Origin of the sequence: Photorhabdus heterorhabditis, assembly GCF_001280945.1 — a bacterium.
Classification (GTDB): domain Bacteria; phylum Pseudomonadota; class Gammaproteobacteria; order Enterobacterales; family Enterobacteriaceae; genus Photorhabdus; species Photorhabdus heterorhabditis.
In genome coordinates this window covers 1-57,671 of sequence record NZ_LJCS01000022.1, presented here as the reverse complement: position 1 = coordinate 57,671, position 57,671 = coordinate 1, and the positions used below count along the sequence as shown (strand labels likewise).

At 45.0% G+C, this 57,671-nt stretch carries 49 protein-coding genes and 4 pseudogenes (1 of these 53 running past the window's edge); 37 read left to right on the top strand and 16 right to left on the bottom strand.

What is annotated here, in order from left to right; translation table 11 throughout:
- From AM629_RS25235 to murP, 4 genes are all read left to right on the top strand, one after another.
- Window positions 1-59, top strand: the 3' portion of a protein-coding gene (locus AM629_RS25235) for a helix-turn-helix domain-containing protein (RefSeq protein WP_420806667.1). Its footprint begins 22 nt before the window's first position; the window shows 59 of its 81 coding nt (coding positions 23-81); the start codon falls outside the window, past its left edge; its stop codon occupies window positions 57-59.
- Between the two features lie 11 nt (window positions 60-70).
- Entirely contained in the window at window positions 71-1,141 is a 1,071-nt protein-coding gene (locus AM629_RS09875; RefSeq protein ID WP_054478489.1) for a PDDEXK nuclease domain-containing protein, read from the top strand.
- Between the two features lie 81 nt (window positions 1,142-1,222).
- Complete coding sequence (gene murQ / locus AM629_RS09870) at window positions 1,223-2,128, top strand: N-acetylmuramic acid 6-phosphate etherase (protein WP_054478487.1); 906 nt, start codon at window positions 1,223-1,225, stop codon at window positions 2,126-2,128.
- 30 nt (window positions 2,129-2,158) lie between these two features.
- Window positions 2,159-3,610 carry a PTS N-acetylmuramic acid transporter subunit IIBC gene (gene murP, locus AM629_RS09865; RefSeq protein ID WP_054478485.1) on the top strand — a complete coding sequence of 484 codons (1,452 nt, stop codon included), beginning with the start codon at window positions 2,159-2,161 and terminating at the stop codon, window positions 3,608-3,610.
- Window positions 3,611-3,630: 20 nt separating this feature from the next.
- Here murP and AM629_RS09860 read toward each other — a convergent pair whose 3' ends face one another.
- Window positions 3,631-4,239 (bottom strand): LysE family translocator, encoded by a 609-nt coding sequence (locus AM629_RS09860; RefSeq protein ID WP_054478483.1) that lies wholly within the window; start codon window positions 4,237-4,239, stop codon window positions 3,631-3,633.
- A 102-nt stretch (window positions 4,240-4,341) separates the two neighbouring features.
- Here AM629_RS09860 and AM629_RS09855 point away from each other — a divergent pair, with 102 nt between their 5' ends.
- From AM629_RS09855 to AM629_RS09845, 3 genes are read left to right on the top strand one after another with little or no spacing between them, the layout of a single operon-like run.
- A complete protein-coding gene (locus AM629_RS09855; protein WP_054478482.1) occupies window positions 4,342-5,322 on the top strand; it encodes a hydrolase in 981 nt (326 codons plus the stop codon).
- Window positions 5,319-5,537 (top strand): YheU family protein, encoded by a 219-nt coding sequence (locus AM629_RS09850; protein WP_054478480.1) that lies wholly within the window; start codon window positions 5,319-5,321, stop codon window positions 5,535-5,537. The genes AM629_RS09855 and AM629_RS09850 overlap by 4 nt, the downstream gene beginning before the upstream one ends.
- 18 nt (window positions 5,538-5,555) lie before the next feature.
- On the top strand, window positions 5,556-6,425 hold the full coding sequence (locus AM629_RS09845) for a phosphoribulokinase (protein ID WP_054478477.1): 870 nt from the start codon (window positions 5,556-5,558) through the stop codon (window positions 6,423-6,425).
- A gap of 125 nt (window positions 6,426-6,550) precedes the next feature.
- Here the strand turns inward: AM629_RS09845 and AM629_RS09840 are convergent, their stop codons facing one another.
- The gene (locus AM629_RS09840) at window positions 6,551-6,958 is read right to left on the bottom strand and encodes an OsmC family protein (protein ID WP_054478475.1); all 408 of its coding nucleotides are present in this window, start codon (window positions 6,956-6,958) and stop codon (window positions 6,551-6,553) included.
- A 321-nt stretch (window positions 6,959-7,279) separates the two neighbouring features.
- Here AM629_RS09840 and crp point away from each other — a divergent pair, with 321 nt between their 5' ends.
- A complete protein-coding gene (gene crp / locus AM629_RS09835; RefSeq protein ID WP_004240730.1) occupies window positions 7,280-7,912 on the top strand; it encodes a cAMP-activated global transcriptional regulator CRP in 633 nt (210 codons plus the stop codon).
- Window positions 7,913-7,961: 49 nt separating this feature from the next.
- Here the strand turns inward: crp and argD are convergent, their stop codons facing one another.
- Window positions 7,962-9,173 (bottom strand): bifunctional acetylornithine/succinyldiaminopimelate transaminase, encoded by a 1,212-nt coding sequence (argD, locus tag AM629_RS09830; RefSeq protein WP_054478474.1) that lies wholly within the window; start codon window positions 9,171-9,173, stop codon window positions 7,962-7,964.
- 123 nt (window positions 9,174-9,296) lie between these two features.
- Window positions 9,297-9,872: an aminodeoxychorismate synthase component II gene (locus AM629_RS09825; RefSeq protein WP_054478472.1), complete on the bottom strand. Its 576-nt coding sequence runs from the start codon at window positions 9,870-9,872 to the stop codon at window positions 9,297-9,299.
- Window positions 9,873-10,114: 242 nt separating this feature from the next.
- Between AM629_RS09825 and AM629_RS09820 the strand changes: the two genes are divergently transcribed.
- Window positions 10,115-10,465 (top strand): YcgJ family protein, encoded by a 351-nt coding sequence (locus AM629_RS09820; protein WP_054478469.1) that lies wholly within the window; start codon window positions 10,115-10,117, stop codon window positions 10,463-10,465.
- Between the two features lie 115 nt (window positions 10,466-10,580).
- On the opposite strand, the gene ppiA is transcribed toward AM629_RS09820, so the two are convergent.
- Complete coding sequence (ppiA, locus tag AM629_RS09815; RefSeq protein WP_036772934.1) at window positions 10,581-11,150, bottom strand: peptidylprolyl isomerase A; 570 nt, start codon at window positions 11,148-11,150, stop codon at window positions 10,581-10,583.
- A 306-nt stretch (window positions 11,151-11,456) separates the two neighbouring features.
- Here ppiA and yihA point away from each other — a divergent pair, with 306 nt between their 5' ends.
- Window positions 11,457-12,089, top strand: coding sequence for a ribosome biogenesis GTP-binding protein YihA/YsxC (yihA, locus tag AM629_RS09810; protein WP_054478466.1), 633 nt, complete (start codon window positions 11,457-11,459; stop codon window positions 12,087-12,089).
- A 79-nt stretch (window positions 12,090-12,168) separates the two neighbouring features.
- Here the strand turns inward: yihA and spfP are convergent, their stop codons facing one another.
- On the bottom strand, window positions 12,169-12,216 hold the full coding sequence (gene spfP / locus AM629_RS25385; RefSeq protein ID WP_438361642.1) for a small protein SpfP: 48 nt from the start codon (window positions 12,214-12,216) through the stop codon (window positions 12,169-12,171).
- A gap of 605 nt (window positions 12,217-12,821) precedes the next feature.
- Between spfP and AM629_RS23390 the strand changes: the two genes are divergently transcribed.
- Window positions 12,822-13,031, top strand: a complete 210-nt coding sequence (locus AM629_RS23390) for a hypothetical protein (protein WP_235525442.1) — start codon at window positions 12,822-12,824, stop codon at window positions 13,029-13,031.
- A gap of 89 nt (window positions 13,032-13,120) precedes the next feature.
- Here AM629_RS23390 and polA read toward each other — a convergent pair whose 3' ends face one another.
- The 4 genes and pseudogenes from polA to AM629_RS22125 all read right to left on the bottom strand — a co-directional run.
- Window positions 13,121-15,910: a DNA polymerase I gene (gene polA / locus AM629_RS09805; RefSeq protein WP_054478464.1), complete on the bottom strand. Its 2,790-nt coding sequence runs from the start codon at window positions 15,908-15,910 to the stop codon at window positions 13,121-13,123.
- Between the two features lie 378 nt (window positions 15,911-16,288).
- Window positions 16,289-16,912: a thiol:disulfide interchange protein DsbA gene (dsbA, locus tag AM629_RS09800; protein ID WP_054478506.1), complete on the bottom strand. Its 624-nt coding sequence runs from the start codon at window positions 16,910-16,912 to the stop codon at window positions 16,289-16,291.
- Between the two features lie 20 nt (window positions 16,913-16,932).
- Window positions 16,933-17,925: a serine/threonine protein kinase gene (locus tag AM629_RS09795; protein WP_072161858.1), complete on the bottom strand. Its 993-nt coding sequence runs from the start codon at window positions 17,923-17,925 to the stop codon at window positions 16,933-16,935.
- A gap of 15 nt (window positions 17,926-17,940) precedes the next feature.
- A pseudogene (locus AM629_RS22125) lies at window positions 17,941-18,078 on the bottom strand (DUF1040 family protein); the annotation flags it as partial.
- A gap of 239 nt (window positions 18,079-18,317) precedes the next feature.
- Between AM629_RS22125 and mobA the strand changes: the two are divergent.
- A pseudogene (mobA, locus tag AM629_RS24560) lies at window positions 18,318-18,896 on the top strand (molybdenum cofactor guanylyltransferase MobA); the annotation flags it as partial.
- 9 nt (window positions 18,897-18,905) lie between these two features.
- Window positions 18,906-19,427, top strand: a complete 522-nt coding sequence (gene mobB / locus AM629_RS24555; protein ID WP_235525445.1) for a molybdopterin-guanine dinucleotide biosynthesis protein MobB — start codon at window positions 18,906-18,908, stop codon at window positions 19,425-19,427.
- 106 nt (window positions 19,428-19,533) lie between these two features.
- Here mobB and AM629_RS09785 read toward each other — a convergent pair whose 3' ends face one another.
- The 6 genes and pseudogenes from AM629_RS09785 to AM629_RS09765 all read right to left on the bottom strand — a co-directional run bounded on the left by AM629_RS09785 (window position 19,534) and on the right by AM629_RS09765 (window position 26,375).
- The gene (locus tag AM629_RS09785; RefSeq protein ID WP_054478462.1) at window positions 19,534-20,925 is read right to left on the bottom strand and encodes an amidohydrolase family protein; all 1,392 of its coding nucleotides are present in this window, start codon (window positions 20,923-20,925) and stop codon (window positions 19,534-19,536) included.
- Between the two features lie 421 nt (window positions 20,926-21,346).
- Window positions 21,347-21,658: pseudogene (locus AM629_RS23005) on the bottom strand (Rpn family recombination-promoting nuclease/putative transposase); the annotation flags it as partial.
- Window positions 21,659-21,792: 134 nt separating this feature from the next.
- The gene (locus AM629_RS09780) at window positions 21,793-22,707 is read right to left on the bottom strand and encodes an Rpn family recombination-promoting nuclease/putative transposase (protein ID WP_054478459.1); all 915 of its coding nucleotides are present in this window, start codon (window positions 22,705-22,707) and stop codon (window positions 21,793-21,795) included.
- 165 nt (window positions 22,708-22,872) lie between these two features.
- The gene (gene gorA, locus AM629_RS09775) at window positions 22,873-24,225 is read right to left on the bottom strand and encodes a glutathione-disulfide reductase (RefSeq protein ID WP_149616118.1); all 1,353 of its coding nucleotides are present in this window, start codon (window positions 24,223-24,225) and stop codon (window positions 22,873-22,875) included.
- A 111-nt stretch (window positions 24,226-24,336) separates the two neighbouring features.
- Window positions 24,337-25,179, bottom strand: a complete 843-nt coding sequence (locus AM629_RS09770) for a 23S rRNA (adenine(2030)-N(6))-methyltransferase RlmJ (protein WP_054478455.1) — start codon at window positions 25,177-25,179, stop codon at window positions 24,337-24,339.
- A gap of 677 nt (window positions 25,180-25,856) precedes the next feature.
- Entirely contained in the window at window positions 25,857-26,375 is a 519-nt protein-coding gene (locus AM629_RS09765) for an Hcp family type VI secretion system effector (protein WP_036772379.1), read from the bottom strand.
- 923 nt (window positions 26,376-27,298) lie between these two features.
- Here AM629_RS09765 and tssB point away from each other — a divergent pair.
- The 24 genes and pseudogenes from tssB to AM629_RS09645 form a co-directional block, all read left to right on the top strand.
- Window positions 27,299-27,796 carry a type VI secretion system contractile sheath small subunit gene (tssB, locus tag AM629_RS09760; protein WP_036772378.1) on the top strand — a complete coding sequence of 166 codons (498 nt, stop codon included), beginning with the start codon at window positions 27,299-27,301 and terminating at the stop codon, window positions 27,794-27,796.
- Window positions 27,797-27,819: 23 nt separating this feature from the next.
- Entirely contained in the window at window positions 27,820-29,298 is a 1,479-nt protein-coding gene (gene tssC, locus AM629_RS09755) for a type VI secretion system contractile sheath large subunit (protein WP_036772377.1), read from the top strand.
- A 6-nt stretch (window positions 29,299-29,304) separates the two neighbouring features.
- Window positions 29,305-29,745 carry a type VI secretion system baseplate subunit TssE gene (gene tssE / locus AM629_RS09750; RefSeq protein ID WP_036772376.1) on the top strand — a complete coding sequence of 147 codons (441 nt, stop codon included), beginning with the start codon at window positions 29,305-29,307 and terminating at the stop codon, window positions 29,743-29,745.
- A gap of 1 nt (window position 29,746) precedes the next feature.
- Window positions 29,747-31,576, top strand: a complete 1,830-nt coding sequence (gene tssF, locus AM629_RS09745) for a type VI secretion system baseplate subunit TssF (protein ID WP_036772375.1) — start codon at window positions 29,747-29,749, stop codon at window positions 31,574-31,576.
- Complete coding sequence (tssG, locus tag AM629_RS09740) at window positions 31,540-32,589, top strand: type VI secretion system baseplate subunit TssG (protein ID WP_054478453.1); 1,050 nt, start codon at window positions 31,540-31,542, stop codon at window positions 32,587-32,589. The genes tssF and tssG overlap by 37 nt, the downstream gene beginning before the upstream one ends.
- A gap of 6 nt (window positions 32,590-32,595) precedes the next feature.
- Entirely contained in the window at window positions 32,596-33,882 is a 1,287-nt protein-coding gene (gene tagH, locus AM629_RS09735) for a type VI secretion system-associated FHA domain protein TagH (RefSeq protein WP_054478451.1), read from the top strand.
- Window positions 33,882-34,439, top strand: coding sequence for a type VI secretion system lipoprotein TssJ (gene tssJ / locus AM629_RS09730; RefSeq protein WP_054478449.1), 558 nt, complete (start codon window positions 33,882-33,884; stop codon window positions 34,437-34,439). Before tagH ends, tssJ begins: the two co-directional genes overlap by 1 nt.
- Before the next feature lie 2 nt (window positions 34,440-34,441).
- Window positions 34,442-35,794, top strand: coding sequence for a type VI secretion system baseplate subunit TssK (tssK, locus tag AM629_RS09725; RefSeq protein WP_054478446.1), 1,353 nt, complete (start codon window positions 34,442-34,444; stop codon window positions 35,792-35,794).
- Window positions 35,794-36,564: a type IVB secretion system protein IcmH/DotU gene (gene icmH, locus AM629_RS09720; protein WP_054478444.1), complete on the top strand. Its 771-nt coding sequence runs from the start codon at window positions 35,794-35,796 to the stop codon at window positions 36,562-36,564. Before tssK ends, icmH begins: the two co-directional genes overlap by 1 nt.
- Window positions 36,565-36,574: 10 nt before the next feature.
- Entirely contained in the window at window positions 36,575-39,214 is a 2,640-nt protein-coding gene (tssH, locus tag AM629_RS09715; protein WP_054478441.1) for a type VI secretion system ATPase TssH, read from the top strand.
- On the top strand, window positions 39,211-40,011 hold the full coding sequence (locus AM629_RS09710) for a Fis family transcriptional regulator (protein WP_054478438.1): 801 nt from the start codon (window positions 39,211-39,213) through the stop codon (window positions 40,009-40,011). Before tssH ends, AM629_RS09710 begins: the two co-directional genes overlap by 4 nt.
- A complete protein-coding gene (vasI, locus tag AM629_RS09705) occupies window positions 40,008-40,655 on the top strand; it encodes a type VI secretion system-associated protein VasI (protein ID WP_054478436.1) in 648 nt (215 codons plus the stop codon). Before AM629_RS09710 ends, vasI begins: the two co-directional genes overlap by 4 nt.
- A gap of 5 nt (window positions 40,656-40,660) precedes the next feature.
- Complete coding sequence (gene tssA / locus AM629_RS09700; protein ID WP_054478434.1) at window positions 40,661-42,076, top strand: type VI secretion system protein TssA; 1,416 nt, start codon at window positions 40,661-40,663, stop codon at window positions 42,074-42,076.
- Window positions 42,073-45,618: a type VI secretion system membrane subunit TssM gene (gene tssM / locus AM629_RS09695; RefSeq protein WP_054478432.1), complete on the top strand. Its 3,546-nt coding sequence runs from the start codon at window positions 42,073-42,075 to the stop codon at window positions 45,616-45,618. The genes tssA and tssM overlap by 4 nt, the downstream gene beginning before the upstream one ends.
- Before the next feature lie 51 nt (window positions 45,619-45,669).
- Window positions 45,670-47,016, top strand: a complete 1,347-nt coding sequence (locus tag AM629_RS09690) for a VasL domain-containing protein (RefSeq protein WP_054478429.1) — start codon at window positions 45,670-45,672, stop codon at window positions 47,014-47,016.
- Window positions 47,017-47,049: 33 nt separating this feature from the next.
- Window positions 47,050-49,014, top strand: coding sequence for a type VI secretion system Vgr family protein (locus AM629_RS09685; RefSeq protein WP_054478428.1), 1,965 nt, complete (start codon window positions 47,050-47,052; stop codon window positions 49,012-49,014).
- A gap of 2 nt (window positions 49,015-49,016) precedes the next feature.
- Window positions 49,017-50,012 (top strand): DUF4123 domain-containing protein, encoded by a 996-nt coding sequence (locus AM629_RS09680; protein WP_054478426.1) that lies wholly within the window; start codon window positions 49,017-49,019, stop codon window positions 50,010-50,012.
- 33 nt (window positions 50,013-50,045) lie between these two features.
- Window positions 50,046-51,356, top strand: coding sequence for a hypothetical protein (locus AM629_RS24550; protein WP_054478424.1), 1,311 nt, complete (start codon window positions 50,046-50,048; stop codon window positions 51,354-51,356).
- Between the two features lie 76 nt (window positions 51,357-51,432).
- Window positions 51,433-52,050, top strand: a complete 618-nt coding sequence (locus tag AM629_RS09670) for a hypothetical protein (protein ID WP_235525441.1) — start codon at window positions 51,433-51,435, stop codon at window positions 52,048-52,050.
- A gap of 275 nt (window positions 52,051-52,325) precedes the next feature.
- Window positions 52,326-52,595, top strand: coding sequence for a type VI secretion system PAAR protein (locus tag AM629_RS09665; protein WP_054478420.1), 270 nt, complete (start codon window positions 52,326-52,328; stop codon window positions 52,593-52,595).
- 72 nt (window positions 52,596-52,667) lie between these two features.
- Window positions 52,668-54,638, top strand: coding sequence for a type VI secretion system Vgr family protein (locus AM629_RS09660; protein ID WP_054478418.1), 1,971 nt, complete (start codon window positions 52,668-52,670; stop codon window positions 54,636-54,638).
- A complete protein-coding gene (locus AM629_RS09655; protein ID WP_054478416.1) occupies window positions 54,638-55,564 on the top strand; it encodes a DUF4123 domain-containing protein in 927 nt (308 codons plus the stop codon). Before AM629_RS09660 ends, AM629_RS09655 begins: the two co-directional genes overlap by 1 nt.
- A gap of 22 nt (window positions 55,565-55,586) precedes the next feature.
- A complete protein-coding gene (locus AM629_RS09650; RefSeq protein WP_054478414.1) occupies window positions 55,587-57,185 on the top strand; it encodes a hypothetical protein in 1,599 nt (532 codons plus the stop codon).
- A gap of 62 nt (window positions 57,186-57,247) precedes the next feature.
- Window positions 57,248-57,671: pseudogene (locus tag AM629_RS09645) on the top strand (hypothetical protein); the annotation flags it as partial.

Below are 57,671 nucleotides of genomic sequence, written 5' to 3'. Positions count from 1 at the left end.
CTACTATTGTCCAGCAACTGGGTATCAGCCGCTGCACCGTCTACAACATACTGAAATAAGCAAGATAATCATGACATCAGAACTACAAATTTACACCTCGTTACTCGCCGATGTAAAGGAACGGATACGTAGTGGTCAGCTCAGAGCTGTTCAGTCCGTCAATGCTGAACTGATCCAGATGTACTGGGACATTGGTCACATGCTCCATGAATGTCAGAGGCAACAGAAGTGGGGGGCAAGGATCATCCCGAAGCTAGCACGAGATATTGCTAATGAATTACCAGAGGTCAAAGGCTTCTCAGAACGGAACTTGAAGCGTATGCTGCGTTTCTACCGGGAGTACGCCTTTCCTCCGGAGATGAAACAACAAGGCAGCATCTATTCCTCCGGAAAGCCGGTATCGGCAATTGTGCCACAAGCTGTGACACAATTGCCTTGGGGTCACAACATTCTGCTGATTGAGCGGATAAAAGATCAAACTGAACGATTCTGGTATGCAGAACAGATTCAGATACAGGGGTGGAGTCGTGACTCCCTGATTCAGATGATCAAAGGCAATTCCTATGCCCGGCAAGGCTCAGTTGTCAGTAACTTCAAGAACCGGTTATCCGTATCTCAGTCTGAATTGGTACAGCAAACCCTGAAAGACCCCTATGTTTTCGATTTTCTCACCCTATCAGAACCCTTCAAGGAACGGGAGCTGGAAATGGGGCTGCTCAAACACCTTGAAAAATTCCTGCTCGAACTCAGAGAGGGCTTCGCTTTTGTCGGGCGCCAATATCGTATTACCGTAAGCGAACAAGATTACTACATTGACCTACTTTTTTATCATCTGACTTTGAGGGCTTTCGTTGTGATCGAGCTGAAACGAGGGGAATTTAAACCTGAACATGCCGGTAAGATGAATTTCTATTGCTCGGTAGTCGATGAAAAGCTGCGGCATTCCACTGATCAACCTACCATAGGCTTGATTTTGTGCCAGACCAAAGACCAGATATTGGCCGAATATGCTTTGCGCGGTATTCAAAAGCCAATTGGAATTTCAGATTACGAATTAACCCGCGCATTGCCAGAAGACTTGAAATCCAGCCTGCCAAGTATCGAGGAACTAGAGGCTGAACTATCACAACCATCGACATAGGAGCATCAGCGCCATAATCAAGCCCTTTAAATCTTTGTACATTTCACGCTATCTGCCTTTTATATCCCCTTGGAAAACAATATGAAAATCAATCTCAACAATATGGTCACCGAAAGCCGCAATCCAGCCAGCGCCAACATTGATACTTTGCCAACCCTTGAGATGCTAAAACTCATTAATGATGAAGATAAAAAAGTCGCACTGGCCGTAGAGCAAACTTTGCCACAAGTCGCGGAAACAGTAGACAAGATTGCCGAAGCTTTACGTCAGGGAGGCCGTTTAATTTATATCGGTGCGGGTACATCAGGCCGGTTAGGGATTCTAGATGCCAGTGAATGTCCACCCACTTATGGCACCAGACCGGAACAAGTGGTTGGCTTGATTGCCGGAGGGCATCAGGCCATCTTGAGGGCTGTTGAAAATGCAGAAGATAACTGGCAATTGGGCGCAAACGATCTTAAGGCGCTACACTTTAACTCAAAAGATGTACTGGTTGGTATTGCCGCAAGTGGTCGTACACCTTATGTGTTGGGTGCAATGGAGTATGCGAAATCGGTTGACGCCACCGTCGCCGGTATCAGTTGTAACCCTGATAGTCCCATGACACAGGCCGCCGATATTGCTATCACCCCCGTCGTTGGGCCGGAAATCGTTACCGGCTCATCACGCATGAAAGCAGGTACTGCACAGAAACTGATCCTGAATATGTTGACCACCGGTGCCATGATCCGTACAGGTAAAGTTTACGGCAACCTGATGGTGGATGTAGAAGCGACAAATGCCAAACTGGTTGAAAGGCAGAAAAATATCGTTATGGCCGCCACAGAATGCAACCGTGAACAAGCTGAGCGAGCATTAGCTGAATGTGATGGACATTGTAAAACCGCCATTGTGATGATTCTGGCAAGCATAGATGCTCAACAAGCAAAGGCGTTACTGGATAAAAATCATGGTGTTATTCGTCCGGCAATCTTAACGGTTCGGTAACAAACTCTCTTCCGTGAAGGAATAAATAAGATGGCTAAGATTAATCAGGCAATAGTTGTTCAGATCCTTAAAGCTATCGGCAATGCCGGTAATGTTATCCAATGTGGCAACTGTATGACTCGCCTGCGGCTAACCCTACGCGATCATACTCAAGTAGATAAAGCAGCGCTGAAACAGATCGCCAGTGTGCTGGGTATTATTGAAAGCGATAATCAGTGTCAAATCGTACTTGGACCGGGAAAAGCGCAAGCTGCGGCTGACATAATGAACAAATTGCTGGAATCTTCTGACCATCCTCAACAATCGGAACAGCATAGCGCTGATTTAACCCATATTGCCTCCGCTAATAAAAAACAGCTTAAAGAGAAACAAATTAGTGCTATACATAAATTCCTGACGAAATTCGCCACTATTTTTACCCCACTCATCCCCGGTTTTATTGCCGTTGGCCTACTGCTGGGATTTGCCACCTTACTTGAACAAATCGCCATTCAAGGCGTTAAATCCCCTAATACGGTATTGGTTGAAATCATCGGCTATATGAAAGTATTCAGTAAGGGAATGTTCAGTTTCCTCAGTATTCTAATTGGCTATAACGCGCAAAAAGCATTTGGTGGCTCTGGTATAAACGGCGCGATTATCGCCTCACTGTTTGTGCTGGGCTATAACCCGGATGCCACCAGCGGTTTTTATTCTGGCATCTCCACTTTCTTTGGTTACAGTATCGATCCACGCGGTAATATTATCGGCGTTCTGATCGCCGCTATTCTGGGAGCATGGGTAGAACGACAGGTTCGTAAGGTAATTCCAGACAATCTGGATATGATCCTCACTTCGGCTATTACCCTGCTGATCATGGGAGCCATTGCCTTTACTGTTATTATGCCGCTGGGAAGTTATCTATTTAATGGCATGTCATGGTTGTTTCTCCATCTCAACGGTAACCCTTTTGGTACAGCGATATTGGCAGGGCTATTCCTACTCGCGGTTATGTTTGGTGTTCATCAGGGGTTTGTTCCGGTCTATTTCGCGCTTATGGATGCACAAGGTTTTAACTCTCTGTTTCCAATCCTTGCCATGGCAGGCGGCGGACAAGTTGGCGCTGCTCTGGCGCTATATATAAAAGCTAAAAAAGATTCTCTGCTACGTACTCAGATAAAAGGTGCCATTATTCCAGGCTTTCTCGGTATCGGTGAGCCGTTGATTTACGGGGTAACACTGCCACGAATTAAACCCTTTATTACCGCTTGCCTGGGAGGCGCTGCCGGTGGTTTCTTTATCGGTCTGGTCGCTTATTTAGGTTTACCCATTGGACTGAATACGGTTTTGGGTCCATCTGGATTGATCGCACTGCCGTTGATGACCTCCAGCAACGGAATTTTTGTCGGCATGGCAATTTATGCAGCGGGGATGATGGTGGCTTATCTCAGTGGTTTTGTGCTGACGCTGCTATTTGGCTGTAAAAATGTCAATTTAACCTAAAATTAAATTAATGGATTGAATTACCCAATCCAAATCAATGGCACACAAGCTGCCGTCAATATTCCCATCATGATATTGAAAATAAACCAAGCATGACGACTACGCAGTAATGTTCCAATCAACGAACCAAAACCCGCCCATACGATACTGCTCAGGAAACTTATTAATACCATTGCGCCACTAATAACGATGATGGAATAGAGATACTGTTCACCAGCAATACTGTAGCTGCCAACCGATCCTAATCCCATTAACCAAGCTTTCGGATTCAGAAACTGTAATAACCAGCCCTGATACCACCGCACCGGCTTTATAACAGCACTACCTTTGGTATCCAGACGCCGGTAACTGGCGGTTACCGTTTTCCATGCCAACCACAGCAAATAGAGGCTACCCGCAATTTTCATTATCGTGTGAATAGCTGGATAAACCAATAGTAACGCAGCTATACCGAATGCTGCCAAATACAAAATCGTCTGCATTCCCAGAAGAATGCCGAATATCAGTCCCAAAGAGCGGATAACACCAAAATTAGCCCCCGATGACGTCAGCAACATGTTGTTTGGACCAGGCGTAATAGAAGAAATAAACAAAAAAGTTGTTAATGAAAAAATTAAGCTTGCTGTCATGAATAGTTACCTTTCATCCTGAATAATGGCGTTTCCCTTTCACAGAAAATATCAGTATGTTATTCATCATACAATATAACTAATCATTAAATCGGAACCATTATGTCTGATATCTTTCGTCCTCTAACCGGAGTCAGTAATCCACATTTGCAAACATTACTTCCGCGTTTGATGCGGTGGTATCCTACATTGCAACCATACTGGCAACGACTTAATCTGCCCGATAACGATTTTGTTGACCTGGCATGGAGTGAAGATCCGACAACTGCGGCCCACAAGCCACGGTTGATCCTGTTTCATGGGCTGGAGGGTAGTTTCAATAGCCCTTACGCCAACGGTTTGCTCCATATCTGTCAGAAAAAAGGCTGGCTTGGTGTTGTCATGCACTTCCGTGGGTGCAGTGGTGAACCAAACCGCCAGAAACGTCTCTATCACTCAGGCGAAACAAACGATGCCCGTTATTTTTTAAACTGGCTGAAACAGACCTACGGTGATGTACCAACCTCAGCTGTGGGTTATTCAATTGGTGGTAATGTACTGGCCTGTTATCTGGCAGAAGAAAAAACAAATGCCCAAGTCAATGCTGCGGTCGTTGTCTCCGCGCCTCTGATGCTGGAAGCCTGCTCCAACCGGATAGAAAGAGGATTTTCTCAAGTTTATGAGCGCTATCTGCTTAATAGCCTGAAACGCAATATTACTCGCAAATTGCTACGCTACCCAAATTCACTGCCAATCAATCTGTCTCAGGTAAAAAAATTGAAACGCATTCGGGAATTTGATGAAATTGTAACCGCAAAGCTCCACAATTTTAAAGATGCAGTAGACTACTATCGCCAGTGCAGTGCACTGCCACGTCTGCCTGACATTACTGTGCCACTGCTGATTATTCATGCCAAAGACGATCCCTTTATGTCGCCAGAAGTTGTCCCTGATCTCAAAACTCTGCCTAAGAATATTGAATATCAAATGACAGAACATGGTGGACACGTCGGCTTTGTCAGTGGTTCTCTGAAGAAACCACAAATGTGGCTGGAACAACGTATTCCAGGTTGGCTGTCATCTTATCTGGAGCAACCGCAATGATTATTCCGTGGCAACAACTGGAACCAGAAACTCTGCTAAATTTGATAGAGAGCTTTGTCCTGCGGGAAGGTACTGACTATGGCGAACATGAAAAATCGCTTGAGCAGAAAGTCACTGACATACGCCGTCAGTTAGAACGAGGAGATGTTATGCTGGTGTGGTCTGAACTGCATGAAAGCATCAATATTATGCCGAAAGAAATGTTCGATTCTTAACATTATGGAGTTTACTGTATGTCCGCCAAACATCCGATTATTGCAATTACCGGCTCTAGCGGCGCCGGAACAACAACAACGAGTTTAGCTTTCCGTAAAATTTTCCAGCAACTTAATATCAGTGCGGCGCAAATAGAAGGGGACAGTTTCCACCGTTACACCCGCCCTGAAATGGATGCTGCGATTCGTAAAGCCAAAGAACAAGGCAGACATATCAGTTACTTTGGGCCAGAAGCCAATGATTTTGGCATGCTGGAAAAAACCATGATTGACTATGGTGAAACGGGTGAAGGCCGTCGTCGGAAATATCTTCATACTTATGACGATGCCGTTCCTTACAACCAGCTACCCGGTACATTTACACCATGGGCATCCTTACCCAAGCAAACCGATGTGCTGTTCTATGAAGGTCTACATGGTGGCGTTGTAACACCACAACATAACGTTGCCAGCCATGTCGATCTGCTGGTAGGAGTAGTGCCGATTGTCAACCTTGAATGGATACAGAAACTTATCCGTGATACCGGGGAACGAGGACATTCACAAGAAGCGGTGATGGATTCTGTTGTTCGTTCTATGGATGATTATATCAATTACATTACGCCACAATTTTCGCGAACACATATCAACTTTCAACGTGTCCCTACCGTGGATACCTCCAACCCATTTTCAGCCAAAGCCATTCCATCATTGGATGAAAGTTTCATTGTCATCCGTTTCCGTGATCTGACTCAGATTGATTTCCCGTACCTGTTATCAATGCTACAAGGCTCATTCGTTTCAAGTATTAATACCATTGTGGTTCCAGGCGGAAAAATGGGATTGGCAATGGAATTAATTATGACGCCATTAGTACAACGATTGCTGGAAGGGGAAAAGATTTGCTGATCAGAACCTGGGATAAATGTAAAAAATCCAGTCTCTGAATTCACATCTTTACATTATTCAGTTAATAAAACAGGTAACTGAAATGTTAGTTACCTGCCGTTATTTTTTAATCAATAAATAATATCTTAATCTGCATCTTTAATTTCAAAACTGTGGGTGATTTCAACTGACTTTCCCAGCATCAACGAAACAGAGCAATATTTTTCTGCGGAAAGTATAACAGCACGTTCAACCGCTTTATCTGTTAAATCTTTGCCTGTCACAATGAAATGCAGATTTATATGAGTAAACAAGCGTGGCGCTTCTTCACGACGGCGGGAAGTTAATTTTACCTCACAATCTATTACGTCATATCTACCTTTCTGCAAAATAGAAACAACATCAATCGTACTGCAACCACCCGCTGCCATTAATACCATTTCCATTGGGCTTGGTGCCTTATCGCCGGCATTTCCATCCATCATTATCTGATGACCCGAAGACGACTCCCCCAAAAGAGATAACCCTTCAACCCATTTTACCCGTGCTTGCATAATCCCCCCTTAAACCATTTTTTGCATTAAAGCCTACCCTTTCGGTATTAAACTGGCAATCTAATGCGCAGTTCATGATGCTGAAACAATACAAGACAAGACAGAAACCTTTTCCTGTGCTACAAACAGAAGCAGGTCAGGTATATATTAGGTTAGGATCAATACTCAGGGTTCAAATTTTAGATAACCTATATAAAACTTTCACCTGTCGGTTTTTCGACAAACTAATATGTTAAGCTAGTGTCTTTATAAGCCAGCCTGATGAGAAACTTTTAGATTCTCATGTTATTTAGGCAGCGATAACAACAGAGGATGAAGCGAATGGTTCTCGGCAAGCCACAAACAGACCCCACTCTTGAATGGTTTTTGTCACACTGCCATATTCATAAATATCCATCTAAAAGCACGCTTATTCATCAAGGCGAAAAAGCAGAGACGCTTTACTACATCGTAAAAGGCTCTGTTGCAGTTTTGATTAAAGATGAAGAAGGCAAAGAGATGATCCTCTCCTATTTAAATCAGGGAGATTTCATTGGCGAACTTGGATTATTTGAAGAAGGGCAAGAGCGTACAGCCTGGGTACGGGCTAAAAGTGCCTGTGAAGTGGCTGAAATTTCCTATAAAAAATTCCGCCAACTGATTCAGGTCAACCCGGATATTCTAATGCGTTTATCTGCCCAAATGGCAAGCCGTTTGCAAACGACTTCTGAGAAAGTCGGTAATCTAGCCTTTCTGGATGTTACCGGCCGTATTGCTCAGACCTTGCTGAATTTGGCAAAACAACCAGATGCTATGACCCACCCGGATGGGATGCAAATCAAAATCACACGTCAGGAAATTGGCCAAATTGTTGGCTGTTCCCGTGAAACGGTTGGTCGTATCCTGAAAATGCTGGAAGATCAAAACCTGATTTCCGCACACGGCAAAACAATTGTTGTTTACGGTACACGTTAATACCTGATGAATCAGCGCATTATATTTGCGCTGATTTTTCTTGTATTCGTTATACTAACTGGCTAATCGTCTTTTCCAACCGTTCCATTCCCTGAGCAATCTCTTCTTTACTGATAATCAACGAAGGTGTGAAACGCAGTACATCACTGCCAGCACTCAGCAACATTAGCCCATTTTCAGCAGCCAGTTGCAGGATATCTTTAGATTTTCCCTGATACTGCCCTTTTAGTTCCGCACCAATCAGTAATCCTTTTCCACGGATCTCACCAAATACGGAATATTGCTGATTAATATCGTTCAAAAAATTCACAATTAAATTATGACGTTTTTCAACCCCATCCAGAACCTCTGGCGTATTGATAATATCAAACGCAACATTTGCGACTGCACAAGCCAGCGGATTACCACCGTAAGTCGTACCGTGAGTTCCCGGCACCATAACCGAGGCAATATTCGCGGTGGTCAGCATAGCACTGACAGGAAAACCATTTCCTAGTGCTTTCGCTGTGGTGATAATATCCGGTGCAACATCATAATGCATATAAGAAAACAGTTTGCCGGTACGTCCCATCCCACTTTGTACTTCGTCAAACACCAGCAGCACCTGATGTTTATCACAAAGCTCACGCACCCCATGAATAAACGCAGATGTTGCAGGAGTTACTCCCCCTTCTCCCTGAACAGGTTCCAATATAACCGCACAAGTATGGTCATCCATGACTGCCTTTACCGCCTCTAAGTCATTAAAAGGTACATGAATAATATCTGCGGGTTTTGGCCCAAAACCATCAGCATATTTTGGCTGACCACCAACAGAGACAGTAAAAAGGGTACGACCATGAAATCCCTGATGGAACGCAATAATTTTGGTTTTATATGGGCTGTGACGGGTAATGGCATAGTGACGAGCCAGTTTAAATGCAGCTTCATTCGCTTCTGCACCTGAATTAGCAAAAAATACCCGTTCAGCAAACGTAGCATCAATCAATTTCTGCGCCAATATTAAAGCCGGTTCATTGGTGAAAATATTACTGATATGCCAAAGTTTCTCTCCTTGCTGCTTCAAAACATCAACCAACTCAGGGTGACAATGTCCCAAAGCCATAACAGCAATACCACCCGCAAAATCAATGTATTCCTTCCCTTGTTGATCCCATACACGACTACCTTGCCCTTTCACCGGTATAAACTGTGCCGGTGAATAGATTGGCAACATGACTTGATCGTAGGTATTTCTATTTACTGCGGCATGTTCTGTCATTTTCCCACCCGATTTTTATATATACATTATTTAAAAGTGAAAATATAATCACAAAATACGCATAAAAAATCAAAGATGGGCCAATGAAAAAGATGAATAAATGAAGAAATTATTGGTATCTGGTTAATATCTAAGGAAGTTTCTCAGTAGCTGATGCCCTTGCTCGCTGAGAATACTTTCTGGATGGAACTGCACACCTTCCAGAGGCAACGTGCGGTGACGAATTCCCATGATTTCATCTACATTGCCGTCATGCTGGCTCCATGCAGTCACCTCAAATGAAGCAGGTAATGTTTCCGCAGCAATCACCAATGAATGGTAACGGGTAACCGTTAATGGCCGATTAAGACCTTTAAACACACCTTGCTGATTATGATGAATAGCAGAAGTTTTCCCATGCATGACTTCTCTAGCTTTTACTACACTGGCACCAAATGCCTGTCCAATTGCCTGATGTCCAAGGCAAACACCCAAAATCGGCAACTGCCCCGCAAAATGCGAAATCGCAGTCAGAGAAATGCCTGCTTCATTTGGCGTACAGGGGCCTGGGGAAATAACAAGATGAGTGGGAGCTAATCTCTCAATATCCTCAAGCAGTAATTCATCATTGCGCTTAACTAAAACATCTATTCCCAATTCACAAAAGTATTGATATAAGTTATATGTAAAAGAATCGTAGTTATCTATTATTAATAACATAGGAAACAATCCTACTCATTTATCGCTGTATTTGCTGTCCTGCCACTCCTGCAATTTATTTATCATGAACAACATGACTTTCAGGTAAAACGGCCTAACGACAACGGGGCGGCTATCATAGCACATCAACATTTGTAGCATAGCACAACAAAATCAATGGCTATCTTTTACTCAATCAACTTACCCTCAAACCTACAAAACATATGCTCTATTTTGATATTCCATAAGTAAAGGTAATTGTTATGAAGACAAAACTGATTATAGCATCTCTTTTTCTACTGTCCTTCCCCACGCTAGCCACAACTAAGGCTGCCAATATTTTCTTCCCAGTAAAAGGCGTGATTTGCGATAAAAAAGGAAAATATTGCGCTGATCAACAAGGTGTGTCGGTAAAATTAACCGAAAAGCATTTAGGAAAAAAAGCAGCAGAACACCTGAAAAATGAGATTGGTGATGGTAAAGATATTGACTTTTCGTCATTCACTTTAAGTAATGGTGTACACTGCGAGAATAAAGAGAAGCAATGCTACAAAGATAGATATTTTCCACGAACCGAAGTGAATAAAGAATTTACCCAAAAGATGTATGAATAATGGCGAAATTGGCCTTCATTCATTCAATGAAGGCCACATTTTTAATCAGATGTAAGTTAACCAAAAGACTAAAAACTGCCGCAACCACCGTAATAGTTCATGTCTCAGAAAAAAATTAGGGGATAATTTCAGCAGATAGGATAACCACGGGTTTAACTGGTACATTCTGGTATGGACCGACATTTTCAGTTTTCACCTGAGAAATTTTATCTACAACGTCCATACCTTTTACGACCTTACCAAATACTGCATAACCAAAATCACGCTGACCATGATCAAGAAAAGCATTATCCGCTACGTTGATAAAGAATTGGCTAGTGGCACTGTCTTTATCGGCGGTACGCGCCATAGAGATAGTTCCACGTAAATTACGCAGCTTATTATCTGCCTCATTTTTAATTGGCGCTTTCGTCGCTTTCTGCTGCAAGTCTTTGGTAAAACCGCCTCCCTGAACCATAAATCCAGGGATCACCCGATGGAAAATTGTATTGTTGTAATAACCCTCATTAACGTATTCAATAAAGTTTTTGGTTGTAATCGGTGCTTTCTGACTATTTAATTCCAGTTCAATATTACCCTCTGTTGTCGTCAGCTTTACATGAGTTTCACCCGCAGCTAAAGCCAGAGGTGCCATTGCGCTCAGAGAACATGCAGTTACAAGCGTCACTAAAATACGTTTAAACATTCTGGGTTCCTATACTATTAAGGTCAACAACACAAGCTGAATCAATTCTAATAATCTCCTCAGCATCGTGCTCAATATTTACTTACATTTACGCTATCAATCGGATGGTGCTTTAGATAAGAATTAATCTTCTCACAATAGGTCAGATTTTATTTCCCAAATAGAGCAGTCACTGACGGCAAAATAGCGGGTTTGACTCAGTCCGTCAGAAATATGTCATTATTTTTAATTCTGTCAACAAGCAGCGGCTATCGGTATAATCCTCTTTGCCATATATTCAGTGCATTTCTCAGGGAGATAATCATTTTGACCATCAAAAACTACAACTATCATATGACCCGTTTTATCACGAGCGCACCTGATATTCGCCATTTGCCTCAGGATGTGGGCATTGAAGTCGCGTTTGCCGGTCGCTCGAATGCAGGTAAATCCAGCGCTCTGAATGCCCTGACAAAACAAAAAAGCCTCGCTCGTACCAGTAAAACACCAGGCCGTACCCAACTGATCAATTTATTTGAAGTCGAAGAAGGCATTCGCTTGGTTGATTTGCCAGGTTATGGTTATGCTGAAGTACCAGAAGAGATAAAGCGTAAATGGCAAAAAGCACTGGGTGAATACCTGCAAAAACGCGAATGTCTACTTGGACTCGTCGTGTTGATGGATATTCGTCACCCACTGAAAGATCTTGATCAACAGATGATCCAATGGGCGGTAGCCATGAATGTACCGATTATGGTGCTGCTGACTAAAGCCGATAAATTGACATCCAGCGCCCGTAAGAGCCAATTGATTAAAATACGTGGAGAATTAGCAAATCTTAATGGGGATATTCAGGTGGAATACTTCTCTGCCTTGAAAAAGATCGGGATTGATAAGTTACAGCATAAACTAGACATATGGTTCAACCAAGCAGCTGTTCAGATTGAAAGTGACATCTAATCCAACCTTTCCTTATCCTAATATAATTAAATGCAGATAAAAAAACGCCCCAGTCAAAATTGACTGGGGCAGCTAATATTCAGCTAAATCCGATTACGTGAAGTAAAAGGTCTGAAAGATAGAACATCTTACCTCTGTACCCTACGCCGACAACTCTACCTTATTTTATTTCTCAGAAAAAGCTTTTTTGTAATTTATTTTCAATGATTATCTCGATTCAGCTGCGGATTTTGATTCTTTTATCGCCATTAACTGTAGTTTAATTACATATTTATGCGATCTAGATCTAATATGTATCGAACAACACAATGGCCTACATCTTACGAGTACAAAAATCATTACATTAGTTATATTTAGTTTACAGAAACACCTATGCTCATCCCATCTGATAACTGCTTTGCATTACCCATACATACATCTAACGAGTAATATTAATTAATGAAAAAATGGAAATTACCCTGTTTCATCTACAGCTGAAACCATTTTTCACCATTGTCAATGAAACAGTGAATAATGTATAAAAAATATTCCATTAATGGAATAAAATGATGACAAGAACACATCTCTAACCGGCCACTCAATTTCTGACTTTTATTACACTTTTTAAATTTACCTATTAATATTAATTAGTGAAAATATAAAATCCAAAAAATAACATAATATAGTTATTTTTCGGTTAAAAATCCCCATTATAAAGCATAAATCACCATAACGATTTCTCAGCGGACACGGATGTCGGAAACCGCCCCACAGAAGGGAATAATGAATACAACATCTACAACAATAAAGATAACACTGTCGTCGCTAATGAAGCCGCCGCAGCCAGGTTCCACCGGCAATTGCCCAATTACAGGATATCGTCAGCCTGACTGGAACAGGAAATACATTCGCCGCTTGGCGGGCAGATGGTCGGAGAGTAGCGTGGGGAGGCTGGGAGAATAAACCACGAGGTGAATACAATGAGTTAGTTGAAATTAAAAAAGGCTGAACCAAATATCTCGGTTCAGCCTATCGCTTATTAAGATGGCATATTAGTGGGCTTGATCCCAATTGTCACCGATACCCACATCTACTTTTAAAGGGACATCAAGACCCAAACTCTTCTCCATCAATTCACGAATTTTCTGTTCTGCACTTTCAAGTTCTGATTCATGAACCTCAAATACCAGCTCATCGTGAACCTGCATGATCATACGAACTTTTGGCTTTTCACTAATAATCCAGTTATCCACCGCAATCATTGCTTTTTTGATGATATCCGCCGCAGTTCCCTGCATTGGCGCATTAATAGCTTCACGCTCTGCTGCCTTACGACGCATACCATTGCGAGATTTGATATCTGCCAAATAAAGACGACGACCATCTAGCGTTTCAATATAACCCTGTTCTTCCGCCTGTTCGCGGGTACGCTCCATATACGCCAATACGCCCGGATAACGCTCAAAATAGAGCTCCATATAACGCTGGGCTTCACCGCGTGGAATACCTAACTGACGGGAAAGGCCAAATGCACTCATACCGTAGATCAAACCAAAGTTAATCGCCTTAGCACTACGGCGCTGCTCACTGGTTACCTGTTCCAGTGGCAAACCAAAAACTTCTGCCGCCGTCGCCCGGTGAATATCTTGCCCTTCAGCAAAAGCCTTCAACAGCCCTTGATCCTGAGACAAATGAGCCATAATCCGCAACTCAATCTGAGAATAGTCAGCGGCCATAATCCGATAACCTTCAGGAGCCACAAAAGCCTGACGAATGCGGCGACCTTCTTCATTACGGACAGGAATATTTTGCAGATTAGGATCACGCGAAGAGAGACGCCCAGTTGCTGTTACTGCCTGGTGATAGGAAGTGTGAACTCGTTTGGTCAGCGGATGGACCATCTGCGGCAATTTATCTGTGTAAGTGGATTTCAGTTTCGCCAACCCACGATGCTCTAAAATCACTTTCGGTAATGCATGGTTATCCGCCAACTCTTCTAGCACCTCTTCATTAGTAGATGGTGCACCACCTGGCGTTTTCTTCACTACCGGTAAATGCAATTTTTCAAATAATATCGCTTGTAACTGTTTTGGCGAAGCCAGATTGAAAACCTCACCAGCCAATTCATGTGCTTCTTTTTCCAATTCATCCAAACGAATAGTAATCTCTTTTGAATGCTCAGCCAGAATATTTGAATCAATCAGTACACCTGTACGTTCCATACGGGAAAGTACCATTACCAGTGGCATTTCTGTTTTCAGGAATACTTTTTCTAGCGTCGGTGCTTTCTGCAATTGCGGCCACATAGCCTGATGGAGCAACAAAGTCACATCTGCATCTTCGGCGGCATACATTGCGGCCTGTTCCACCGGAACCTGATTAAAAGTGAGCTGATTTTTACCTTTACCGGCAATCTCTTCAAAAGTCGTGGTCTTATGATTCAGATGACGTTCAGCCAGACTATCCATATCATGCCGCCCCATACCTGCAACGCTGTTGAGCACATAAGATTCCAACATAGTATCGTAAGCAATACCTTGCAACTCAATGCCATAGCGAACCAGAACGCCACGATCGAACTTAATATTTTGACCGATTTTCAGTAGGTTGCTATCTTCAAGCAGCGGTTTTAATGCTGCCAGTACCGCATCTCTGTCAAGCTGCTCTGGCGCACCCAGATAGTCATGTCCCAGAGGCAGATAAGCCGCATCTCCGGCAGTAATCGCAAATGACATACCCACCAGATTCGCTGTCAAAGTATCCAAGCTGTCAGTTTCGGTATCAAAAGCGAAAACCGACGCTCTTTTAAGCTTCTCAATCCACTCATCAAAGCTTTTCTGATTGAGAATAGTTTGATAATTATCGGTAGAGAGTGTGGTCGAAACAGATGTATCCTCAGCCGGAGATGATTCATCATTGCCAGTAGATGCTGATTTTTTACCTTTAGCTGCCAACCAATCGCCATTTGCCACATCACTCAACCAACGTTTGAATTCATAACGGGAAAACAGCTCATGTAGTTTCTCTGTATCCGGTTCTGCAACTGATAGAGCAACACAGGTTTTATCCAATTCAACATCGGTTTTAATTGTTGCCAATTTATAAGAGAGATAAGCCACATCTTTATGCTGTTCCATCTTATTCGCCAACGTTTTTGCTCCCCGGAAATTCAGCCCCGCAATTTTATCCAGATTGGCAAAGATATCATCCATACCCCCAATCCCTTGCAATAATCCCAGTGCCGTTTTCTCCCCTACACCCGGTACACCAGGAATATTATCTGAAGAGTCTCCCATCAATGCTAAAAAATCGATAATCAACTCTGGCGGTACACCATACTTCTCAGCCACTTCTTCCGGTCCCAGAATGGTGTTATTCATGGTATTGATCAGAGTGATATTCGGCGTTACCAATTGCGCCATATCTTTATCACCCGTGCTGATAAGCACCGCACGGCCCTCTTTTTCCGCCTGTAACGCCAAAGTCCCAATAACATCATCAGCTTCTACTCCCGGAACCACCAGCAATGGTAATCCCATAGCTTCTACCATCTGATGCAACGGTTCTATCTGCGCACGCAAATCATCCGGCATAGGAGGACGATGGGACTTATACTCAGCAAACAATTCATCACGAAAAGTTTTACCTTTGGCATCGAATACCACCGCTACATGGCTCGGTTTATATTGCATGACCATACTACGCAGCATATTCAATACGCCATACATAGCTCCGGTAGGTTCACCTGCACTATTGGTTAGTGGAGGGAAAGCATGATATGCACGATAAAGGTATGAGGAACCATCAACCAAAATCAGGGGATTGTCTGCTATCTGAGCCATAAGTCTTCTTCATTTATCTGTTACAGGTGTAAAAGAATAGGATGCCACAGCAAGGAGCAGGAAACGAATTTTGTATGAACTTTCTTTACTGAGAACAAATTCAGATATTCATATCTTGCTATAAATTCTGTGGATAACTTTGTGTATAGATATTATAGGTTTTATTTTAATATTGATCGTTGATAAAAAATACTTATCAACTGCGTGTAAAAATCAATGACTTATAACCTGAGTCATTAAATTGTCATATTACCTTATAGATCACAGAGTTGTGGATATAACCCGAGTTTGTCTTATAAAAAAGTCTTTCTAACCTGCATTGTGCCAAAGCTTTTCACTTTGGCACATACCTATATTATTCTATTTCAGTCGTTAACATTATTTCTTATTTAACAAAAAGTTAACAACGTCCGAATATGATTTCGCATAATGATCATCAGAAGTTGCATCGATACCGTTATTTCTCACCATATATTTGCCGTTAACAAACATTGCTGGTACACCACGCAGTTGCAAATCCTGAGCAGCTTTTTGCTGCTTAACAACTAAGGATTTCACAACAAAACTGTTCATAGCCGCATCATAGTCTTCAGCCGTCACCCCAACGTTGATAAAAGCATTGCGAATATCGTTCGGAGTTTTAATAGCATGGGTTTTCTGAAGGCCCTCAAATAGGGCCAGAGTCACTTTATCTTCAACACCCATTGCCATTGCAACTGCCCAGGCTGTCGTCAATTCTTTACCCAATGGCCCTAAAAAATCCACATGATAACGGACAAGTTTTGTTCCTACTGGCAAATTCTGTTTCACAGTCTGAGGAACTTTCAAAATTTCTTCAAATTGATAACAATGAGGGCAATAGAAAGAAAAGAATTCCAGAACCTGTGGTTGATCTGCCACCGGCGATTTTAATTCAACAAACTGTGTCCCTTCAGTGAAACTGACCGCTGATGCACTAAATGCCATCACCATTCCTACTAAAAATAACCAAAATTTTTTCATAACTATCTCCATAATAAACATTAATACATTGGGCTAAGCTGCAAAGGAGGCTCCTGTAACAACTTAATCTGTTCAGAAAAAAGTGACGTCTGTTTTAGCCAAAAATCGGTGTCTGCCATCCAAGGAAATGCCTTGGGAAAAGCAGGGTCCTGCCAACGGCGAGCTACCCATGCCAAATAATAGACCATTCTCATAGCCCGCAATGGTTCTATTAATGACAACTCTTTTGGGTCAAAATTCGTAAACTCACTATAAGATTCCAGCAGAATATCTAACTGTAATAACTGTTCCTGACGGGAACCATGAAACAACATCCATAAATCCTGCATTGCAGGGCCATTACGCGCATCATCAAGATCAACAAACCAGGCTTCGTCACGCCACAGGATATTACCCGGATGGCAGTCACCATGAAGCCTCAATATTTGCCAATCTTCACGCCAATTTGATTCCACGATGTTTATCAGATCATCCAATATCGCTAAAAATTGTACTTTCTGTTTCGAAGGAACTAATTCACATTCAGCCAAAAAATGTCGTGGCTGATACAGATACTCATTTAACCCGATAGTTGGGCGAGTTGTGAATTTTTGCTGGTAACCAATCTGATGAATTCTACCCAGCAAACGCCCTACATCTTCTAACTGAAAGAGATTATCGGATTCATACTGGCGGCCACCGATGCTTGGAAAAACAGCAAAAAAGAAATCTTTAAAAGTCAGTACAGTTTGTTGATCAAAGACCAACGGCGCCGCAATCGGTAAATCAGCCTGTTGTAGTGCCAGGGAGAAATCATGTTCTTCCTGAATCTGCTGCCGATCCCAGCGCAATGGCCGATAAAATTTCACAACATAACGTTTACGCTCTTCATCTGTAAATTGATAAACACGGTTCTCATAACTGTTTAGTTCTGTCAGCCCGGAATCTATATATAATCCAGTCTGCGTCAATGCATCCATAATCAAATCCGGTGTTAATTCCCGGAAATTAAAAGCCGCCTGATTTGTTAACACACTCTACTCTCTTGATTAATCTGTCATAATGCCACGAGCATGCAATAACGCGGTTTTAAAATCTACTTCATCATCTTTTTTTAGCCCCGGAATTTCTACCGTTGCCTCCAAGCCGCGCATTTTCAAGTGATAAATCAAAACATCATCAGTCAAAGCTCATTGATTTCATTAAGCCGATGAGATTGCATATCAAATTTCTTATAAACAACCTATACAAATTAGCAGGGATAGCTCCCCAGAGAAAGAATTGCTCTGTCAATAAGCGTAAAGGTCACTCTTTTATCAGTAAGTTATACGGTAATGATCGTTTTAAAAACGCTAAGTTAAACTCAGATAACCAATCCGAAAAAGGTTATATTGGTGGCAATAAGCGCGTTATTGATAGAAACATTATGCAACCAAAAATAAGCGGTGTGATCCTCGCAGGTGGTCGAGCGACTCGTATGGGCGGGAATGATAAAGGACTCATCCTTTTAAATGGACTACCTCTGTATCAACATATTGCAAATAAGCTGCACCCACAGGTAGATGAATTAATTCTCAACGCTAACCAGAATCTGGAAATTTACCACCAAAGTCGTTACCAAGTTGTCACTGATCTAACACCAGATTTCTCTGGGCCATTAGCTGGAATGTTAGCAACATTGAAATCAGCCAGTCATGATTGGGTGGTATTTGTTCCTTGTGATGTGCCGGATTTCCCGGCTGATTTAGTCGCCCGCTTATGGCAAGGCAAGCAACACGCATTGGCAGCCTATGCAGATGATGGCAACCGCCCTCACCCTACCCTCGCTTTACTACACCGCAGTTTGCTATCCCAATTGGGAAATTATCTGGCTAATGGTGATCGTAAGCTAATGTTATTTATGTATAAAATAGGAGCAATAGCCGTTCAGTTTGCTGATAATCCAGCTGCTTTTACCAATCTGAATACTCCAGAAGAATACCAAAATTGGGAGCATATACAGGAGATAAAAAAAATGAGTACAAAACCACCTCTTCCACTACTTGGTATCACAGCATACAGCGGTACAGGAAAAACCACGCTTCTCAAGAAAGTAATCCCATTATTACGTCAACAGCAAATTCGAGTTGGTCTGATAAAACACACTCATCATGATATGGATGTAGATAAACCGGGCAAAGACAGTTATGAACTACGCAAAGCCGGTGCTGAACAAACCCTGATCGCCAACCAACAACGCTGGGCGTTAATGACAGAAATATCAGATTCGCAGGCATTGGACCTGAGCTATCTTGCCAACCGCTTTGACTCAGACTCTCTGGATCTAATCTTAGTAGAAGGCTTCAAAGATGAGCCAATTAATAAGATCGCGCTATACCGCCGTATTATTAACCGGCCATTAAGCGATCTTCTTGATCAACATGTGATTGCGGTTGCCAGTGATGAAAAATTAGAGACAACCCTGCCACAACTGAATATCAATCAACCTGAACAGGTAGCTGATTTTATTGTGAAGTGGCTGAATATAGAACATTAAATGGTTTCCGCCTGTGATAAGGAACATAACAGCACGCTAAAACACAGGCAGAAGACCAAAAACAACCATTGCAGAGTAATTATCAGCTTACTTCATCCTCTCTAGCTCAAGCCATGACTACCGTACCCGCCACCAGACGTCCTTGATGGAATGTTGCTTGACGGGCTGGTAACCGCGCCACCGCTTCAGCAGAACAACTGGCTGCTACCAGAACAAATTCAGCCTTATCACCCGCCTGCGGCCAAACACGCTGGCCTCGATCGTTAAGCGGTAGCACACCACCAGTAGCAATAGCCATAGCACGAGAAAGATGATATTCATCAGAACCATGGTACAACTGCGCGTATAGATTAGCCTTTTCTAACATGTCACCAGTGCCGAATGGCGACCAGTGATCGATCACACTGTCAGTACCGGTCATAATAAATACCCCTTTGGATCTGAGTTGCGGCAATGGCATCATCAAGCTGCCGATCGGCACTGTAGAGGCAATAGTGATTTGCTGCTCTGCCAAACGAGCAGCAGTTTCTATCAGCTGACTTTCGTCTAGAGTAGTCAACGCGAAGGCATGACTAATTGTCACCTTGCCACGCAAACTTGGTGTCTTTTCCACTATATCAATCATGTAATTAATGGCAGCAACACCTGCCGGGCTGATCTCATGCAAATGAATATCTACACCAGCATTATTGTCCAATGCGATCTGGAACATGGTATCCAGTGATTTCTCCATCGCTGCATCCACATTAGTCGGGTCCAATCCACCAACGTATTGCACACCCATTTGCATCGCCTCGCGCATTAACTCTTCTACTCTGGAATGCAACAGACCATGCTGCGGGAAAGCAACGATCTCACAAGTGAAATCATCACGATGGTTCTCCAACGCATACTGCAAATGTTCTAGACTTTTCAAACCACTAACTGGATCGATATTGCAATGGCTGCGCGCCACTGTGCTACCCTTAGATTGCAGTAGAGCAATTAGGCCCTCTGCCCGTTGCTGCGAAGTGGGTAGCAGTTTGGGGAGCAACGTTTGTTCCAGGGTAATCATATCCATAATAGTTTTACCCTGGTTCAGTCGCGGTGCCTGCCACGGGCCACCGTAGAAAGTCTTATCCAAATGAATGTGCATATCGCGAAAGGCGGGCAACAGCAACTTCCCTTGTGCCTGATAGCACGGCAGGTTCATGTTAAACAGCGTACCCGCAGCATGAATAGCAGCTATCCGACCATCTTTAATTTCCAACGTATAAAGCGCAGTACGAGTGCCAATCACAGTATCGCCCTCATACTCAAATCCCTCCTCCAACAGCACATCACTCAAATAGTAATAGCAATCAGTAAGGGTAGTCTGCACCTGTGATGTGCTAGATAAAACGGCTGGCGGCATCGCCTGCGCTATCCCTCCTGTTAGAGAGATAACCGCACAAGCGGTGGTAAGTTTACCTGTTTGACCAAGAAAATCCCTGCGGCTTTGATGTTGAAGTTTTTCCACATTCAATTCCTTACTTAAAAAAATTGCCTCAAAAAATGCCAGGCAATTGTGAGTTTTGAAAGGATATTTCCCAGAACTTAAAACATATATATAGACAAGTTTCCAACAGTATCACAACCCATTCTTACAAAATTGCGGTGTAACAACGGAAAGCTCGATGAGCCATATGGATAAGGAAGCGTTAATTCTGGTTTCACAGAAAAAAATACAGAGGATGGAGTTTGTAACAGAGTCTTGTGGAAATTCGCCAAATACTGCTTTTGGCACAATCTAGCAAACATATTATTATTTTCATCGGCTTGTAACAGGAGTTGATAAAACCGTCCATTCTAATGTCGACCGTAGTTGGCCAAACAAGCCCTTAGATCTATGCCATGCGCATTTATACACAACACCTTTTGATAAAGACTTTCAGTGAGAATTAGCGGTGTATTTGTTCAAGCTCGTTTTGGCTCAGGCCAGTGGTTTTCATCACTGTTTCACGATCGACTCCGCTACTCAGTAATGCATGCGCGATTTTTAGAGTCGCCTCTTGGCATCCTTCTTGAAATCCTTCTCGGAACCCTTTCTGCTCCAGTTTCTGTGCTATTGTCATCAGTACCTCCTCATACTCCGGGGACGACTATGCCAGTCGCCGGATAAAACCCTCTGGATAGGCGATATCTCCCACCTATAACAGGTAGTTATATACGCTTTTTAGCTGATTATCCGTGTCGATAGTGACAACAAACAAATCTTCAATTTTATTTAAGGGCCGAATGACAGAACAATTATGGTCATGAACTTACCCAAATAACGTACCATTTCTATGCATTGCATGCATTTACGCATGCATCTCTACACCAATGGAGACTCTCTAGCACGAAATTAGTGGCGTATTTGCTCAAGCTCATTCTCGCTCAGACCAGTGGTTTTCATCACTGTTTCACGATCGACTCCGCTGCCCAGCAATGCATGAGCGATTTTTAGAGTCGCCTCTTGACGTCCTTCTTGACGCCCTTCTTGACGCCCTTCTTGACGTCCTTTCTGCTCCAGTTTTTGCGCTATTGTCATCAGCACCTCCTCATACTTCGGGGACTGTTCTGCCAGTCGCCGGATAAACCCCTCTGGGTCGGCGGTATCTCCCGCCTGTAACAAGTAGTTTAACACGCTTTTCAACTGCTCATCGGTATAGTAGTCATACGCTAGCAGCACAACCAGCTCTTGCAACCGCTCTGCCATATCACGCTGTCGGATATGCTTTTGTACCATCTCTAACAACGCAATCCGTTTGTGCGTCAAGATTTCATCGTCCGGGATCACCGTCACATCCACCAAGGGAAACATTGTGGAATAGACTTCCTTCGCCAATACCGGATCATTGAAGCAATCGAACCAGTTGGTACTCCACGGATACGGACGTTTTTTCCCATGATAGAATAATATCGGGATAACCAATGGTAATTTTTCATGTCCCCGTTCCAGATGTCGCTGCATTGCTGAAATACTATAGCGCATCAGCCGGAATGCCATCATCTTGTCTGGAGAACTCTGGTGTTCGATCACGCAGTACACATAACCGTCACCCTGCGCCGTTTTCAGCGAATATAGGATATCGGAATAATGCGCACGTAGATCATCCTCAATAAACGACTCTGGTTCCAACCGGAGTGTACCAAGATCACAAACTGCCCGTAATCCTACCGGCAAGTGTATCTCCAGAAAGTCCCTGGCAGTATCCACATGACTTAAAAATTTTTTAAAAACAGCATCATGTGGCGTTGGTGTATTTTTTCTCTTCATAGATGAATGGTAGCATATTTTCTTTTATGTTGAAGAAATATTAAGCAAAAAAGCAGCCTCCACTCTTATCCTTAGGAGAGATTGATAATCTAAAGACCGGATAACCCGGCCTTTGAAAATATTTTCCAGAGGAAGAAAAGGATTAAAGGTAAGTTTTCGGCAACATCATCGCATCGTGACAAACTCTTCCGCCGCAGTTGGATGAATTGCCACAGTGTTGTCAAAGTCTTTCTTAGTTGCCCCCATCTTCAATGCAACAGCAAAACCTTGCAACATTTCATCCATCCCAAAACCGATACCGTGAATGCCAACAATCTTCTCTTCCGGTCCGACACACACTAGTTTCATCCGGCATGGTTGGCGATGTTGAGTGACAGCGGTATACATCGCAGTGAAAGAAGATTGATATGTTTTCACCTGATCTTCGCCAAATTGCTCTTTCGCCTGCGGCTCAGTTAACCCCACAGTCCCAATCGGTGGATGACTGAATACGACGGTTGGAATATTAGTGTAATCCAAATGCTCTTCCGGCTTATTATTAAACAAGCGTTCAGACAAGCGACGACCGGCGGCCACTGCAACAGGCGTTAGCTCCACCGCTCCCGTATTGTCACCTACAGCATAAATGCCTTTCACATTGGTATTCTGATATTTATCAACCTTAATATAGCCTTTTCCATTCAATTCAATACCCGTTACTGACAGATTCAGATTATCTGTTGCCGGTTCACGACCAATAGCCCAGATCAGGGTATCAACTGTCTGCTCTTTGCCATTTTGCAGTTGCAAAGTCAGACTACCATCTGCATTTTTAATCACTGCTTTTGGCACAGATTCAGTATGTAAAGTAGGCCCTTCTGTATTAATAATTTCCAATAGTGTTTCAACAACCATCGGGTCAAAAGAGCGCAATGGCGCATGTTGACGCACAAACAGATGAGTTTCACTACCAAGTGCATACAATACGCCGGCAATTTCCACCGCAATATAACCCGCACCAACAACCGCTACCCGTTTTGGCATCTCTGTCAGTTCAAAGAAGCCATCAGAATCAATACCATATTCCACACCTGGTACATCAGGGCGTATAGGACGACCCCCCGTCGCAATCAAAATATGATCTGCGGTGATTTCTTCACCATTCACTTCAACAGTATGTGCATCAACAAAACGAGCGAAACCTTGGATCACATCAACTTTATTGTTACCCAAACCACGTTCATAAGACTGGTGAATACGATCAATATAAGCAGTACGACTGGCAATCAGTGTCTTCCAGTTAAAGTGGTTAACTGTGGTATCAAAGCCGTAATCTGGCCCGTACTGGTGAATAGACTCAGCAATTTGTGCTGCATGCCACATCACTTTCTTTGGTACACACCCCACATTGACGCAAGTTCCACCTAATGCCTTAGCTTCAATCAGGGCACATTTTTGTCCGTACATAGCCGCACGGTTAATTGATGCAATGCCACCGCTGCCACCACCAATCGCTATATAGTCGTAATGTTTGCTCATCTGGATCGTTTCCATCTAATCAGTTTAGGGGGGTTAATACCCGAAAGCCTATTATGGCAAAAAATATCAAGTAGTCGTGATGGTTCTGGCTCTTTCTGCCATTGTTAAAAGCTATTCTGGTGCAATCCATTTAACCATAGTGTGACCGGTCCCTTCAGGAACCAGCACCTGATGTAACCACGGCAACACCGATTTCATCTGCTGTTCCAATTTCCAAGGGGGATTAATCACGATCATGCCAGAAGCAGTCATCCCCCGCTGATCGCTATCAGGACGAACAGCCAACTCAATTTGTAGAATACGGCGAATGCCCGTTGCTTCTAGATCTTTAACCAAGCGTTTAATCTGCTGGCGTAATACCACCGGATACCACAACGCATAAACACCCGTTGCAAAACGCTTATAACCTTCCTGAATTCCCCTAACAACCATCTGGTAATCAGATTTCAGTTCATAAGATGGATCAATAAGAATAAATCCGCGGCGGTTCTGTGGGGGCAATTGTGATTTTAATTGCTGATAACCATCTTCACGCACAACCCTGGAACGGTTATCACGGGAGAATTCATTACGTAATAAAGGAAAGTCACTCGGATGTAATTCAGTCAGATTGAGCTTATCATTCTGCCGTAACAAATGTTGGGCAATGAAAGGCGATCCCGGATAGTAACGTAAATTGCCACTCGGATTCAGCGCAGCTACTGCACTCATATAAACTTTCAATTCCTGCGGTAAATCTTCACGCTGCCAGACGCGAGCAACCCCTTCCAGATACTCACCGGTACGTTCAGCATATTCACCGCTGAGTTGATAGCGACCTGCACCAGCATGTGTATCCAGATAGAGAAAAGGTTTTTCCTTTTCTTTAAGCGATTCAATGATCAGGCTTTGTACAGTATGTTTCAGCACATCGGCATGATTACCGGCATGAAAACTGTGACGATAACTTAGCATTAGGTTTAAGACCCCAGAGCAGAGATAGAGATTGCTTGTCAGATGGAGTATCTGACAATTAAAAACCCATCTCAGTAGATGAGACAGATGGTAAGGCGTCATTATAGCCCTATTAACCACAAAAATGGCAGAACTCTGAATCTGAACCCCCGAAAACAAAAACCTGTCAGATTAGTTATAATTTAGGATAAGTTAAAAGTTTAACCCGGAAAAAATATGACATCCAAAAAAATGATATTACCTACATTCCAACCGACAATCATAAGTAATTCTTATGAAAAATAAATAACCAAAGGTTGTGCAATCAAACACAAGTATTGAGTAACAACTGAAATATGAAAATTTCTATGAATGATGCTCGGCAAGTTGTCAATCTGAAACAAACACCGAAAAACGTTGGCACCTACTAATGACCAAGAAAAATAGCTAAAAAAGAACAAAAAAGCAGTTGAGAAAAGAAAATATGACTAAATATTAACGAAACAGTTAAATAATTCCATTAAATAATCCCGTTAAATAAACATGTAAAGAAAGTAGAAAATAAAAAGAAGAAAAGAAAGAAATAAACTGAAAAAAAATTGAAGAAGGTTATTAACAATCTTCAATTTCAATAAATAAAAATTAAGATTTTCAGCCAATGGAGAAACACTCCATCGGCTGAATAATTATATTACCTATCAGGCAACAATAGGTGCGCGCCAGTCATCTGCACCAGAAGTACCCGCAGTTGTATGTTCCCAAGTAATCTTACGATAAGACAGAGAAACACGAACTAATTGAGTAAATTCAGATTTTGTTGGGTCCTGACAATGTGGCATTTTGCAATCAATGTCGATAATAGTGGCATCTTCCAACTGAGTCGTAAAGAAATGCTCTTGTTTACCTTCAACAGAAGTGCGATACCATTTCAATTCCACTTTTGTCAGCATTTCACCAGAAGCCAATGCATTATAAAGCAATGGAACAGATTTATTTAATGCAACGGTAAAGCGGAATGGTTTATGAGCACGCTGACCTGAAGGCTGACCAGATTGAGGGTCAGTAGGTACAGTAACTACGTGATCAAATTCCTGAACCAGCATTTCATCCTCGTGCCCCTGAACGAAAATATTACCCACTGATTCAGCAGTGAATGAACCAGCTGTAATATTACCCTGGGTTTTTCCATCGATGGAAATATAACATGGAGTTGGCATGAAAATATCCTTTAAGAGATTGTGTCAAAATTAACGTAGTGTTCATATTACTTTCAGTAGTGATTATTTCATCTTGGAAAAAATCACTTACAAATACATTGAACACTGAAATGAATAATAAATACCAATCAGCTCATTTCAAAATAAAATCTAAATTGCAAAATAGTGCACCTGTCACAATCAAATAAAAATATTAAAATCAACACCAATACAACATAAAAATTTAAAAAAACAAAACATTAAGAACAATTAACTAAAAGAAATAATTGCACTCGGCAGAAAATTCACATATCTATATGAAATACAATGATTTTAACAAATAAAACCAAAAATATTTTTTGGTCAATTAGAAAATGATAAGTAGATCAAAAAATTCAACTTTATCACTCAGTTAATAACGGAGATAATATTTACAATGCGAAATTAACTCCAAAATGTAAATGAAAATACACTTAGAAACACTTTGTTACACAATGAAACAAAAAATCATTAAATTCCCATAAATACAAAGAAATAGATACGTCCCTTACCTATATAGTGGGATTTATAAATGATCAAAAAAAACACCAAATCGTAAATTATTGCCAAATCTAATAAAATTATCAAAGGTCTGAATAAAGAGGTATATCTACATATGTTTTAGCTTTACAATAAAAAAACAAAATGCGAAACTCTGCTTTGCAGAGCGGTCTATATTGATGCTATTGCTCGATGAGTAAGAATATTCTGAATTCGTCTTTATCTATATGCTAATAAAAGTCGACTTACTATCCAATTCAATGCAGTGAATCCCCCGTTATTTTATCCGGGGGGAATTTTATGTTCTCTGCCACATATAGGTAGGTATCAGGGGCAACTCTCTCATCAATATTGTTATCAAACAATTCCTAATTGCCTAATTGTATTACCCGAAGGATTTTAATATGAGTAAAAATAGCCCAGGTAGTGTAGCGCCAAAGGAAAGGATTAATATCAAGTATGTTCCGAATACTGGCGATCAAGTCGCCGAAATTGAATTACCACTTAATCTACTTATTGTCGGTGATCTGAAAGGAACAAAAGAAGACACGCCAATTGAAGAGCGGCAAGCTGTTTCTGTACACAAAAATAACTTTAATGCCGTGATGAATGAAGCAAATATCAACTTAACATTCAGTGTCCCTAACCGTCTCAATGATAATAGTGGGGATGACCTGCCAGTTAACTTAGAAATAAAATCATTGAATGATTTCTCACCCGATAACGTGGCGAAGAAAGTTCCTGAATTAAATAAGCTTTTAGAACTGCGTGAAGCTCTCGTCGCCTTAAAAGGGCCACTGGGCAATATTCCGGCATTCCGCACCCGTTTACAGGAATTACTGGGTGATGAAAAGGTTCGGGAACAACTTCTAAAAGAACTTGAAATCGTCAACCAAAAGTAATTGGCTAAAAAGGAGTTTTTAACATGTCCTTGCATGAAGAGAGCAGTACAACATTAGCCCCAGGGGCCGCCACCTCTTTGCTTGACGAAATCATGTCTCAAGCAAGAATGACGCCAGAAAATGACGGCTACCATATTGCAAAACAAGGTGTTGCCGCTTTTATCAGCAGCATTTTGGATACAGGCACTAACGAAGAACCTATCAACAAGCTTGTCGTTGACAGAATGATTGTGGAGCTTGATAAAACGCTCAGCACTCAGGTAGATGAAATCATGCACGCCAAAGAATTCCAAGAGCTGGAATCATCATGGCGTTCACTGAAGTTATTGGTTGATCGTACGGATTTCCGTGAAAACATTAAGATCAATATCATCCATGCCACCAAAGAAGAATTACTGGAAGATTTTGAGTTCTCTCCAGAAATCATCCAATCAGGCTTATATAAACATGTTTACTCAACAGGTTATGGTCAGTTTGGTGGTGAGCCAGTTGCCGCAGTCATCGGTAACTACGCCTTTGGTAATAGTTCACCTGATATCAAACTAATGCAATACGTCAGTGCGGTTGGCGCAATGGCTCACGCGCCATTCCTCTCTTCCGTTGCACCTGATTTCTTTGGCATCAGCAGCTTTACAGAACTACCCGCGATCAAAGATCTGAAATCCGTTTTCGAAGGCCCAGCACACACCAAATGGCGTGCACTGCGCGAATCTGAAGATTCACGTTATCTCGGTCTGACAACACCGCGCTTCCTGTTACGTCTGCCATATTCAACAATCGAAAACCCAATTAAAAACTTTAACTACCAAGAAGATGTCAGCAAAGATCACGAGCATTTCCTGTGGGGCAATACCGCTTATCTACTGGCAACCTGCCTGACTGACAGCTTCGCCAAATATCGCTGGTGTCCAAACATTATCGGCCCACAAAGCGGTGGTACTGTCAGCGATCTACCGGTTCACCTGTTCGAAGCAATGGGGCAAATCCAGGCCAAGATCCCAACAGAAGTTTTAATTACTGATCGCCGTGAATTCGAATTGGCGGAAGAAGGTTTTATCACCCTGACGATGCGTAAGGGTAGTGACAATGCGGCCTTCTTCTCTGCCAACTCAGTTCAGAAGCCAAAAGTGTTCCCTAATACCCGCGAAGGGAAAATGGCTGAAACCAACTACAAATTGGGTACTCAACTACCATATATGTTCATTATCAACCGCCTTGCACACTACATCAAAGTATTGCAGCGCGAGCAAATTGGTTCCTGGAAGGAGCGTCAGGATCTGGAACGTGAACTAAATACATGGCTGAAACAGTACATCGCCGATCAAGAAAACCCACCAACAGATGTCCGTAGCCGTCGTCCTCTACGTTCTGCCCAAATTCAGGTTTTGGATGTAGAAGGAGATCCAGGTTGGTATCAGGTGGCAATGCAAGTTCGCCCTCATTTCAAATACATGGGTGCTAGCTTTGAATTGTCACTGGTAGGACGTTTGGATAAGGAATAATCAGTCATGGCTGCGCTGTACAGTTGGAATAGAGAGGGCTCTGCCAGCTTGTTTGAGCGTATTCAGGGGAAGAACTCCGGTTCTTCCCGTCAGTCAAGAATGCGTGAGCTGCTCAACTCCATAAGACGGCACCTGAATAATGTTCTCAATACCCATCCGGGTGCTTGTCAGAGTGCGGTTGATCTCGGCGTTATTGATCTCAATGATGCCACAACCACTGCAACTGACTTTAAACAGAGTATTGAGCAGGCAATAGAGCACTGCATCATAAATTATGAACCAAGAATATCGTCAGTTTCTGTCAGCGCAATCCATGATGACAGTGACCCATTGCTGTTGAGTTTTCACATCAGTGCCCAGGTATCCCTGGATGATATTCATGACGTCGTTGAATTTAACATTCAATTGGATAACAACCGGCGCTATTGCCTGGAGCGGACTCAATAAAATGTCACTTGAAAAATACTTCAGAGAAGAATTGGATTACCTAAGGCAACTGGGGCGGGAAGCCGCAGTTGAACATCCTCATCTCGCTTCATTTTTGTCTGAACAAGGCTCTGACCCGGATGTTGAGCGCCTGCTGGAAGGATTTGCATTTCTTGCCGGTAACTTACGAGCAAAAATTGATGATCAGTTCCCTGAGCTGACCCACGGATTACTGCACATGCTATGGCCAAATTATCTACGGCCAACACCCAGCATGACAATTATCCAGTACACACCCGATGAAAGTGTCGTCACAAAAGCCACACAAGTTAAACGCGGAGTTCAAATCAAGAGCCATCCGCTGGCAGATGATGACGATGATATTTACTCAAATAACACCGATCCGAAAAAAACAGAGATAGACAACCGCTGTACTTTTACTTTATGCCGTGATGTCTGGCTGTTCCCGGTGTCAATCCAAGACATTTCTGTCAATAACAGTAATGAACAAGGTGTCATCGGTTTGAATTTTACCTCAAAGACAGCACTCAACTTACAGGAATTACAACTTGATAAGTTACGTTTTTATCTGAGCGGTGATAACTACAGCAGTACACAACTCTATTTCTGGCTCAGTTACTACCTTGAAGACGCAAAGCTCGTCGTAGGCGATATCACCATTCCATTGCCAGATTTTGATTTCGTTCCAGTTGGTTTTAATCGGGAAGATGCCCTGCTGCCTTACCCCAAAAACGCCTACATGGGTTATCGCATCTTGCAGGAGTATTTCTGCTTTTCTGAAGGTTTCCTGTTTTTTGATGTCACCGGTTTCCCTAAATTACCCGCAGATCTTAAAGCCAGCGATTTCACGCTGAATCTCTATTTCTCGGAGGCACTCCCGCCAGAAATTAAAATCCGCCAAGATACTTTTCGACTGCATTGTGTTCCCGCAATCAACCTGTTCCCAATGGATAGCGAAGCGATTCGATTAGATAACAGCCAAGCTGAATACCCATTGAGGGCTAGCTATAGTCATCCTGATCGTTACGATATTTTCTCCGTTGATAAAGTGGAAAGTTGGCTACTCAATGCCGATGGCACACCCAACCGCACCAAAGGTAGTGAACGGAGTTATGTACCCTTTGAAAGTTTTCATCATCAAATCGAACATGAAAGTGAACTCAATACCCGTTATTTCCGTATCAGGCTCAAAGAATCCCCTTTCCGCAAAGGGCTTGAACACTATATCTCTTTTGTCCGTGGCGATGAGTCCCAGCTTCTGTTAAATAATGAAAATGTCTCTGTCAGACTGACCTGTACCAACCGTGAGTTGCCACTGCAACTACGGGTGGGTGACATTAATTTCCCGTCACTGGGCAGTCCATCATTTGCAACATTCCGCAACATAACCCGGCCATCAGTTCCACTTTATCCATTAATGAGCGGCAAGTTTCACTGGTCCCTTCTTTCCAATATGTCGCTGAATTATATGACATTGCTGGATAAAGATGCACTAAAGCAGGTACTAAGGACCTATGATCTCCCCAGCAGACATAATCGACAATCATCACGGTCATCACAAAAACGGCTAGACGCGATTGAACGGATTGAAACTCAACCAATAGACCGCCTGTTAAAAGGGCTTCCAGTGCGTGGACTAGAATCAACATTGTATATCCGGCAACAAGCTTTCAGCTCTGAAGGTGAGCTCTATCTATTCAGTACCATACTGTCACGCTTCTTTGCATTATATGCCAGCATCAACTCCTTCCACATATTGAAGGTGATCAATTTAGATAATCAGGAATGCTATCAATGGCCGGAACAGATAGGTCAACACGCGTTGATGTAATGGATAAAAACTCATCCGATAATCTGGCACCAGATTTATCAAAATATAACTTTTACCAATTGGTTGAGTTACTTAACCAATTGGCGGTAGCGTGGGAAAAAACAGGTCAAACCAATCGCCCTGACCGAGAATCAATTCGTTTCAAGTCCAGTGCAAGTCTGGCTTTTCCAACCAGAGACGTTGTCTCTGTGAACCGTACCGAGCAAGGCCGTTTTCAGGTGAAAGTCTCCTTTCTTGGATTACACGGCAGCCAGTCTCCTATGCCTGGCTACTACCTTGATTCGTTGGCATGGGAAGAAGCTCAGGACGAAAACCGACTGACTGACTTTTTGAATATTTTCAACCACCGTTCAATCGTCATTCTGCATCAAATCTGGCGGAAATATCGCTATTACATCTGTTTTGACAAGAACGGACTGGATGATTTTTCTCAACGTATGTTTGCGCTGGTAGGGCTTGGCAGTGATGTGAACCGCGCTCACTTGCAGATTAATCACAGCAAAATGTTAGCCTATGCCGGTCTGTTAGCTAGCCCTGGTCGATCGCCGGAAGTGATATCCAGCCTAGTCTCACACTGCTTTGATCTATCGGATGTCACGGTACATAGCTGGCAAATCAGGAAAGTCGCTATCGTTCCATCACAACAAAACCGCTTGGGTGGAATACTGAAAATAAATGGTCAGAAAAAAATTCAACAGTCAGTGCTGGGGGGAAACTTTTGTCTCGGTTCATGGGTGAAGGGTTGCAACGGTAAATTCCTGTTATGCATCAATAACCTCTCTCATGAACACTTTCTATCATTTCTCCCGGATGGCAAGAATTTTCTACCACTGGTGATGTTTATCTGTTTTGTCCTACGCGATCAATTGGCCTGGGATCTACGCCTTGGACTGGCCGAAAACCAAGCTGACGGCATGGTACTTGGCACGAAGCAAAACAATAACCTGGGGTGGACCAGTTTTCTCGGCAAACCGGAAAAGAAACCCTTTATCACAATTTCAGTTGGCAGATAAAGAATTATGGAAAAACAACAACCAACCCTTTCATTACGAGTGCTCAACAGCGATCAACTGGAAAGCGGTAAATCTGCCAGTTGCTTGTTCTCCATTCAAGGCGGCACTGTCGGTAGCAGCGAAAGCCACCTGTGGTCAGTTCAGGATCAGCAGGGCAATATCAATCCGTCACAATTTACTATTCAGTGGCGTGATGGCGCATTCTGCCTGCAAATGATCGCCGGCCCTCTGTTTGTGAATAAATCACCTCTAACCGCCAATGCCGGCCTAATCCGACTGCAACAAGCGGATGAAATTACCGTCGGTAAGCTGGTGATTAAAAGCCATATCAGTTTTTCCGACGCAGATCGGATTGATCCAATGATGGTGTCACCAGAATCACTGGTCTCCAGCTATAGCAATCCATTGGACGCTATGATGGAAAAAACTCCCGTCCAGGATAACGCTTTTACAGAACATCATTCTCTGGCACCAACGATAAACCACGATTTAAACCACGACCCACTTAAGGTTCTCGATAGTGAAAATCTGACCACACTGAGTCAGACACCAATAAGTAACGAAGTAGACCAAAGCCTGCAACAAGGCCGTTACCGCGCACCATTATTTTTCTCTCCCCTCTCAGATAACAGAGGCAATGCTATGGATCGGGATTTTGTTGATTTACCGAGTATCTCTTCACCTTCAAGTGAACAATATCAGGACATGGAGCAACAGCATATTGCTATCACACCGCTGATGCGAGGATTGAACACACAATTACCTTTGCATAACAGCCAGCAGGCCAACGACTTTCTGGAAGAAATGGGTAAAACCATGAAAGCGGCAATTGAAGGTTTACTGGCACTACAGCATGCCCAGCATGGTCTGCGTGATAAACAACTGCGTCCCATCGAAGATAACCCGCTACGGCTAAATATGGATTACAACACCACCATGCAAGTGATGTTCGCTGATCAGAAAAGCCCGGTACATCTTTCTGCACCATCAGCCGTCGCTGAAAGCCTACATAACCTGCAATTGCACTATCAGGCTAACCGGATTGCGATCACTGCCGCATTGAACACGATGCTGGATGCTTTCTCACCAGAACACCTACTGAGCCGTTTTGCCCAATACCGTCGCAGTAATGAGACCCAAGAAAAAGATGCCGCCTGGGCATGGGAAATGTACTCCAGTTACTACCGCGAATTGGCTTCCAGCCGTCAACAGGGATTCGAAAAGCTGTTTGGTGAAGTTTATGAACAAGCTTATGACCGCGCTCTACGCCAAGGTTTAGAGGATACCCAGTAATGAAGCGCTCCGGTGGTAATACCTCATGGTCCGGCATATGGCTTGTATTGCTGGCAGCGCTGATGTTAAGCGGTTGCAGCAGTACATGGCAGGCAACGAAGAAAGTCGGACAGGTTGTCTGGGACCCATCAACGCCTGTCGGTCAACCTGCGGATTTACCTTCCACCGCAGCGATCACTTTGCTAGCAGAGCCTGATATCAACCCCAATAAAAATGGAGAAGCCACTCCGGTTGAAATACACCTGATTTATCTCAGTGAAGATTCTCGTTTGCTTGCTGCGGATTATGACCAGCTTAAAAGTGACGAACTGGATAAAGCGTTGGGGAAAAATTACATCGACCATCAGGATTACACCTTATTGCCGGGGCAATACAAACCACTACCCGTCATCCCGCTGGAAAAAAAGAGCCGTTACATTGGCGTTATCGTTCGCTATGCCGATATCAATCAATCCGAATGGAAAAAAGTTATCCGTGTGAAAGACACGGGACAGCAATACCACATTCTCGTGCACATCAGAGCGAACGAAGTTGAACTTAGAAAAGAGGAGCAATAACTATGCCAGGCAAAAATCGGGTGATTTGGCGCGAAGGATTATTCATCAAGCCACAACACTTTCAACAACAACAAAAACATAATGACTATCTGGCACACAGCCGCCTGACGTCCCTCACCAGTTATGGTTACGGCTTCAGTTCTCTGATTATTGACAAAGATCTCCTCGCGTTGGGACGCATCGGTATCATCGAAGCCAGTGGTATCATGCCAGATGGTACCGTGTTCTCCGTTCCGTATCAGGATGTCACTCCTCAGCCCCTTGATGTCATAGATCTTCACGAGAACAACAGCAAAGATATCTATCTGGCACTGCCAATAACCAACGATACCCTCAATGAAATCTCCCATCCAGAATCCAATAGCGCCGGTGCTATGCGCTACCGCGAACATGTGAATGATATCCGTGATCTGCACACGGAGGGTGGAGATGTCAGTCAGGTCATACTGGCACAACTAACACCGGTTTTGAAACAGGGTTCAGAAGATCTCAGCGCTTTTACCGTACTCCCGCTATGCCAGATAATAGAGAAGCTTCCAACGGGAACCATCATATTAAATGAAGATTTCGTGCCAACTTGTACATCTATTAATGTCTCCAACAAACTCAAAAATTATATGGATGAAGTAGATAGGGCACTGATAGAACGAGCCAGATCACTCTCTAACCGGATTGGTTCTCCCGGTCAGCAAGGAGTAGCGGATGTTGCGGAATTTATGATGCTCCAGCTAGTTAACCGGATTCAGCCGTGGTTTACCCACTACGCCAGACAAACCATTCTGCATCCCGAACACTTTTTCACCCAGCTGATCCAAACCTGCGGTGAACTGAGAACCTTCACTCATGCATCCCGTCAAGTGGGCGATATACCGGAATATAATCACGACAGCCTGACTGATACATTCCATCAAGTCATGCATTCCATCCGCGAAGCAATGGGTGTTGTCCTGACCCCACGAGCGATCCCGATTAAACTACAAACTCAGTCAAATGGCATTCGGGTGGCAAATATCCATGATCGCGATGTATTGACCAAAGCGGATTTCATTCTGGCCATCCGCGCCGAAGTTCCACAGGAACAATTACTCCGTCAGTTTGTTAAGCAGACCAAAATCGCGTCTCAGGAAAGAATCCGCGAAATGGTCAGCGTTCAGTTGCCTGGCGTAGGACTGATTCCGCTTCCTGCCGCTCCTCGTCAGTTGCCTTATCACGCCGGCTACACCTATTTCCGTTTTGATCAGCAAGGTGCAGCATGGCAAGACATTCTCAAAGGTACCTCCATTGCCTTCCATGTTTCAGGAGATTTCCCCGGATTAGACCTGCAATTCTGGGCAGTCAGAAATGGGAGTGACTAATGAAGAACGAAGCCATTAACGACAACGCCATTTTGATGCAAGCAGAAACTGATACGACTTTGCACCGTCAGTATCAGTTACCGTTGCGCGGAGAAAGCCTAAACCCGATGATTGATGCCGCAACACCGTTGCTCGGCATGGTCATGCGTTTAAAAGACATGGGTGATGAGGCGCTACCGGATCAGCTTTATCAGCAGGTCGTCACCGATATCCAGGCAATCGAACAATTTTTACAAACCAAAGGTTATGAACCGGGCGCAATTGTCTCTTTCCGCTACATGCTGTGTACTTTCATTGATGAAACCGCACTGGGTCATGGCTGGAATAGTCAAAACGGCTGGCTGCAACAATCTCTATTGGTGCAATTCCACAATGAAACCTGGGGTGGTGAAAAAGTCTTTGTGCTACTGGAGCGTTTGATGGGTGAACTTCAACGCTATCAGCATCTACTGGAATTTATCTATCTCTGCTTCTGCCTCGGCTACCGTGGTCGCTACAAAGTGAGTTCGCAGAAAGGTGATGATTTTGAACGTTTATTCCGCCGGTTACATCAACAGTTACACTCGCTGCGAGGCGAAGCACCACCAACCATTCTGCACAGTAATGCCAACGAACGTGACAGCCGCTACCGTTTGGGTAAGCGTCTAACTATCAAACACCTCTTATGGAGCGGTATTGGTCTGCTCGCCGTGGTCTATGGCTTTTATGCTATCCGGCTGCACAACCAAACCCAGAACATATTACAACAGCTAAATAACTTACTGAGTTAGGAAATAACCGATGATTCAGATTGATCTACCCACATTAGTTAACCGCTTAAATCCGATGACCCGGCATGCGCTGGAAACGGCGGCAGCGCAGTGTGTCAGTCAGCAGCAACCTGAGATCACGGTCTCTCAGCTACTGTTGCAGATGATCAACACGCCTCTCAGTGATGTCAGAGCGATCTTCAGCCAAGCCGAAGTGGACAGTGACTTGCTAAAAGAACAGCTTGATCAGATGGTCCCTCACCATCAGGCAATGGTACAAGCCTACCCCAGCTTCTCACCCATGTTGGTGGAATGGCTACAGGATAGCTGGCTGTTAGCATCAACCGAGATGCAGCATCAGGAATTACGCAGCGGTGTCATGCTGATGACACTATTGTTCAGCCCATTACGCTACCTGACACCACAATCTTCCCGTTTGCTATCGGGAATTAACCGCGAATTACTGCGCCAGAATTTTACTCAGTGGACAGCAGGTTCAGCGGAACAACCGGTTGTAGAAAACGATAAAAACGGACAAGGCAAAAACGCAGCCAATAGTGACAGCTTACTCACCCGTTTTGCCCAAAATATGACAGAACAGGCTCGTCAGGGAAAACTCGATCCCGTTCTGTGCCGTGACGCGGAAATCGACCTGATGATCGATATTCTTTGCCGCCGACGTAAAAATAACCCCATTGTGGTGGGTGAAGCGGGCGTGGGGAAGAGCGCATTAATTGAAGGACTGGCTCTGCGCATTATCGACAATCAAGTACCAGAAAAATTGCGCAACAGTGAATTGATGACACTGGATCTGGGTGCATTACAGGCAGGTGCGGCGGTAAAAGGAGAATTTGAAAAACGTTTCAAAGGCATAATGAGTGAAATCAGCCAGTCATCTGTACCGATTATTCTATTTATCGATGAAGCTCATACGCTAATTGGTGCGGGTAATCAACAAGGCGGACTGGATATCTCTAACTTGCTGAAACCCGCTCTGGCACGTGGTGAACTGAAAACTATTGCCGCAACCACTTGGGGCGAATACAAAAAATATTTTGAAAAAGATGCTGCTCTCTCTCGCCGTTTTCAACTAGTCAAAGTGGCGGAACCCACAGCGGAAGAAGCCATTATCATTATGCGTGGCCTGCGGGCAATTTATGAACAATCTCATGGCGTATTGATCGATGACGAAGCACTGAAAGCCTCCGCCGTATTAAGTGACCGTTACCTCTCCGGTCGCCAGTTACCAGATAAAGCTATTGACGTATTAGATACCGCCTGTGCACGCGTTGCCATCAATCTGACTTCACCACCGCGTCAGATTTCCGCACTAAAAAATCAGCGCCACCAGCAGCAAATGGAATCGGATGTGCTGACGAGAGAACAGCGCATGGGGCTGAACCAACATACTGACAGGCTAGAGGCGCTTCAACAACAACAACAGGAAACGGCAGAAAAACTGGCTGAACTGGAAACCAGTTGGCAACAACAACAGCAATTGGTTCAACAAGTTATTGAACTGCGCCGTCAACTGTTAACAAATGAAACACCCGATGAAACCGAAGAGCATGAAGCACCTGCGGAAATCGTGACGGAAGAACTGGTTACAAAACTGTCTGAACTTAATCAACAGTTGGAACAGTTACAGCAACAACAAACGCTGGTTTCCCCTCATGTGGATAAAAACCAAATTGCGGCGGTTATCGCCGAATGGACTGGCGTCCCCCTTAACCGTTTGTCACAGAGTGAATTATCCATTGTCACTGAACTGCCAATTCATCTGGGGCAAAGCATCAAAGGGCAGGAATTTGCTATCAAATGCCTGCATCAACATCTATTAACTGCCAGAGCAGACCTGCGCCGTCCTGGTCGCCCACTGGGGGCCTTCCTGCTAGTGGGGCCAAGCGGTGTTGGTAAAACCGAAACCGTTTTACAGCTTGCGGAATTAATGTTCGGTGGCCGTCAGTACCTGACTACCATCAACATGTCCGAATTTCAGGAAAAACACACGGTTTCTCGCCTGATTGGTTCACCGCCGGGCTATGTCGGATATGGGGAAGGTGGCGTACTCACCGAAGCCATTCGCCAGAAACCGTATTCCGTCGTCCTACTTGATGAAGTGGAAAAAGCGCATCCTGACGTACTCAACCTGTTCTATCAAGCATTCGACAAAGGAGAACTGGCTGACGGTGAAGGCCGGGTGATTGACTGTAAAAATATCGTCTTCTTCCTGACATCCAACCTTGGCTATCAAACTATCGTTGATAATGCCGATAAACCGGAAAAGATGAATGACCTGCTCTACCCTGAACTGGCGGCATTCTTCAAACCGGCATTATTGGCGCGAATGGAAGTCGTACCTTACCTGCCTCTGGGATACGACACCCTGAAAACTATCATTCAAGGCAAACTGGCTCGCCTCGATAACCTGTTGCGTCAACGTTTCAATGCTGAAGTCACCATCAGTGATGACGTGATTGAAGAAATCCTGCAACGAGCAACTCGTGCTGAAAACGGTGCACGAATGCTGGAGTCAATCATTGACGGCGCGTTGTTACCACCGCTATCTCTGCTGTTGCTGCAAAAAATGGCCTCAGGGAAACAGATCCGGGCTATCCAGCTAACCGTTGATGAACATGAATTCAACGCGGTGGTTGAGGAACTCCAATGAAACAACGGCTGAAAAGCGCATTAGCGTTACTGGAAAATGACTCGATTGAGCAACTGGTTCATCACTTTCTTCAGGTGAACCACCAACGCCAGCGTTTTGATGCCTTGCTGGTTTCCCTACTTAACATGAATGAAAACCGTCTGGAATGTTATCGGTTACCAGCACCAAACCAGATAAGCGCCCTACAACTGGATGTCAATATCGGCGATATCAACCACCCGCTGGTACAAATTCTGTATAAAGGCACACCTATAACATGGGAATCACTCAATCAAGGGGTACGAATAGACAATCAGAACTTTCGCACCTTTATAGAAGAGTTGCCCTACCGCTGTGGCTTACATGCCATCCCACTGTTCAACTGCAACGGACAAGCATGTGGTGTGATTGCTGTTTTCGCCGAAGATGCTCATCGTTTTGCTGACGATAACAACATGTTTTACATCTACTGCCATGTCATGCAGCACCGACTGAAAAAATTACAGGAGTTGGAACAACTGCGTGAACAACTACGCCAAATTCGTCAAGTTTTTCAAGCTCAACGCCAGAAAGAAAAACAACTTGATGAACTACTGGCTTCGTTGAGCACCACCTCAGAAAACAAAACATCGGCCAACATCTCTCACGATTACAGCAAAATCGACAACCTGCCACAGGCACTCGAAGAGTTTGAATGTGCAATATTGGTCCAACGCCAACACATCTATGGCGATAACACCAAACGGATTGCAGAAAGCTTAGGCATTGCACCACGCACACTGACCTACAAGCTGGCGAAATACAGGTGTAAATTATGAGTTTCTTTTTACTTGTCAGTTCATTAATCGCATCCCTGACTGGCACACCTGAAATTCAGCCAGCTCAGGAAACCACAACGGCGCCCTCGCTACCGGCCTTGCTGCAATGCCGTTCAGAACCTTCACCGCTGATCAGGCTGGATTGCTATGACCGTCTATTAGATAAAGTGGATAGTGCTGTCGTCATTCCGTTAGAAAAAACTGGCCCGGCTTGGCGACAAGCCATGGAACAGGAAATGAAACGGACTGACCACTCAACGGGTTTTATCACGACTCAATCCAAAGGAATACCGACCCGCGTCATACTCACTACACCTGCGATCGGCGTTCCACCTCCACGACCGGTACTCGTACTGAGTTGTATCGATAGCATTACCCGGATACAAGTCGCCCTGACGACGCCACAAGACAGTGGCACAGTCATGATTTCGACTGACGTAACCCAATTCAGTGCTGACTGGTTTTTGCGCGAAAACGGTTACTTGCTGGAATCCAGCCGTGGGCTACCGGGCATTGAAACACTCAAACGACTGATGACAGGTGACACCCTGACCATCAAAACCAGCAACGGAAACCGGATGACATTCAACATTTCTCAACTGGAACAGGCGGTAAAACCCTTACGCTCCGCCTGTCGTTGGTGATCCCAATGGATATCAGGAAACAATTTGACTGGCAGGAACTCCTGCTGACACCGCTATCAGACGAACTGACCAGCAAGGAACTGAATGAGAACGAACTGGCTTGGGAATATATTGATGGTGAAATGATTAAGCTGGGATCACTGGCCCATTCCACGATCAACATTGAAGAAATCCAGCGCCAGGCGCTGCAACTATTCAGCGAAAAAAGTAAAGATTTCAGGCTGATGGTTCACCTGTTGCGGACACTACAACACAGCGGCAACCCCGCTGAGCTAATACTGGCAATGGAACTGCTAGCCGATTACATCAAACATTACTGGCAGATTGCCTGGCCACAAAAACCCCTGCTTAAGCGCCGTCTGGCGCAGCAGGTTATTAAACGTTTTGACTCTGCTCAGGCTAGCTTCTGTGAACAAGCGGATGAGACTCAACGGGAAGAAGCACAAGGCGCACTCGCTCATCTGGCGCAATGCTGGCATACCGACGAACCGGCACTGGCTAAAGAGATCGATCAGTTACGTTCCCGCTATGCCCGCAAGCCGACCCCCAAACTGGTAGCAGCCCCCACGGAACCAGCAGAAAACACAACACAACCGGCCGTTCCCCCAGCGCCGGACATAGCGGTAGACAGCTCCAGTGAAAAAGCCTGGAAACAGACACTGCTGACTGTGGCCGATCTACTATGCGAACGCCAGCCTGACTCCTCTACGGGCTATCGGCTGCGCCGTTATGCAATCTGGTACACACTGACTACCGCACCGATAGCCAACAGCGAAGGCAAAACTCCACTGGCGCCCATCTCAGCAGACCGTACTGCGGATTATCTGACGAAACTGCCCGCTGCCGATAAGTCTTTACTGCAACAGATAGAGCAGAGCCTGACGCTCGCCCCTTACTGGCTTGACGGACATGCTATCGCAGCTCAAGCCGCCGAGAAACTAGGTTATACCGCAGTTGCCAACGCCATCCGTGATGAACTGAAAGCATTTCTTGACCGCTTGCCGATTTTACAGACCCTATATTTTTCCGATATGAGTCCATTTATTTCAGCCACAACCCTGAACTGGCTGCAACCCCCAACAACCACTACGAGTAGTGGCGGCTCCACTCAGGATCAAGAAGCTATCTGGCAATGTTTCCAACAACATGGACTGGAAGCGGCACTCAACGCAGCAGAACAACATCAGCAACAACTGACTGAACCCCGAGATCAGTTCTACGGTCAACTGCTCACGGCACAATTGTTTGAAAAAGCGGGAATGACCGCACTGGCGCAACAACATTACCGACATCTATTGCAGGCAGGACAACACATGTTACTCACCCATTGGGAACCCAGCCTGTTGGCAGGACTGGCAGAAAAAGCCTCAACTCACTGCCCGCCAAAGGATACGGCAGCAAACAGGAGCGTTAACCCATGAACTGGCTTTCTCTTCTTCTGAAAAATATCAAAAAACCGGCAATGCCGCGTTTGCCACCACTCAAAGCCACATTCTCGCTGATACTGGCTCTTCTGCCCTGCCTGGCTCTTATCTGGATATGGTGGTGGGGACCGAGCTGGCAGTTCAAACAAACTTACCCGCTGGAAAATCTCTCTGCCCGCTGGCTGGCAACCGCTATCATCATCCTGGTAGTACTAGGTTTTGTCGGCACAAAAATCTGGCGTCGCTTACAGCAACTGGAAAAATTAAAACTAGATGTGGAACTGAAAGTCGTTGATCCGGTGCTGACCGACATTGCTCGTCAGGACAGCTACCTCAACCACTGGAAAGCGCAGCTACAACGCCATCTCGGCACCTGGGATTACCTTTACCAACGCCCCTGGTACTTAATGATTGGCAACACCGACAGCGGCAAAACTTCGCTTATCCAGGAAGGTTACAAATTGACTGACATTGCCGCGCCAGACGCTCTGAAAGGGGAAGATGGTCTTCCACTGCACCTACGCTGTTGGCTAGGAGAAAAAGCGGTCATTATCGACCCGGACGGTTTCCTTATTGACCAAACAGCCATGCCGGATAGCAACAAGCCCCAACTGCCCACTCGTCTGTGGCATGCCCTGCTTACCTGGCTGACTGAAAACCGTCAGCGTCAGCCTCTTAACGGTATTATCTTGACCGTAGATACCCACCGTTTACTGACCGACAACAAAGAACAACGTGAACGGTATATCGCTGCGCTCCACCTGCGCCTGCAAGATCTGCGATTAACCTTACACAACCATCTTCCCTTCTATCTGGTACTGACCAAACTTGATTTGCTACACGGCTTTGGTGCAGCATTCCAGTCATTGGACAGACCACAGCGCGCACAGATCTTGGGGGTCACCTTCAGCCTGAACGCCTCAGATGAGGACGGCTGGCGCACCGAACTGGCACAATTCTGGCACCAGTGGATGCAACAGCTTAACGCCGCTATGCCGGATATGATGCTCAACAAAGTGGATATCAGCCAACGCGGTCCGCTATTCAGCTTTACCCGTCAGATACAGGGATTGCACAGTTACCTGATACAGCTGCTGGATGGCCTGCTCTACAACGGCGGACCGGCACAACCCGGGCTGCGCGGTGTTTATCTCACCTCGTCGAAACAAATCGGCCAGATGGATGACACCTTCACCCAATCTGCTGCCGTGCAGTATCATCTGGGACACCAGGCATTTCCAACCTGGCCGGTCGCCGATACCGCTCCCTATTTCACCCGAACGCTGTTTGAAGAGGTCCTGCTGGCCGAACCCAATCTGGCCGCAGAGAACCGCCTCTGGTTAAGCCGGAACCGCCGAAAACTACTGACCTTCTCAACCGCCGGCTCAGTCATAGCACTGGCCCTGTGGACCGGCTGGCACTACTACTATCAGAAAAACTACCGGGCCGGCGAAGAAGTCCTGACGCAGGCTAAAAACTTCCTATCCGTTCCCCCACCCAAAGGGGAAGACCGTAACGGCAATTTACAATTGCCCCTGCTCAACCCTGTCCGGCAAGCCACCCTCGCCTACGGCGATTACCATCATAAAGGGCTGATCGCTGATATGGGACTCTATCAGGGTTCGGACGTTGGTCCGTATGTCGAAAGCACCTATCTGCAACTACTGTCTCAACGCTTCCTGCCAGCCCTGATGAACGGCCTGCTAGATGACCTGAATCACGCCCCCAAAGGAAGTGAAGAAAAACTGGAAGTACTGCGTATCATACGGATGCTGGAAGATGGCAGTGGTCGCAATAAATCGCTGGTCGAACAGTATATGCGGGAACGCTGGAGCCATACCTTTAACGGCCAGCGCCCGACGCAGGAACAACTGCTGACCCATCTGGACTATGCTCTGGATCACACCGACTGGCGGGCCGCACGGGAAGCCGGTGACCCAGCAGCCATCAGCAGCTTCGCGCCTTACAAGCTCCCACTCATCAATGCCCAAAAGGAACTCAGTCAGCTTTCCATTTACCAGCGGGTCTATCAGAACCTGCGCCTTAAAGCCCAGGATTCTCTGCCACCACCGCTCAACCTGCGCGACCAGATTGGCCCCAGTTTTGACAGTATCTTTATCGCCAATAATGACAAGCAGCTGATTATCCCCCAGTTCCTGACAATGAATGGTTTGAACAACTACTTCGTCAAACAGGACGACCAGTTGATTGACCTCACCGTGATGGACAGTTGGGTGCTGAACCTGTCACACAACGTCCAATACAGCGAAACTGACCGTAAAGAAATCCAGCGACAAATCACAGAGCAATATCTGGGGGATTACACCGCCACTTGGCGCAGCGCCATGAACAATCTGGACATCCGCGATTTTACTGATATCCCGCAGGCCATCGGCGCCATTGAGCAGGTCATCAGCGGAGAACAGCCAATCAGCCGGGCGTTGCAAATCCTCAGCGACAACACCCGCCTGCCGGTGATTAACGATACCCTGCCCGCCAAAGAGCAGCAGCAGTTACGTGATGCGCCGGACTACCGCCTGTTGGTGCGTGTCAACCGGGAATTCGCCCCGGAAACTGCGGTACTGATGGAATACGGCGAAAAAAACAGCACCCTACAGGAAGTTTACCAGAAACTAACCGCACTACACCGCTACCTGCTGGCTATCCAGAACGCACCCGTGCCGGGCAAAGCCGCCCTGAAAGCCGTTCAGATGCGGCTTGAACAGAACAACAGCGACCCGATTTTCGACGTGCAGCAGATGGCGAAAAACCTGCCAGAGCCACTTAACCGCTGGGTTGGCGAACTGGCAGAACAGACATGGCGGGTCGTCATGATGGAAGCCGTCCGCTCGTTGGAAGTTGAATGGCATGACAACGTAGTCAAACAGTACCAGACCTATCTGGCCGGACGCTATCCATTCAACCCGGATGCCACTCAGGATGTCCCGCTCAGTGAGTTCGACCGCTTCTTCCGTCCGGGTGGGACACTGGATGCCTTCTATCAGCAGAACCTCAAACCCTTTGTTGAAAACAACCTAACCTACAGCGCTGACGGTCAACAACTTATCCGCCCGGATGTACTGGCACAACTGAAGCTGGCTGACCGTATCCGCGACACCTTCTTCACCCCGCAAAATGGCCTTGGTACCCAGTTTGCCATTGAGCCTATCAGCCTGACTGGCAACAAACGCCGCAGCCTGCTCAATCTCGATGGTCAGCTACTCGATTATGCCCATGGTCGCAGCAGCATCGTACATCTGGTCTGGCCAAACTCCATGCGCGCCGGGGTGGAAAGTCAACTCACCCTGATACCGGATGCCAGCGGCAAATCCCCGCGTTCAATCAGCTTCACCGGCCCGTGGGCCCAGCTGAGGCTGATTAACAGTGGCAAACTGACCAACGTGCGTCAGGATTCGTTTGATGTGCTGTTCTCCGTTGATGGCGGAGATATGACCTACCGTATCTACGTGGATGAATCTGACAACCCGTTTGCCGGTGGCCTATTCAGCCGATTCCAGCTGCCTGACACCCTCTACTAATCAAAAAAACCTGTCCCCCGCGCCGGCGGGGGTAGGTAAGGATGAACTGCCATGAATGAACACCCTGAAAACCTGATTATCCGTGCCGGTGGTAACCCAATGAACCTGCCGGCATTCACCGCGATACGCGAAGAAATCAACAAAATTAACCACCCGTCTCAGCCAGCGGTAAACTGGCAACTGATTGAATCGCTGGCCCTGACCCTGTTCCGCTCCCACGGCGTCGATTTACAAAGTGCAATTTACTACACCCTGGCCCGAATGCAGCTGAGCGGTCTGTCCGGTTTTACCGAAGGCTGTGAACTGCTGGCTGGCGTGATTGTCAGCCAGTGGGATGAACTATGGCCGCCACAGCCGACGGTACGGACCGAAATGCTCGACTGGTTTAACACCCGCAGCGGCAATGCGCTGCGCCAGCACGATTACACCACGCGCGACCTGCGCATGATTTATCGGGCGGAACGGGCCTTACAGCTGATAGTTGACCGACTCCAACAATCCGATCTGAAACGCCTGCCTAAAGTCGAAAACCTATTATGGTTTTTCCAAAACACCGCGAAAAAACTGGAAAGTGCCCGCATCATACCCAAACCCGCAGCCAAACCGGTGCAAATGCCGCCGCTGGTTTACCTCGCCAATACAGAGCCGGAACCGGCAGAACCCGAAACCAGCTACGATGCCAGCTATGACGATCAACCCAAAGTACAGGTCCGGTTTCCTGAGCCACCTCCCCGGTCAATGAATGCCCTACAGGGCTTCGGACTGGGTGTACTGCTGGGTGTTTTTGTCCTGACGGGCAGTTGGCTGGGGTTTTACAAACCCTTACAACAACAGCTCACTGCCCTGACCGGAACACAGGATGGCGCGAGACTGGCCTGGTTGTATCAGCCCGACCTGCAAACCTATGGACAACAGTTAACCCGGTTAACCGACACCTCCCCGCTGGTCGTGCTGCAAAATGCCGAACAACTGACCGATATAGCACAGAAAACCTGGCCACTGGACAACAAACAACAACATGAAACCGACCGCTGGCGGCAGTTACAGGCCGTAAGACTGGAGAACGCTCCAGTACAGGGCAGCTGGCATCAGACTCAGCATCAACTCCAGCAACTGGCCGACAAAATCCTTGAACAGGAACGCAACCGTGGCAGTTTCACCCTCTCTTACCTGAAAACAGCTATCTATCAGATACAGAACAGCCACAACCGTGAAGTGCCGCTGGAAGAATTGTTACGCCAATTCTCCACGGCGATAGAACAGGGGCAGACCGTCTCACCCGCACTGATAAAAAAAACTGACGACCGCTTTAATGCCCTGCTTAGCCGTTACTACACATTACAAAAAGACGCCGGACTGACCACACAGAAGCAACCGCTCAACCCGTTAAGCCAATAAACACCCCATGACAATGTCATCAGGAGAAAACTCATGGCAGATTCAGGACTGGTTTTTACCCTCACCGTGGGTAACCTCCCTGCTCAGACTTTTGCAGTCGTTGAATTTACACTGAATGAAGCTCTGTCAACCCCATTCAGTCTCGACACCACGCTCACCAGCGCTAACCCCGACATCGATTTTAAAGATGTCCTGGATAACTCCGCCACCCTGACCGTCTACCGGGACGGACTGCCCGAACGCGAGGTGACCGGAATTATCACCCAGTTTGAACAAAGCACCACCGGACGCCATCGTAGTCATTACTCCCTGACCCTCCAGCCGGCGCTATGGCGGGCCGGATTACGCGTCAACTCCCGGATTTTTCAGCATCAATCCATTACCGATATCATTGACACCCTGCTGAAAGAGAATGGCATCCGGGATATGGTCTATACCCTCGGCTATGAACATCCCGAGCGGGAATTCTGCGTACAGTACGACGAAAGTGACCTGGCCTTTCTCCACCGCTTATTAGCTGATGAAGGGATTTTTTACTACTTTGAGTTTAATCAGGGGAAAAACGGCCAGACAATTTTCTTTGCCGATTCCTGCCTGGCACTCGGTAACCGCTTCTCCGTTCCCTATAACCCAACACCGGATGTGCAGGGAATACAGGGCAGTATCCAGCAGTTCCGCTGGCGTGAACAGGTCGGGATTCAGGGCATTTCTCTGCGGGACCGCACCTTTAAAAATCCCCCCTGGACCGCCGAATATTACTTTCACGAGTCTAAATCGGCCAACCAGCGAACCGATTTACCCAGTTATTATCACTATGATTTCCCCGGGCGTTATAAAGACGAACGCGGGGAACGCATGAGCCGTTATCGTCTGGAAGCCTTGCGCCGCAATGACCTCCTCGGCCACGCGCAAAGTGACTGCTTTTTCCTCTGGCCGGGCCTCATGTTTACCCTCGCCCAGCACCCGAAAGAGAAATTTAATGTCCCGTGGCAGGTCATCAGCATCCACCACCATGGCCGGCAGCCACAGGCCGATGAAACCCGCTCCGGGGGCACCGGCACCACGCTGACCAACCACTTTACCTTTGGCGACCGCGACCGTTCCTGGCGTCCCTCCCCCTACCCCAAACCCCGTATTGATGGCCTGCAAGTGGCCACCGTGGTCGGTCCCGAAGGGGAAGAAATCTTTTGTGACGAATACGGTCGGGTGCGGGTACAGTTTGCCTGGGATCAATATGGTCAGTTTAACGACCAGAGTTCCTGCTGGATACGGGTCAGCCAGGCATGGGCGGGAAAAGGCTGGGGCATGATGGCCATCCCGCGCGTCGGTCAGGAAGTGCTGGTAGACTTTTTACATGGCGATCCGGACCAGCCGATTATCACCGGGCGCACTTACCATGCCAGCAACCTCCCGCCAAACCGCCTGCCGATGACTAAAACCCAGATGTCAATCCGGTCAAAAACTCACAAAGGGGAAGGCTTTAACGAACTGCGTTTTGAAGACGAAAAAGATCAGGAAGAAGTGTTTATTCACGCCCAGAAAAATCTGGCGATTCAGGTACGCAACTCCCGGGACGAGCGGATTAACTACAACCGGACCACCAGTATCGGCCATGATGACGAACTGGTGATTGCCAACAACCGCAAAGTAACCGTAGAAGGGCAACAGGAGCATAAAACGACCGGAAGTTATATCGAGTTAATCGAGCGGGACAAAAATCTAGTTATAAAAGGCGATGATATTAGATCAGTTGCAGGTACATTAGGCTATCAAGCAGAAGGGGATATCACCATAAAAAGTGATACCCGGATAACCTTACGGGTTGGCAACAATTTTATTGTCATTCATCATGGAGGGGTAGATATAAAAGGGACTACAATAAATTTAAACTCAACGGGCAGCCCAGGTGATGTTTCTTTACCTGCCATGCCTTCAGTTTTGAAAGCCGCCGCAGCGCTCGGTATGCCATTTGTCGCCCACTGTAGCTCAAAGGAATAATCATGGAAAAAGCAAACTATTATGCAATAATTGATGGGGCACTGGTCCATGATTTATATGATATGTTGGAACAATTAAATCCAGTTTCATCCTGCTTATATACAAACATCTCCAGCAAAGAAGAACAAATAAATTCACCTCACCTCGTTGAATTAACTCAGCCCGTTAAAGTCTGGCTGTCGAGAAAAAAAGATCCCTGGGGGCTGTATTTATTATCAGAATATCCATTTGAAAAATTACGACAGCATCTCAGAAAATATTTGCAGGTCTTCATTCCTATTGAAAAAAAACCCGTATTTTTTCGATATTATGACCCCAGGGTATTCTGGATTTTTATTGACATCTTAAGCCATGATGAGCTTAACCGGTTTCTGTCACCTATAAAGAAAGTCATCAGCTACCACCACGGAATATATAGAGAAAGCGCTCCGTTTGAATACAATAGCGAAGCATCCTTTCAGAATAAGGATAAATTCTTCAAAATAACCCCAGAACAATATCAGATTTTTAATGATAAACACTATGAACAATATATTGTAGCGTTGACACACCATATGCTTGCATACTGGTGTGACATTTTCCTGTCTGAAAAAAATGTGCCTGATGATATATTTCACACGTTAGCGAGCAAAAATCCCAATGAGAAATTCGAAGATATTTTCGAGGCCCTGATGATTTTTCCCTATGAATATTACATGATAAATAAAGCGGCTATTGATAGGATCAACAGCAAAATATACTATATATACCGCAGCTCTCTTCATGAAAAATATCGGGAAATAAACAATTTTGTAGTAGATATCTATGCATTTTGTCAGCAGAATAATATTATTGATGATGTTTCAATAAAGACACTAATGAAACTGTGTATTATAAAAGAAATTTTATCAGCCAACGATATTCCCGAGGGATGGCTACATCATCTAATGAATAAAGATGAACCCGGTTTCTATAATGTTAAGATTGTTTCTGAACTCAATAAAAGAAACATCATATAAAGAACCATCAGATAACATCTAAAAGGAGTCAATATGACAACATTTAATGCAGGAAAAGCCTGTGCAACCTGTCCCCCCGAAGAATATAAAGAAGTTATGAAACAGGGCATATACAGCCAGCAAATAAAGATTTATAACAATAATGAAATTTCAATACCATTAGAAAACATTCCTTATTATATCCGAATTGAAAAAAACAAACATATAATATCGGGAAAAACAGATGACAAATTTTTGACTGAACGAATATACACAAAAGAAGCAGAAAATATCCGTATCGTTGTTGGGCGTGATGCGGGAATATTACAACGCAGAAAAAGTGAATATATTACAAACGCCAAATCATCCTCAACGAAAACGGCCTTAAATAAACCGACATATGAGATAGAATATCCAATATGTGGTTATGATTATATCAGCGTTGTCGCCGCCAGAACGGAAGGCCCGGATTATTCGCTTGGTGGTGTGACCAGAGGATTTTCCGCCCCAATAGGTAACCAGTATATGTTTATTAATCAGGGAATAAGGCAACTGGGCGAATACCCTGCAACAACACCGGATTATAAAATACAACGTATCCTGGTTGTTTTCGCATTAGGGTATACTAACCATGACATTAAGGTTATTAATCAGTACACGCAAGATAAAGGTGGAAGAATTGTTTATGTCAGAAACTCAGATGAACTCGTGCAATTTTTGTCTGAGCGAAAGAGTAAAAAAAGACTCATTAAACAGTTAGATATATTCTCTCATGGCATCATATTGAATATCCCTTTTCATTTCTATGCTGAAAATATCTTTAGTGGCTATAATGATCCAGCAGGTGATTTTACACTGGAGAAAATTATGCAGATTGATGAAAAAATCTTTGATTATGATGCTGTCGTTACTTCCTATGCATGCAGAACAGGCATCGCTGTTGACGAAGACGATTTCACAAATACCGATCCGGGCTATGAACATAGTCTGGCTCAATTAATGGCAGATACCTGGGAGGTCGAAGTCCGGGCATTTGCCATGCGCAGTCATTATGGCAAGACTTATGGCACTAAAACAGAAATAAACGAGGCAGAAAAGCATCGAGAGGAGATTATGAAATATGACAATGACTATGATTATTATACGAATAATAAATATTTTAATCCAGAACTTAAAGAACCAATCAGGCCCCTAAATTATGAAAAGTATAAACAACAAATTGCCAGTATAAAAACAAGAAATAAAAACACCAAGCAAGGTGGCCCAATAGATCCACATGGCGCATGGCATAAACCCGGAACTGCGGAGAGTCCAAAAGGGTTGCCTAAAGGCTTACGAACCTACCTGCCCAGAAGATGGGAATAATATGAAAAAAATTTATCGTATTATTATAGTCCTGATTATCGGGGCCTGTTTTCTTTGGTTATGGAATCATATTAACATGAAAAATAAAATGGCAGTACTTGTCGATAACCCCGATCCCAACTACCTGTATGATAAAGTCTGGTTCGATGCCAGCAAATGGTTAAATAGTGGCGATTATATTAAAATAAATGATTTTTATTTAATAAAACTGAAACCTATAAACCTGAATCAAGTTAAAAACTCAGAGTATTTTATATATTATAAAATATATTATAATATACGTCATAGAACTTATGGTGATCTGGATAGGACTGCCAATTTTAATGAATTAGTCCAAAAGGTAATAGGTCCAGCAGATATCAAAGGAGAAACCGATGCAAAGACAGATCTTGAAGGCACAGAAAGATTATCCAAACTCATATCGATCCCTAGATATGAATATCTCTATAGCACATTTGATAATGAGAAACAGCAACCAGTTATTGATAGCCTACTGGTCAGTTTTTCTTACAAAGACCAAAAATACGAAATGGTAATAGATGCGGTTATTGATGAAGAAGACAAAAAAAATCAGCTTCCGTACAGTTATATTGTGTTAACAGAAAGCATCCAACACCATGGATCTTTTTACAAAGCAAATGATTTATTAACTTATAAGCTGTATCTGGAAGAAAAACAGAAAGAGAAAAAATAGCCTTATTCATGATGACCAATAATGTCTGAGTAATTATGGCAACAGATATCAGTGATAAATGAAGCACTCAGTCCGCTATTGAGATCCATCCTCCCTATCATTTTGATAGGGAGGATTTATTATCACTCGAAAACAACATAAAAATACAAATAACAACGAAAAACTTATTACAACTCGCTAATGACATGAAATAAAAAGAAGTTTCCAGCCTATTTAATTAATAGGAAATTTATTCTTCAAAATAAACTTAATTTCTCTTAAATAAGGAAAACACAATGGGAAACGCAGTAAAAATAGGTGATATCGGTACAGCACACGATGATTGTGAAGCGACATCGGTAATTTCCGGCTCCACCAGTGTGAAAGCCGATGGTATTCCTCTCGCCCGCCAAGGCGATAGCTTAGCACCGCATTCCTCTCATCCCCGAACCATTGCAGGCGGTTCTAGCACCGTCTTCATTGATGGCAAACCCGCCGCCAGAACCGGTGATGCCGTCAGCTGTGGCGGCGTGGTCATTGGCGGAGGCAGCGTCAATATTGGTTGAACAGACTGACCAGAACTAACCAACCCGTTAAGCCAATAAACACCCCATGACAATGTCATCAGGAGAAAACTCATGGCAGATTCAGGACTGGTTTTTACCCTCACCGTGGGTAACCTCCCTGCTCAGACTTTTGCAGTCGTTGAATTTACACTGAATGAAGCTCTGTCAACCCCATTCAGTCTCGACACCACGCTCACCAGCGCTAACCCCGACATCGATTTTAAAGATGTCCTGGATAACTCCGCCACCCTGACCGTCTACCGGGACGGACTACCCGAACGCGAGGTGACTGGAATTATCACCCAGTTTGAACAAAGCACCACCGGACGCCATCGTAGTCATTACTCCCTGACCCTCCAGCCGGCGCTATGGCGGGCCGGATTACGCGTCAACTCCCGGATTTTTCAGCATCAATCCATTACCGATATCATTGACACCCTGCTGAAAGAGAATGGCATCCGGGATATGGTCTATACCCTCGGCTATGAACATCCCGAGCGGGAATTCTGCGTACAGTACGACGAAAGTGACCTGGCCTTTCTCCACCGCTTATTAGCTGATGAAGGGATTTTTTACTACTTTGAGTTTAATCAGGGGAAAAACGGCCAGACAATTTTCTTTGCCGATTCCTGCCTGGCACTCGGTAACCGCTTCTCCGTTCCCTATAACCCAACACCGGATGTGCAGGGAATACAGGGCAGTATCCAGCAGTTCCGCTGGCGTGAACAGGTCGGGATTCAGGGCATTTCTCTGCGGGACCGCACCTTTAAAAATCCCCCCTGGACCGCCGAATATTACTTTCACGAGTCTAAATCGGCCAACCAGCGAACCGATTTACCCAGTTATTATCACTATGATTTCCCCGGGCGTTATAAAGACGAACGCGGGGAACGCATGAGCCGTTATCGTCTGGAAGCCTTGCGCCGCAATGACCTCCTCGGCCACGCGCAAAGTGACTGCTTTTTCCTCTGGCCGGGCCTCATGTTTACCCTCGCCCAGCACCCGAAAGAGAAATTTAATGTCCCGTGGCAGGTCATCAGCATCCACCACCATGGCCGGCAGCCACAGGCCGATGAAACCCGCTCCGGGGGCACCGGCACCACGCTGACCAACCACTTTACCTTTGGCGACCGCGACCGTTCCTGGCGTCCCTCCCCCTACCCCAAACCCCGTATTGACGGCCTGCAAGTGGCCACCGTGGTCGGTCCCGAAGGGGAAGAAATCTTTTGTGACGAATACGGTCGGGTGCGGGTACAGTTTGCCTGGGATCAATATGGTCAGTTTAACGACCAGAGTTCCTGCTGGATACGGGTCAGCCAGGCATGGGCGGGAAAAGGCTGGGGCATGATGGCCATCCCGCGCGTCGGTCAGGAAGTGCTGGTAGACTTTTTACATGGCGATCCGGACCAGCCGATTATCACCGGGCGCACTTACCATGCCAGCAACCTCCCGCCAAACCGCCTGCCGATGACTAAAACCCAGATGTCAATCCGGTCAAAAACCCACAAAGGGGAAGGCTTTAACGAACTGCGTTTTGAAGACGAAAAAGATCAGGAAGAAGTGTTTATTCACGCCCAGAAAAATCTGGCGATTCAGGTACGCAACTCCCGGGACGAGCGGATTAACTACAACCGGACCACCAGTATCGGCCATGATGACGAACTGGTGATTGCCAACAACCGCAAAGTAACCGTAGAAGGGCAACAGGAGCATAAAACGACCGGGAACTATCTTGCCCAGATTGACGGTGACAACGCGTTGCAGGTCAAAGGTGATGTGGCCCAAAAAATCCAGGGCGTATTCAGTGTTGACGCGAACGGTGACCTCACTGTGCAAAGTGGCAGCAAAATCAGCCTGCGAGTCGGCGGTAACTTTATCGTCATTCATGCCGGGGGCGTTGATATCAAAGGCCCGGCCATTAATCTCAATTCCGGTGGCAGCCCGGGAGACTTATTGCAACCGGCTAATCCGGCGATTCTACAGGCCGCCGCCAGTGCCGGCTCCCTGTTCGTCGCTCACTGTCCGATGAAGGATGATCAGTAATGGCAGAAGAAAAACGTTATGCCGTCATTGACGGTGCCGCCGAACCCCGACTGTTTTTTATCCTGGAACACTTTGATCCGCCTGTGACGTGTCTGTATGACGAATCTTTACAGCCTGAACTCTTGAAAGTGGCTCCATATCTGGTGGAGGTGACCGAAAAAGTCGGGCTTTTTCTGGCAGAATGGGGAACGCCCTGGGGAATACTTCTTCACTCGCAAGCCGACATGAAAACACTGCGCCAGCATCTGCGTAAATATCTTCAGGTCTTATTGCCCGATCAGGCCAAACCGGTGTTTTTCCGATTTTATGACCCGCGCAATATCTGGGATTTTCTCAGCATCCTGAATGACTGGGAAATTCACTGTTTTCTCGGGCCGATAGATAAAATTGCCACAAATTATCCGGGGATTGACAGGCAGGATAGTTTTCACGCCGCCAGAAAACAATTTCCCGCCGAAGCCCGTTCCAGACAAAAAATGTTGAAAATTACCAAAGAGCAATATGCTCATTTCAACCATCTCTTCGCACAAAGATATATTAATAAATTGACGCATTTTATTAATGAAGTGAGTTATTATCATGCAGCCGATGCAATGAATATTCCACACTCCGTCCTTACGGCACTTTCAGACAAGATATTAATCAACCCGCTTCCTAATATTCCGTCTTCTCCAACCCATATAGATGAAGAGGCATTAATACGTCATCAAAATCTGGCAGAGGCGTGTTTTTATTTTTGTCAGGATAACGAAATCACCGATGAACGTTCTATCCGGGGATTTCTCTATCTGCTGATGGAAAGGCGCATTGAGCAGTTTCAGCACATCCCGCCAACATGGTTAGCTCAACTCAGCGATAATCAAGGGCCAGGCTATTATCGAATGGAAAAATTATTAACCAGCGAATTAGGGTTTATTCCCAAATAAACCCGCTAATAAGGTAATCGATATGACTCAACAACGTACTTCTCCCCCTGCCGGGGCTGCTTGTATGACATGTAACAACCCCGATCCCTGTCTCTGTGAAATCAGTGTCACTTTTGATAAGAAAACTCAGGTCTGGCCTAAAAAGCCCATGATTAACATGAACCTTGTTGATGATGGGAAAGGCCAAACCGGGACAATACACATTGCAGAAAAGTGTGATCACGCCAAACATCAGGCTGTACTGCTTGGGGGACCAAAAGAGAAAACATTAAAATTTAATACGCCTGAAAAGGTCACGTTATTCTACAAAGAGCACTTAGAAGACACCGATATTGAAAACGGTCTGGAAAGTGTCGTGTCTTATCTGTCTAATATTGCTAACCCCACCGATATGTACAAAGCTCCCCGATATTATAAGCTCGTGACAGAAGCCTGTACGGGTCGCCAAAAGTACGTGACGATAGCGGTTTACCCCTCGGTCAGTTTTATGATCTCGGTGGGATTTGGCTTTGATTTTTCCCATGGTGAACGGCCCATTAAAGAACGGCGTGATGAACAGAGAAAAGCCCGTCAGGCTATGGCAAATGTCAAACCTAAAGATGGCAATAAATTGCGTGGCGGGTGGACCGTTCACACGGATAAATTTTACCTGACCAGAGAAACCGCCCTTAACGTTGAGTACGCCTTAACCGTTCAGGATATGGATTACTCAAACAAATTTGCCAAAGCCAATAAAGTCAGGAAAACCCGGGAGAGTTTAGATGCCATCAATCGGGTCGAAAAACTGTTGGGATACACGAAAAAATACCTGGCGCCCGCGCCTGATTCAAAAGGTAAAGGTACCCATGATTACCAACTGTTTGACCTCAAAATTGATCCCATCAACATCGGGCTGGCTTATGCCTATAACCGAACCACCTCAGTCGATGACAGCTCCCATTTTGTGGGTTTCAGCGCCGCCCCGTTTATGGGCATGACGGCCAAACTGGACCTCATCCAAATGGGTGCCGCTTATTGCAAGATAGACAAAATTGCCGCCAAATTCCGGAAAGCAATAGAACGTAAGAATGCGAATGACAAAAACTACTTAGAGATTGAATGTTGCCTTATTTTGACCTGCAATCTGTCCTTTCAGCTGGGTGCTGCCTATAAAAGCAAGCAATGGACTTTTGATGCCGGTAATAAAAATGCGCTGAAATTAAGCCTGGAAGGAAAAATAAATGCCGCCTTTAAGACCAAGATTATGATAATGGAAGTTGCGCTAAATGCGAAAGGCGCTATCAAAACTGCGGCAGGTTTTAAATTCGATCAACATGATAAGGGGATCGATCTCGTCGGTTACCACGATGGGATTACAGCTGAAATTGAGGTAACTGCGGATACAAAGAAAGAAGAAAATAGAAAATCTATAGTTAAAGTCAAGAAGAAGTGGGTTATTGCCGATCCGTTAAAAGCCAGCGAATCCCCGTTAAGAATAAATCTGCTAGGGGAAGAACAGCTTATTACCCGACCTGAAACGGTCCCAGGGGCTGAAATAGCACCGTGGGAAATGGGTTATAACCCTAAACCTAAGCTGGATAATATCCCATTTATCACAACGGGATTCCCAGGAATGAGATAAGAAAGAAAAAAGGATAAAAAATGAAATTAAAACTGTTATTACTATTATCAGGAGTGCTTTTTATGTTTAGTACCCAAGCAAATGAACCCCGGCTATATATTCGCAGCGTATTTGATATCCAATATGCCTTTTGTGCCATTAAAACTAATGACATACTGGGAATGGATAACCGTAATTCAGCCCGAGCAGGCCGAGGATTTGGTACTGGAAGCACTGGCTCTATGCTATTCATGGCAAATGGCGAAAATGAAATTAGTCTGGAATTTGGTGCTTTAAGTTGGTTCTCCCCAGATGAAATGTCAGATAAGGCCCGTAATCATTTCAACCCTGAAGCTAAATGTAAGTTGGAGTTAACCGCCATGCGCGGTAAAAACAGCCAGATTCTGACAGCGATTGAAGTGGCGATTGATGAAAATGATCAACCCGTGGCAACAAAATCGAAGGATGAAACCAAATACGCCACTATCAGTACGCCGGTTATCCGCC

What these genes read in the sequence shown, in the direction of transcription:
- AM629_RS09875 (WP_054478489.1), top strand. Translation starts at nt 71, where the DNA reads ATGACATCAGAACTACAAATTTACACCTCGTTACTCGCCGATGTAAAG.
- murQ (WP_054478487.1), top strand. Translation starts at nt 1,223, where the DNA reads ATGAAAATCAATCTCAACAATATGGTCACCGAAAGCCGCAATCCAGCC.
- murP (WP_054478485.1), top strand. Translation starts at nt 2,159, where the DNA reads ATGGCTAAGATTAATCAGGCAATAGTTGTTCAGATCCTTAAAGCTATC.
- AM629_RS09860 (WP_054478483.1), bottom strand. Translation starts at nt 4,239, where the DNA reads ATGACAGCAAGCTTAATTTTTTCATTAACAACTTTTTTGTTTATTTCT.
- AM629_RS09855 (WP_054478482.1), top strand. Translation starts at nt 4,342, where the DNA reads ATGTCTGATATCTTTCGTCCTCTAACCGGAGTCAGTAATCCACATTTG.
- AM629_RS09850 (WP_054478480.1), top strand. Translation starts at nt 5,319, where the DNA reads ATGATTATTCCGTGGCAACAACTGGAACCAGAAACTCTGCTAAATTTG.
- AM629_RS09845 (WP_054478477.1), top strand. Translation starts at nt 5,556, where the DNA reads ATGTCCGCCAAACATCCGATTATTGCAATTACCGGCTCTAGCGGCGCC.
- AM629_RS09840 (WP_054478475.1), bottom strand. Translation starts at nt 6,958, where the DNA reads ATGCAAGCACGGGTAAAATGGGTTGAAGGGTTATCTCTTTTGGGGGAG.
- crp (WP_004240730.1), top strand. Translation starts at nt 7,280, where the DNA reads ATGGTTCTCGGCAAGCCACAAACAGACCCCACTCTTGAATGGTTTTTG.
- argD (WP_054478474.1), bottom strand. Translation starts at nt 9,173, where the DNA reads ATGACAGAACATGCCGCAGTAAATAGAAATACCTACGATCAAGTCATG.
- AM629_RS09825 (WP_054478472.1), bottom strand. Translation starts at nt 9,872, where the DNA reads ATGTTATTAATAATAGATAACTACGATTCTTTTACATATAACTTATAT.
- AM629_RS09820 (WP_054478469.1), top strand. Translation starts at nt 10,115, where the DNA reads ATGAAGACAAAACTGATTATAGCATCTCTTTTTCTACTGTCCTTCCCC.
- ppiA (WP_036772934.1), bottom strand. Translation starts at nt 11,150, where the DNA reads ATGTTTAAACGTATTTTAGTGACGCTTGTAACTGCATGTTCTCTGAGC.
- AM629_RS23390 (WP_235525442.1), top strand. Translation starts at nt 12,822, where the DNA reads ATGTCGGAAACCGCCCCACAGAAGGGAATAATGAATACAACATCTACA.
- polA (WP_054478464.1), bottom strand. Translation starts at nt 15,910, where the DNA reads ATGGCTCAGATAGCAGACAATCCCCTGATTTTGGTTGATGGTTCCTCA.
- dsbA (WP_054478506.1), bottom strand. Translation starts at nt 16,912, where the DNA reads ATGAAAAAATTTTGGTTATTTTTAGTAGGAATGGTGATGGCATTTAGT.
- mobB (WP_235525445.1), top strand. Translation starts at nt 18,906, where the DNA reads ATGAGTACAAAACCACCTCTTCCACTACTTGGTATCACAGCATACAGC.
- AM629_RS09780 (WP_054478459.1), bottom strand. Translation starts at nt 22,707, where the DNA reads ATGAAGAGAAAAAATACACCAACGCCACATGATGCTGTTTTTAAAAAA.
- gorA (WP_149616118.1), bottom strand. Translation starts at nt 24,225, where the DNA reads ATGAGCAAACATTACGACTATATAGCGATTGGTGGTGGCAGCGGTGGC.
- AM629_RS09770 (WP_054478455.1), bottom strand. Translation starts at nt 25,179, where the DNA reads ATGCTAAGTTATCGTCACAGTTTTCATGCCGGTAATCATGCCGATGTG.
- AM629_RS09765 (WP_036772379.1), bottom strand. Translation starts at nt 26,375, where the DNA reads ATGCCAACTCCATGTTATATTTCCATCGATGGAAAAACCCAGGGTAAT.
- tssB (WP_036772378.1), top strand. Translation starts at nt 27,299, where the DNA reads ATGAGTAAAAATAGCCCAGGTAGTGTAGCGCCAAAGGAAAGGATTAAT.
- tssC (WP_036772377.1), top strand. Translation starts at nt 27,820, where the DNA reads ATGTCCTTGCATGAAGAGAGCAGTACAACATTAGCCCCAGGGGCCGCC.
- tssE (WP_036772376.1), top strand. Translation starts at nt 29,305, where the DNA reads ATGGCTGCGCTGTACAGTTGGAATAGAGAGGGCTCTGCCAGCTTGTTT.
- tssF (WP_036772375.1), top strand. Translation starts at nt 29,747, where the DNA reads ATGTCACTTGAAAAATACTTCAGAGAAGAATTGGATTACCTAAGGCAA.
- tssG (WP_054478453.1), top strand. Translation starts at nt 31,540, where the DNA reads ATGGCCGGAACAGATAGGTCAACACGCGTTGATGTAATGGATAAAAAC.
- tagH (WP_054478451.1), top strand. Translation starts at nt 32,596, where the DNA reads ATGGAAAAACAACAACCAACCCTTTCATTACGAGTGCTCAACAGCGAT.
- tssJ (WP_054478449.1), top strand. Translation starts at nt 33,882, where the DNA reads ATGAAGCGCTCCGGTGGTAATACCTCATGGTCCGGCATATGGCTTGTA.
- tssK (WP_054478446.1), top strand. Translation starts at nt 34,442, where the DNA reads ATGCCAGGCAAAAATCGGGTGATTTGGCGCGAAGGATTATTCATCAAG.
- icmH (WP_054478444.1), top strand. Translation starts at nt 35,794, where the DNA reads ATGAAGAACGAAGCCATTAACGACAACGCCATTTTGATGCAAGCAGAA.
- tssH (WP_054478441.1), top strand. Translation starts at nt 36,575, where the DNA reads ATGATTCAGATTGATCTACCCACATTAGTTAACCGCTTAAATCCGATG.
- AM629_RS09710 (WP_054478438.1), top strand. Translation starts at nt 39,211, where the DNA reads ATGAAACAACGGCTGAAAAGCGCATTAGCGTTACTGGAAAATGACTCG.
- vasI (WP_054478436.1), top strand. Translation starts at nt 40,008, where the DNA reads ATGAGTTTCTTTTTACTTGTCAGTTCATTAATCGCATCCCTGACTGGC.
- tssA (WP_054478434.1), top strand. Translation starts at nt 40,661, where the DNA reads ATGGATATCAGGAAACAATTTGACTGGCAGGAACTCCTGCTGACACCG.
- tssM (WP_054478432.1), top strand. Translation starts at nt 42,073, where the DNA reads ATGAACTGGCTTTCTCTTCTTCTGAAAAATATCAAAAAACCGGCAATG.
- AM629_RS09690 (WP_054478429.1), top strand. Translation starts at nt 45,670, where the DNA reads ATGAATGAACACCCTGAAAACCTGATTATCCGTGCCGGTGGTAACCCA.
- AM629_RS09685 (WP_054478428.1), top strand. Translation starts at nt 47,050, where the DNA reads ATGGCAGATTCAGGACTGGTTTTTACCCTCACCGTGGGTAACCTCCCT.
- AM629_RS09680 (WP_054478426.1), top strand. Translation starts at nt 49,017, where the DNA reads ATGGAAAAAGCAAACTATTATGCAATAATTGATGGGGCACTGGTCCAT.
- AM629_RS24550 (WP_054478424.1), top strand. Translation starts at nt 50,046, where the DNA reads ATGACAACATTTAATGCAGGAAAAGCCTGTGCAACCTGTCCCCCCGAA.
- AM629_RS09670 (WP_235525441.1), top strand. Translation starts at nt 51,433, where the DNA reads ATGAAAAATAAAATGGCAGTACTTGTCGATAACCCCGATCCCAACTAC.
- AM629_RS09665 (WP_054478420.1), top strand. Translation starts at nt 52,326, where the DNA reads ATGGGAAACGCAGTAAAAATAGGTGATATCGGTACAGCACACGATGAT.
- AM629_RS09660 (WP_054478418.1), top strand. Translation starts at nt 52,668, where the DNA reads ATGGCAGATTCAGGACTGGTTTTTACCCTCACCGTGGGTAACCTCCCT.
- AM629_RS09655 (WP_054478416.1), top strand. Translation starts at nt 54,638, where the DNA reads ATGGCAGAAGAAAAACGTTATGCCGTCATTGACGGTGCCGCCGAACCC.
- AM629_RS09650 (WP_054478414.1), top strand. Translation starts at nt 55,587, where the DNA reads ATGACTCAACAACGTACTTCTCCCCCTGCCGGGGCTGCTTGTATGACA.